A 57671-nucleotide genomic window follows, 5' to 3' on the forward strand; every position below is an offset into this window, starting at 1 on the left:
GAGGTACTCGAGCAGGTGCGCCTCGAAGGCGAGGACGTCCTCCACCTCGATGTCGTCGAACTTCCCGGTGGTGCCGGCCCACACGGAGACGACCTCCTCCTCCATGGGGAAGGGCGAGGACTGGTTCTGCTTGAGCAGCTCCATCAGGCGCGCGCCGCGGTTCAGCTGCTGCTTCGAGGCGGCGTCGAGGTCCGAGGCGAACATCGCGAAGGCCTCGAGGTCGCGGTACTGCGCGAGCGAGATCTTCAGCGTGCCGGAGACCGACTTCATGGCCTTGGTCTGGGCGGAGCCGCCCACGCGGGACACGGAGATGCCGACGTCCACGGCCGGACGCTGGTTCGCGTTGAACAGGTCCGACTGCAGGAAGCACTGGCCGTCGGTGATGGAGATGACGTTGGTCGGGATGTACGCCGAGACGTCGTTGGCCTTGGTCTCGATGATCGGCAGACCGGTCATCGAGCCGCCGCCCATCGCGTCGGACAGCTTCGCGCAGCGCTCCAGCAGACGGGAGTGCAGGTAGAAGACGTCGCCCGGGTAGGCTTCGCGGCCCGGCGGACGGCGCAGCAGGAGCGACACGGCGCGGTAGGCCTCGGCCTGCTTGGAGAGGTCGTCGAAGACGATGAGGACGTGCTTGCCCTCGTACATCCAGTGCTGGCCGATCGCGGAGCCCGCGTAGGGGGCGATGTACTTGAAGCCCGCCGGGTCGGAGGCGGGAGCCGCGACGATGGTCGTGTACTCCAGGGCGCCCGCGGCCTCGAGGGTGCCGCGCACCGAGGCGATGGTCGAGCCCTTCTGGCCGACGGCGACGTAGATGCAGCGGACCTGCTTGCTCGGGTCGCCGGTCTCCCAGTTCGCCTTCTGGTTCAGGATGGCGTCCAGGGCGATCGCGGTCTTGCCCGTCTGGCGGTCGCCGATGATCAGCTGACGCTGGCCGCGACCGATGGGGGTCATGGCGTCGATCGCCTTGATGCCCGTGACCAGCGGCTCCTTGACGGACTTGCGCTGCATGACGCCGGGGGCCTGGAGCTCGAGGGCGCGGCGGCCGGTGGACTCGATCGGGCCGAGGCCGTCGACCGGAGCGCCGGTGGGATCCACCACGCGGCCGAGGAAGGCGTCGCCCACGGGGACGGAGAGGACCTCGCCGGTGCGGCGGACCTCCTGGCCCTCGGCGATGCCGGCGAACTCGCCGAGGACGACGACGCCGATCTCGCGCAGGTCGAGGTTCAGCGCGAGGCCGAGCTCGCCGCCCTCGAAGCGGACCAGCTCGTTGGCCATGACGTTCGGGAGGCCCTCGACACGCGCGATGCCGTCGGCCGACTCGGTGACGCGGCCGATCTCCTCGCGGTCGGTGGAGCCTGCCTGGTAGGTGGACACGGCGGTGTCCAGAGCATGCCGGATGTCCTCCGGACGGATCGTGAGCTCAGCCATCGCGGTGCTTCGCTTCCTCTCGGTGTTCCCGTCGCTGCGGGAGATGGGATGTCGTGTGGTTTCCTGTGCCCGGGACGCAGCGGTCAGGACACCAGGTGGGCGCGGGCCTGGGCCAGGCGCGCGAGGACGGTCGCGTCGAACAGGTCGTCACCCACATGGATGCGCAGACCGCCCACGACGTCGGGATTGACCTCGAGGTTCATCTGCACCTCGCGACCATAGGTGCGGGCGAGGACGGCTCCGAGGCGGGAGACCTGCTGCGCATCCAGCGGACGGGAGCTCTCGACGACGGCGAGCAGGCGGCTGCGTCGTTCCGAGGCGAACTCCGCGAACTCGCGCACCCGGCGGGCGGGCTTGAGCTCGCTGCGGCGGGAGACCGCACGACGCGCCAGGGCGAGGGTGAGCCGGTGCGCGCTGCGCTCGAGCAGGTTCGCCACCACCGCGCCGCGCACGGCGGGGTCCTCGCGGGCGTCGTCGAAGGCCGAGGAGAGCTCGGCGCTGTCGTCGATGACCCGGGAGGTCTGGAAGAGCTCCTCCTCGACCTGGCCCAGCACGCCCTCGCGGTCCGCCTGGTCGAGCAGCGCGAGCACGCCCAGCTCTTCCAGCGCGTCGAGGATGTCCTCCTGCTCGGACCAGCGCCGACGCACGACCTCGAGCGCCAGACCGAAAGCGACCTGGCCGACCCTGCCGGTCAGCAGCGTGCGGACCGCGGCCTCCTTCACCTCGGCGTCGCGACCGGAGTCGCTCAGCAGACGCACGAGCTGATTGCTGGAGTCGATCGCGTCGGCGATCGCGAACAGTTCGTCCGCGGTGCTCTCCAGGGAGACCCCGTCCGCCCGGAAGGCGGATTCGGCCTGCTGGATGACCTCGGAGAACGAGGTGGAGGAGATTCCTCGCATCACTGGTCCTTATCGGGTGGCGGTCTGGCTCGACTCGAGGTCTGCCAGGAACCTGTCGATCACACGGCGCGAGCGCTCGTCGTCGGTGAGGGCCTCGCCGACGATCTTCGAGGCGAGGTCGCTCGCGAGCGACCCGACCTCGCTGTGCAGCTGGGCGGAAGCGGTCTGGCGCTCGGCGCTCAGCTGCTGACGTCCGGTGGCGAGGACGCGCTCGGCCTCGGCCTCGGCCTGCGCCTTGGCCTCCTCGACGATGCGGGCACCGTCCTGGCGCGCCTTCTCGCGGATCTCGGCGGCCTCCTTGCGGGCGGCGGCGAGCTCCTGCTCCTGGGTGGACTTCAGCTCGGCGACCTGCTGCTGGGCCTCCTCGGCCTTCTTCAGCCCGCCCTCGATCTTCTCCGCGCGCTCGTCGAGCACCGCGTTCAGACGGGGCAGGACGAACTTCATGAAGACCAGCGCGAAGATCAGGACGAAGATGAGCGTCCAGATGATCTCAGAGGGCGCAGGGATGAGCAGCCGGGTACCGGAGACTTCTCCTTCGGCGAAGATCATCAGGTGGGCCTCAGGCCGTTCCGCCGAAGATGAGGCCGGTGACGATGGCCAGGAGCGTCAGGATCTCGGTGAAGGCGATACCGATGAACATGGTGGTCTGGAGCTGGCTGCGCAGCTCGGGCTGGCGAGCGGTCGCCTCGGCGGTCTTGCCGACGATGATGCCGATGCCGATGCCGGGGCCGATCGCGGCGATGCCGTAGCCGATGGATGCGACGTTGCCGGAGAGCTCCGAGAGAATCATCGGGTCCACAGGGTTTCCTTTCGTTGTGCCGCCCGGACGGGCGGCGGACAGGGTCGTGCGAGGGGGACGGAAGGTTCGAAGGGCCGCGTCAGTGCTCGTGCGAGGTGGCCATCTGGATGTACACCGCGGAGAGCATCGTGAAGATGAAGGCCTGGAGGGCGGCGACGAAGATCTCGAAGCCGTAGATGCCGATCGCGAGGGCTCCGGTGAAGGGGGCGCCGACGAGGAGGATGCTCCCCGAGAACAGCAGCCCCTGGGTCAGGCCGATGAACACCACGAGCATGATGTGGCCGGCGACCATGTTCGCCAGGAGTCGGATCGTGAGCGAGGCCCAGCGGATCAGGACGACCTGGAGGAACTCGATCGGCACCAGGAGCAGGTAGATCGGCTTCGGGACGCCGGGGGGCATGGTCTCGTGCTTGAGGTAGCCGGCGAACCCGTGCACCTTGACGCCGGAGACGACGTAGGTGACGAAGGTCCACAGGGCGAGCACCAGCGGCACGCCGATCACGGAGGTGCCGGCGAGGTTCAGGCCGGGGATCACGCCGGCGAGGTTCATCGTCAGGATGAGGAAGAACAGCGTCGTGAGCATGGGCGCGAAGCGCTTGCCCTCGCGCAGGCCCAGCGTGTTCTGGATGATCGTGTTGTTCACGAAGTCGAGGAGGAGCTCGACGATGCTCTGGCTGCGGCCCGGGACGAGCTTGGCGCGCGAGGCGATGATGCTCAGCACGATCAGCACGACGGCGATCATGATCAGCCGCACGAGCTGCACGCGGTTGAACTCGAGCGGCGTCCCCGCGAAGAGGATCGCGTCCGGGAAGAACTCCGCGAGAGACGGGATGTGGAAGAGCTCTCCGTCGCCTTCTGCGTACAGGGCCGGAATGACGTCTGCGGTGTTCAGCTCGATCTCCCAGGTCGTCGGCCCCGCGCGGTGGCACGGGGGCGGCTGTCATTGATTGTCCGGCACCGGTGTCGGAGACGGCCGGAGCGATGCTCCGCATGCGTCGCAGAGGGCTCCCAGCACCGACGGGCCCGCTCCCAGGAGGAGGGTCGTCACACGGCGCGCGAGGCGCGCCGATGATGTGGTTTTCAGGGGGCCGCGGAGCCCTCGGGGGCCTCACAACGCACACTGATGAGCATAACAGAATGTCAGGATCGGACCGACGGCGGTTCGACCTCCAGACGGGCCCGTCCGCGCAGGAGGAGCAGGGCTTCGGCGACCGCCGCCGCCACCGCTCCGGCGAGGAGGGCGATGCCGATCCAGGGCCGTGAGATGCTCGTCGCATCCTGGAGGAGCGCAAGCACGATGATCAGCACGAACATCTTGACAAGCCACGCCCCGACGAGAAGGGCGGCGCTCACCATGACCTCCCGGTCGCGCGTGATGCGCGCGGTGACCAGTGTGGGGACTGTCACGACCAGGGCGAGGCCGGACCCGATCAGCGCACCGTGGAGCTCCGGCCGCCCGAGGGCGAGGGCGGCGATCGCGATGATCACGAGATCGATGAGGATCCCGACCCCGACCGCGGCGAGGAGCGCCCGCTGGATGCGGTTCTGGTTGCCCCGACGGACCTCCGCCGCGGTCTCGGCGGGGACGGATCCGTCCGGCGCGCGGTCGTCGTCAGTGCTGGGCATCGGCGGGCTCCTTCCGGGAGCGCTTGAGGAGACGGGTGAGCGGGCCGATGGTGACCGCGAGGGCGAAGCCGCCGCCGATCACCCAGAAGGCGACGGAGGTGCGCACGTCGAGGAAGACGGGCAGGAGCAGGCCCACGCAGACCACGACGGTCCAGGTGTACATGATGAGGACGGCGCCGCGCTTGGAGTGCCCGAGCGCGAGCAGACGATGGTGCAGGTGCAGCGCATCGGCGTGGAACGGGGACTTGCCGGAACCGATCCGCCGCACCACCGCGAGCGCGAAGTCGAGGAACGGGACGAACATGACGCCGATCGGCAGGAGGATCGGGAGGAACTGGCCGAAGACGTCCGCCCCCGACAGACGCGCGGGATCGACCTGGCCGGTGACCGTGATCGTGGAGGTCGCCAGCAGGAGGCCCAGGAGCATCGAGCCCGAGTCGCCCATGAAGATCCGAGCCCGGTCGAGGTTGTGGGGCAGGAAGCCCAGACAGGCGCCGATGAGGATCGCGGTCACGAGCGCGGCGAGGGAGGAGAAGTCGGTGGCGCTCGCGGTGCGCGTGAGCAGATACGCGTAGATGAAGAACGCCGTCCCGCCGATCGCCATCACCCCGGCCGCGAGCCCGTCGAGCCCGTCCACGAAGTTCACGGCGTTCATGCTCACCACCACGACCAGCACCGTGAGGATGAGCGCCCCGCGCGGCGACAGGAGCATCACCCCGTTGATCGGCAGGGAGACCAGCTGGACGCCCTGCCAGGCGAGCAGCACGGCCGCGAGGATCTGGCCGGCGAGCTTGGTCAGCCAGTCGAGGTCCCATTTGTCGTCCGCCGCGCCCAGGAGGCAGACCAGCGCCCCGGCGACGAGGATCGCCCAGGGCTGGCCGCTGTCCTCGAAGAGCCCCTCGAGGAACGGAACCCGGCTCGCCACCAGCATCGCCGCGGTGACGCCGAGCAGCATCGCCACGCCGCCCCAGCGCGGGGTGACCACGTCGTGCATGTCGCGGGCGCGGACGGCGGTCATCGCCCCGGCGCGCCGGGCCAGCAGCCGCACCGCCGGAGTGGTGAGGAAGGTCACCGCCGCGCTGAGCAGCAGGAGGAAGAGGTAGACCCTCACCCGGCTGCGGCGGAGCCGGGCGCGGGATCGGCGTCCTCAGAGGGCAGCGCGAGCGCTCCGGCAGGGTCGGCCCCCGCCGGTGCAGGGGTCGGCGCGGCCCCCTCGGAGGGGGACGCGGCGGCGTCCGCCGAGGGCGTCCCCTCCGGCACGGGATCACCGGCGGGGTCCTCCGCGGGGAGCGCGAGGCCCGCCGCCGGCGCCGGCTCCTCGGTCCGGTCCTCGGAGGCGCCGGCCTCCGCGGAGTCCTCCCCGGGCTCGGTCTCCCGCGAGGAGGCGGCGCCGTCCGCCGGGGCGGCGTCCGTCACCTCGTCGTCCTGCGCGGCGGGCGGCTCGGGCGCCGTGAAGATGTCGCCCACCGCGGCGATGATCGCCTCGCGGCTGATCGCGCCCTCGCGGACGATCTCCGCGGGGTCGACGGTGGTGTCGATGATCGTCGAGGCCTCGCCGATCCGTGCGGGCCCGCCGTCGAGGTAGACCTCGACGGAGTCCCCCAGCTGGGTCGCGGCGTCCAGCACGCTCAGAGCGGCGCTCCTCCCGGAGCGGTTGGCACTCGAGACGGCCAGCGGTCCGGTGCCGCGAAGCACCTCGAGGGCGACCTCGTCGTCGGGCATGCGCAGGGCGACGGTGCCGCGGGTCTCCCCCAGGTCCCAGGTGAGCGAGGGCTGGGCCGTGAGGATCAGGGTGAGCGCGCCGGGCCAGAAGGCGTCGGCGAGGTCCTCGACGTAGTCCGGGAGGTCCACCGCGAGCGCGAGGAGCACCGCCTGGTCGCCGATCAGCACGGGCGGGGGCATGTCCCGGCCGCGGCCCTTGGCGTCCAGCAGGGCCTGCACGGCATCCGGGCTGAAGGCATCGGCGCCGATGCCGTAGACGGTGTCCGTGGGCAGGACGATCAGCTTGCCGTCGCGCACGGCGGAGACGGCGGCCTCGAGCGCACCGGGACGCGTCTCCTCGTTCTGGGTGTCGTAAACGCTCACGCGCTCATCCTCTCATCTCGTGACGATCCGTCTCCGGCCGATCCGTCCCGTCCGCGCACGGCGACGAGGAAGCGGTCGCGGCCCGTGAGGTCGCGCTGCGTGCGCACCCGGACGAAGGATCCGCTCGCGTGCGCGAGCTCGCGGGTCGCCGGGCCCTGCACATCGGCATGCTCCATGACGAGCAGCCCTCCGGGACGCAGGAGGTCCGCGGCGCGGTCGAGGACCGCGCGCGGGATCTCGAGGCCGTCCTCCCCTCCCCCGTACAGGGCGAGCTCGGGATCATGGCGCAGCACCTCCTCCTCGCGGGGCACCTGTCCGGCAGGGATGTACGGCGGGTTCGAGAGCACGGCGTCGACCGGTCCGGGGAGCGCGGCGGTGCGCACGTCGCCCTCGCGGACCTCCCCGCGCGCCGGGTCGACGGCGGCGAGGTTGCACCGGGCGAGTCCGGCCGCCCGCGGGTCGCGCTCGAGGGCGAGCACCCGCACCCGGGGCATCTCGTCGAGCACGGCAGCGGCGATCGCGCCGCTGCCGGTGCAGAGGTCGATCACCTGCGCGACCTCGGCGGTACGGGCATGGTCGAGCAGGATGTCGACCATGAGCTCGGTCTCCGGTCGGGGGATGAACACGCCGGCGAGCACCTCGAGCTCGAGGCGGCGGAACGGCGCGGTGCCGAGGATCAGCTGGAGGGGCTCGCGGGCCTCGCGCCGGCGCACGAGCTGCTCGAGCACCGCCTCGAAGCCCTCCGGCAGCTCCTCGACCAGCAGCAGATGCGCGGGATCGCCGGCCGCGCGGGAGAGCAGGGCGCGCGCGTCCACGGAGGGGCTCGGGACGCCCGCGAGGGCAAGCCGCTGCGAGACGCGTCCCAGGGCCGCGCGCAGCAGCGGCCCCGTCCCGAGGTCCCGCCGGTCCGCGGGGCGCGCCTGCTCCGGGGTGCTCATCGGCCTTCCTCCGTCCCGGCCGCCAGGCGGGCCTCGCGCTCGGCGCGACGGGAGGACTCGATCACCGCGTCCAGGTCCCCGGCGAGCACCTGGTCGAGGTTGTTGGCCTTGTACCCGGTGCGGTGATCGGCCACCCGGGACTCGGGGAAGTTGTAGGTGCGGATCCGCTCGGAGCGGTCGACGGTGCGCACCTGGGCCCTGCGTGTCGCCGAGGCCTCGGCGTCCTGCGCCGCGTGATGGGCGTCCAGCAGGCGCGAGCGCAGGATCCGCATGGCCTGCTCCCGGTTCTGCAGCTGGCTCTTCTCGTTCTGGCAGGAGACGACGATCCCGCTGGGCAGGTGCGTGATCCGCACCGCGGAGTCGGTCGTGTTGACGCTCTGGCCGCCCGGTCCGGAGGAGCGGTAGACGTCCACGCGCAGGTTCGCGGGGGCGAGGGCATCGGCGAGCAGCTCGGCCTCGTCGGTCTCATCGGCCTCGGGGATCACGAGCACCCCGACCGCGGAGGTGTGGATGCGCCCTGCCGACTCGGTGACCGGCACGCGCTGGACCCGGTGCACTCCGGCCTCGTGCTTCAGATGCGCCCAGACGCCGTCGGCCGGGGCGGCGGCGCCCCGGGCCCGGATGGACACGGTCACGTCCTTGATCCCGCCGAGGTCCGAGGCGTTCTCGTCGAGGATCTCGAGCGTCCAGCCGCGGGCGCTCGCGTACTGCCGGTACATGCGCAGCATCTGGGCGGCGAAGAGCGCGGACTCCTCTCCCCCGGCGCCGGCCTTGATCTCCATCAGCACGTCGCGCCCGTCGTCGGGATCGCGCGGTGCCAGCAGCTCCTCGATCTCGCCGACGAGGAGCGCCTCCTGCTCCTCGAGCTCGTGGGCCTCCGCCGTGAAGTCGGGATCCTCGGCGGCGAGCTCGCGGGCGGTGCGCAGGTCCCCGCGGACGGCCCGCAGCGCATCGGCCCGCGAGACGATCGCCTCGAGCTCCGCGTAGCGCCGTCCCACCCGGCGTGCCCGAGCCGCGTCCCCGTGCAGCGCGGGGTCCGCCATCTCCTGCTGCAGGCGCGTGTGCTCCCCGCGCAGCTCCCCCAGCTCGGTGAGGGGATCGGATGCGGCGTCCATGGGGCTCCTCGCGGGTGCGGGCTGATGTCGGGGCGGGATGACCGTCGGGTGCAGACACGACGACGCCGACGATCCCGCAGGATCGTCGGCGTCGGTCGGATGGCTTACTTGGCCTTCTTGCCGTAGCGGGCCTCGAAGCGGGCCACGCGGCCGCCGGTGTCGAGGATCTTCTGCTTGCCCGTGTAGAACGGGTGGCACGCGGAGCACACCTCGGTGCTGATGGCACCGTCGGTCTTGGTGCTGCGGGTCGTGAACGAGTTGCCGCAGGTGCAGGTCACCTGGGTCACGACGTACGCGGGATGGATCTCGGCCTTCATATCGTCTCCTCAGCAAGGGTCGCTGGGTCGGCGCCCGGCGGGCGTCGTGAACCAGAACCGCCGATCAGTGTGCCACGGGCGGGCCCCGCAGCGGAACCGTGTTCGCCACGAGGTGACGAACCTCCTGCCGCGGCGGCCTGCACCCATGCGCTCAGGCGGATTCGCGCAGGACCAGCCGGTAGCGATGCCGCCGCAGGGTCGCCGCCCCGTCCGCGCCCCCGTCCGCCGGGATGCTGTGCTCGTAGATCCCGATCGCCAGGTCGACGGCGTGGCGGGCGATCTCCGCGGCGTCGGTCGCGAGGGTCGTCAGCGTCGGCGTGACCAGCGTTCCCAGGGCGAGGCCGTCCATCCCGACGACCCGGACGTCCTCGGGCACGCGCAGGCCGCGCAGGCGCAGGGACCGCAGGAGCTCGAGGGCGAGCCGGTCGTTGAAGGCGAGCAGAGCGTCGACCGGGCCGTCCGCACGGCCCGGGTCCAGCAGACGGTCCAGCGCCTGCTCTCGGCCGTCCCTCGTCGCGCCGCGACCTGTCTCGTCGGTGAGGACCTCGAGCGCGATCCGAGACGCCCCGGCGGAGAGCAGCGCCCGGCGCAGGAGCCGCGCCCGTCCGCTCGGGCCGCCCGAGGAGGTGGCGTCGACGATGGCGGGACGGACCACGCCGACGCCGAGCAGGTGCGCGGCGAGCTCCTCCGCGCCGCGGGAGAGGTCCAGCACGATCCGGCCGCAGCGCGGATCGGCATCCTCGGGGGCGTCCAGCAGGACCACGGGCACCGCAGCGTTCGCGGGGGCGGCCTCGCCGATCGGGTCGTAGCCGATCAGCACGTCGACCCGCTCCCCGAGGCTGCCGCCCGGACCGGCCTCGACGTTGTCCTCCGCGAAGATCACGGACCAGCCGCGCCCTGCGGCCTCCCGGATGAGGGCGGTCGCGAGCTCGGAGAAGAAGGCGTTGGTCAGGTCGGTGACCAGCAGACCGATCACCCGCGACTCCGTGTGCACGAGGGCGCGCCCGGATCGCGAGGGCCGGTACGCGAGCTCCTGCGCGGCGGCGAGCACCCGGTCCCGGGTGGTGGGACTGATGCCGGGCATGGAGTTCATCGCCCGGGTGACGGTCTGGCGGGAGACGCCCGCGCGGCGGGCGACGTCGATGATGGTGGCCCGCCGGACCGGGCGGGGCCCGGCGGGCTCACGTGTCATCGGACCATCACAGCACGGATCAGCGGGTCTCGCGACGCAGATCGAGCCAGGCGACCTCCGCCTCGTTCAGCTCGACGCCGAGGCCGAGCGTCGAGGAGCGCATCTCGGCGATGCTCCGGGGACCGAACAGCGGGAAGGTCGGGAAGGGCTGGGCGAGGACGAAGGCGAGGGCCACCGCGGTCGCCGGCACCCCCCGCTCCGCGCCGAGCTCCTCCGCGCGCGCGAGCCGCTCGAAGTTGTCGTCGCTGTAGTAGCACCGCACGAGCTCCGCATCGGAGCGGTCCTCGGGCCGGGCGCGGCCGGTGAAGAAGCCGCGCGCCTGGGAGGACCAGGGCAGCAGGGCGATCCCGCGCTCGGTCAGCCACGCCTTCGACTCCGGATCGGTCGCGTGCTCGCAGCCGGCCCACGGGACGTCCAGGGCGCGGGCGAGGCCGAAGTGGTTGGACAGGATGCTGAAGCCCTGCTTGCCGTTCCGCCGCGCGTACGCGTTGGCCTCGTCCACGCGGGCCGGCGTCCAGTTGGAGCCGCCGAAGGCCCGGATGCGCCCGGCTCGGTAGTGCTCGTCCAGCACGTCGACGAACTCCCCGACGGGGACCTCGAGGTTGTCGCGGTGCATCATGTACAGGTCCGCGTAGTCGGTGCCCTGGCGCTCGAGGGACTCCTCGAGCTGTCGGCTGATCGACTCCGGATCGCAGTGCGGGGTGTGCGCGCCCTTGGTGATGACGACGACGTCCTCGCGCACGCCCCGGTTGTTCACCCACCGCCCCAGCAGCCTCTCGCAGTAGCCGCCGCCGTAGATGTAGGCGGTGTCGAAGGTGGTGCCGCCGATCTCGTAGAAGGCGTCGAACATGGCGGAGGCGTGCGCGAGGTTCATCTGGTTGTCGCAGCCCATGACCAGCCGGGAGATCTTCTTGTCGATCCCGGGGATCGTGCCGTAGGCCATGGGGACGCCCGCACCGGTGGGGACGGACGCGGGAGCGAGGGCACGACCGGTCAGGGTGGGGATGTCGGCGTCGTCGCGCTCGAAGGGGTAGCGCAGGCCGATCTGCTCGCGCCAGGCGTCGAGCGCCCGCGCCTGCCCGAGGGATCCGAGCGCAGGGAGCTCGGGGACCTCCGGGTGCTCGCCGCCGGTCTCGGCCGCATCGGCGAGGGCATCGGCCTCGAGCGCGTAGGAGTACGACAGCGGGATCTCGAGCCGCTGCGGCTCCTGGCCGACCACGTCCAGCTCGATGATCTGCTGCTCGGTCAGGGCCCACGGATCCGACAAGCGGATCACGCCGCGGGAGCCGGTGATCGTCGCGGACTGCGGATCCGACAGGCGCACGCCGGTGCGCAGGCTCGCGGTGATGCCGCCGGGCAGCTCGAGCTCGGCGGTCGCCCATTCGTCCACGCCGGTCTCGCCGAGGGCGCCGTGGGCGGTGAGCCTCGTCGGCTCGGCGAAGGGCGTCCCGGCGACGGCGCCCGCGACGAAACGGGCGAAGGACAGCGGGTAGCAGCCCACGTCGAGGATGCCGCCGCCGGCGGTGTCCACCTCGAACAGGCGGCCGCTGCGGCCGCCCGTGTCGAAGGCGAAGGAGGCATCGACGTGCGTGACCTCGCCGATCGCGCCCTCGGCCACGAGCTCGAGGACCTTCACGGTCTGGGGGTGGAAGCGATACATGTACGCCTCGAGCAGGACCTTCCCGCTGCGGGCGGCGAGGTCCAGCAGCGCCATGGAGGTCCCGGAGTTCGGGGTCAGCGGCTTCTCGCACAGGACGTGCTTGCCGGCCTCGAGCGCCGCGGCGGCCAGACGCGCGTGCCCGGTGTGGACGGTCGAGATGTAGACGGCGTCGACCTCCGGGGAGGCGAGCACGTCCTCGTAGGAGCCGATCAGCGCGGGCGCGGCGAGGGGGAACTCCTCCGCGAAGGCGCCTGCGCGCTCCGCCGAGGAGCTGCCGACGGCGACGAGGACGCCGCGCTGGGAACGAGGGAGCTGGCCGGCGAAGCGGCGGGCGATGGAGCCGGGGCCGAGCACGGCCCAGCGGAACGGACGGGCGGTGGAGCTCATGAAGACGTGTCGTCCTTCGCGAAGTGGGGGCTGCGGATCGTGGACGGCGACCCCTCCTCGGGTCGTGAACGTTCACGGATCGTCACGCTATCGCCAATCCCAACCGGGGCACAAGCCCTCCCGAGCTCGCCATGGAGCCCCCGATGAGACCGCGCCCCGAGGGCGCGCCCCCTGACCGAGGCGTTGACGCGAGGAACCGCCCCTGCCATGATCTGGGTCACCCGTGAACGTTCACGGTCCCCCGACACCACTCGATGAGGAGGGTGTGCATGCCCCCGTCCCGACTCCCCCGACCTGAACCCCGATCGTCCGGTCTCGCCCGCGCGGCGAGCACCCCGTCGCTGCGGCGCCCCAGCCGCCGCAGCCTTCTGCACGGCGCCGCCGGCCTGCTGGGGGCCGGTTCCCTCGCTCCCGCCCTCACCGGCTGCGGCTCCCCGGAGTCGATCTCCGAGGACCCCGAGGAGCTCGTGCTCTGGTACTGGGACCGCTCGGCGAGCCCGGTCCTGCTCGAGCAGGCCGCCGAGCAGATCCCGGGGACGTCCAAGCGGCTGCGCGCGGACGTGATCGGCACCAGCTTCGACACCAAGCTGCGCACGAGCCTCGCCGGCAGCGCCTACATCCCGGACATCACCTACATCAACTCCAACAACGCCCTCTACTTCCGCAACGAGGACATGTTCCTGGACCTCGACGAGCTCGGCGCCCAGGACGTCAAGGACGACTATTACCCGTGGAAGTGGGACCTGGGTCTCACCCCCACCGGCCGTTTCTGCTTCTTCCCGCTCGACATCGGCCCCACCGGGTTCTTCTACCGCAAGGACGTCTTCGAGGACGCCGGTCTGCCCTCGGACCCCGAGGAGGTCGCGGCCGAGACCACGACCTGGGAGGCCTGGATCGCGCTGGGCACCGCCCTCCACGCGGCGACCGGATCGTTCCTCGTCAACAACGCGGCGAACGTCTACACGGCGGTGCTCGACTCGAGCCCCGAGCGGTACTTCGATGCGGACGACGCCCCGCTGTACATCCGCAGCGGGTCCGCCGTCCGCGGGGCATGGGACACGGCCGTCTCCGCGATCGAGGCCGGCATCACCGCGAAGATCCCCACCGACCGGGACACGGACCTCAACGCCGCCTGGACCAGCGGCCGCACTGCCGGGAACATCGGAGCCGCCTGGTGGACCCAGGTCCTCGCGGAGACGGCACCCGACACGGCCGGGGCGTGGCGGCTGGCCGCGCAGCCGGTCCGCGCGGGGAACAACGGCGGCTCCTTCGCCGCGATCCCCCGCACCTGCAAGGACCCCGAGGCCGCGATGGCCTGGATCCTCTGGAACAACTCCCCCGCCAACCAGGCCTTCACCTACGAGGACGTGCAGCTGTTCCCCTCGTGCCCCGCGAGCTTCGAGACGCTCTCCTCGCAGAGCGACTTCTTCGGCGGGCAGGATCCGCTCGAGTTCTTCTCGACCGCGGCGGAGACCGTGCCGAGCTCGTTCATCAGCACCTGGGAGACCCTCATCGGCTCGACCTTCACCACCGAGCTCGCGAACGTCGAGACCTCGGGGAAGGACCCCGAACGCGCCTGGGATGACGCGCTCGCCCAGGCCGAGCGGGTCCTCGCCAAGAGAGGGGTGGAGGCATGAGCGCCGCGCCGCAGGTCCCCTCCCCCGCCGTCCCGCCCACGGCGATCCGTCGCCGACGCGTCCTGCGCGAGCGACTGCCCATCTACCTGGCGATCTCCCCGTTCTTCCTCCTCTTCGCGATCTTCGGGCTGTTTCCCATCGTGTTCTCGATCGTGCTGTCCTTCACGGACTGGGACGGCATGGGCGACATCAGCTTCGTGGGGCTCGCCCAGTACACGTTCCTGCTGACCGACGCCCGGTTCTGGAACGCGGTCGGGAACACGTTCATCATCTGGTTCCTCTCGACGGTCCCCATGCTGTCCCTCGCGCTCGGGATCGCCTTCCTGCTCCACAGGAACATCCGCTTCACGAAGTTCTACCGGGTCGCCTACTTCCTGCCCAACGTCACCTCGATGGTGGCGATGGCGATCGTGTTCGGCTCCGTCTTCTCCGACACCTTCGGGCTCGTCAACTCCGCGCTGACCGCGCTCGGCCTGAGCTCCGTGCCCTGGCTCTCGAGCAGCCTGGGCATCAAGGTCACGATCGCCGTCATGGTCATCTGGCGGTTCACCGGGTACAACGCCATCATCTACCTCGCCGGGCTGCAGGCGATCCCCACGGATCTGTACGACGCCGCGGAGGTCGACGGGGCCAGCACCTGGCAGGTGTTCACCCGGGTGACCGTCCCGATGATGCGTCCGATCATCCTATTCACCGTCATCACCTCGACCATCGGCGGACTCAGCCTGTTCACCGAGCCCCAGGTGCTGCTGGGCGACGCGGGCGGTGCCGGCGAAGCCGGCATGACCATCGTCCTCTACCAGTACAACCAGGCGTTCACGCAGTTCGACTTCGGCTACGGCTCCGCGATCGCCTGGGCCCTGTTCCTCATCGCCGCCGTCTTCGCCGTCATCAACTGGCGTCTCGTCTCCGGCCGCGGAGACTCCTCGCCCCGACCGTCGCGCCGCAAGGAGGCCCGCCGATGAGCACCACCGCCCCTGTCCGGCCTTCCGGGACGGCTCCTCGCGATGCAGGCGTCGCGCCGTCCGCCCGCCGGTCCGAGCACCCGCGCGCGAGACGGCGCCTGGGCGCCCTTCTCACCCACGCCCTCGTGATCCTCGGCGTGATCCTGTCGATCTTCCCGTTCTACTGGCTGGTCGTGATGGCGACCAGCACGACCGCCGAGATCTTCGGGTATCCGCCCCGGCTCTGGTTCGGCAGCAGCTTCCTCGAGAACATCCGCAGCGTCGTCGAGAGCGTCGACCTGCTCGGGTCACTGCTGAACACCGTGATCGTCGCCGCATCGAGCGCGGTGCTGGTCATGTTTTTCGACTCCCTGGCCGCCTTCGCCTTCGCGAAGTTCGACTTCCCGGGGAAGAAGGCCCTGTTCGTCCTGCTCATCGCGACGATGCTCGTCCCCGGCAGCCTCTCGCTGGTCCCGAGCTTCATGCTCATGTCCTCCCTGGGCTGGGTGGGCTCGCTGCAGGCCCTGATCATCCCCGGCGCCGCCAACGCCTTCGGCATCTTCCTGCTCCGGCAGATGGCGGAGGGCTCGATCCCGGACGAGCTGGTCGAGTCCGCGCGCATCGACGGGGCGGGGTTCTTCCGCACCTACTGGAGCGTCGCGCTGCCGATGCTGCGCGGCGGCCTCGCGTTCCTCGGGATCTTCACGTTCATCGGCGCCTGGAACGACTACGTCTGGCCGCTGATCGTGCTGGTGGACCCGCAGCGGCAGACGCTGCAGACCGCGCTGCAGAATCTCAACTCGCTGTACCTGACCGACTACGGCATGGTCATGGCCGGAGCGCTCATCAGCGTCGTGCCGCTCATCATCGTGTTCGTCCTGGGCGCCCGGCACTTCATCGCGAACATCGCCGCCGGCGCGATCAAGGGCTGACCGGAAGCAGCCCCCTCGCTCGGGGCCGCTCCGCCGCCGGGGCGGGTGTCCCGGCGGAGGCTCGGAAGCACGAGCGCAGAGAGGGCCGATCTGGTTCAGAACGCTGGGCATCTGAACCGGATCGGCCCTCTCCTGCGCCGGGAAGCCGACGCGGCGCCGGTCAGTCGGTGCCGCGGGCTCCGACGCTCGGGGTGTTCTTCTGCACCGTCATGAGGAACTCGGTGTTGGACTGGGTCTTCTTGATCCGCTCCAGGAGCAGCTCGAGGGCCTGCTGCTGCTCGAGAGAGCCGAGCACGCGGCGCAGCTTCCACATGATCGCGAGCTCCTCCTTGCCCATGAGCTCCTCCTCGCGGCGGGTGCTGGAGGCGTTGACGTCCACCGCCGGGAAGATGCGCTTCTCGGCCAGGTTGCGGGCCAGCCGGAGCTCCATGTTTCCGGTGCCCTTGAACTCCTCGAAGATGACCTCGTCCATCTTGGATCCGGTCTCCACCAGCGCGGAGGCGAGGATCGTGAGCGACCCGCCGTGCTCGATGTTGCGGGCCGCACCGAAGAACCGCTTCGGCGGGTACAGCGCCGAGGCGTCCACACCACCGGAGAGGATGCGTCCGGAGGCGGGGGCCGCCAGGTTGTAGGCCCGCGACAGGCGGGTGAGCGAGTCCAGCAGCACGACCACGTCGCGCCCCATCTCCACCAGGCGCTTGGCACGCTCGATCGCGAGCTCGGCGACGATGGTGTGGTCCGATGCGGGACGGTCGAAGGTCGAGGCGATGACCTCGCCCTTGACCGTGCGCTGCATGTCGGTGACCTCCTCGGGGCGCTCGTCGACGAGCACGACCATGAGGTGGACCTCGGGGTTGTTCGTGGTGATCGCGTTGGCGATCTGCTGCATAATGATGGTCTTGCCGGCCTTCGGCGGCGCGACGATGAGGCCGCGCTGGCCCTTGCCGATCGGCGAGACCAGGTCGATCACGCGGGGGGCCACGCTCAGCGGAGCGGTCTCCAGGCGCAGGCGCTCGTCCGGGTACAGCGGCGTGAGCTTGCCGAAGTCCACGCGGGTCTTCGCCCGGTCCGGGGTCATGCCGTTGACCGTGTCGACCTGCACGAGCGCTGCGAACTTGCCCTGCCCGCCGCCGGAGCGCTGTCGGCGGTTGCGTCCGCCGGAGTGCTGCTGCTGAGGCGCCTCGCGCTCCTCTCCCTCGCGGGGGGCCTGCACCTGACCGGTGATCGCATCGCCCTTGCGCAGGCCGTTGCGTCGCACCTGGTTCATGGTCACGTACACGTCGCTGGGCCCGGGCAGGTAGCCGGTGGTGCGGATGTACGCGTTGTTGTCCCGGATGTCGAGGATTCCGGCGACGGTGACGAGCTCCTCGCCGTCGCGGACCTCCGGCTCGTCGTTCTGCGAGGAGGTCTGACCCTCACCGGGCTGAGTGCCGCGTCCGCGGCGCTTGCGGTCGCGGGTGCGGCTGCGCGAGCGCCGTCCGCGGCGCTCCTCGCCGTCGGCGTCGTCCCCGTGTCCATCGGACTGCTCGCCGCTGCGCGCGGGAAGCTCGATGTCCTCGATGCGTCGCGGCTTGTCCCGGCGGTTCTGGTTCCCGCCGCGGCCCTGCTCGTTCCGGTTCTGCTCGTTCCGGTTCTGGCCGCCGCGGCCCTGCTCGCTCCGGCTCTCCTCGCCGCTCTGGTCGGAGCGACCGCGCTCGGAGCGGCGTGCGCCGCGACCGCGCTCGGGACGGTCCTGCTCCGCGGCGGAGCCCTGCTCCTCCCGACGGCCCGAGCGCGAGGGCAGCTCGATGTCGAGCGAGGGGGCGTCGGCCGTCTGCGCGGCGGCGCCCGCGCGGTCGGCACCGGACGGCTCGACCGCGTCGGCGCGCTTCCCGGCCGGCTCGGAGATCTCCGCGGCCCCCGTCTTCCGGGCGGAGGACCGCGTCGTCGGCTGGGCCGTCTTCTCCGCCGGGGCGGAGGTCTCCTCGCGGGCGCTCCTCGCGGCCGGGGCGGCCTGCTCGGAGGCGTCTGCGGCCTGCTCCTGGGGAGCCCCCGCGGCCGGGTTCTTCTTCGCGGCGGGCGCCGCGGCAGGAGCCGAGCCGCCGCCGGAGCGGATCGCGTCGATCAGCTCGCCCTTGCGCAGGCGGCGCACGTTCTTGATGCCCAGGTCCGCGGCGATGCCCTGCAGCTCGGGGAGCTTCTTCGCCTGGAGCCAGGAGCTGTCGCTCGTGGCGGAGGTGGTGTCGTTCACCCAGGTTCCTTCCTGTGGAGCCGATCCGTTCGGCTCGTGAGTCCCGGCATGGCAACCGGAAGCGCTGTGGCGTATCCCGTGAAGGCCAGGGGTCGATGCCGACCCGTGCGCTGGCGATCAGGAGGATCGATGTCCCGACGGGGCCTGCACGCTGCTCGAGAGCACCGGACGGGCCGAGGTACGTCAGGGAGATGTCGTGGATGCGTCCATGCCCCATGACCGGATGCGGATCACCGCAGGCGATCAGTACGGGTTCAGCTGTCCGGGGCGAGCCGCGGTCGAAGGACCGGGAAGCACCGGTGCACGGCTGTGCAAGGAAGGGCTCGTCGTTGCGGCACCGGAGGGGAGAGCCCCCATCAGATCACCGCGGCGGCGGAACTCCGCCTGGACGCGGCATCAACGTACCACAGCACCGGCCCCTGCGACGTCCAGGTCGATCCGGGCGAGCCGCCACTGCTGGGGCCGATCCACCGCGCGTCGCACGATCTCGCCCAGACGCTCCGCGTCCCCGGCCAGCACGAGCACCGTCGGGCCGGCCCCGGAGATCACCGCCGGGAAGCCCTCCGCGCGCAGCACGCGCATGAGCTCGACGCTCTGCGGCATGCCGGGGGCACGCTGCTCCTGGTGCAGGCGGTCCTCCGTCGCCGGCAGCAGCAGCGAGGGGTCCGCGGCGAGCGCATGCACGAGCAGTCCGGCCCGTCCGGCGGCGAAGGCCGCATCGGCGTGCGGGACCTCCGCGGGCAGGAGCGAGCGCGCCGTGGCTGTGGACAGCGTCATGCTGGGCAGCAGCACAGTCGGCGACAGCGCACCCTCGGCGACGGACAGGCGCACCGAGCGCGGCAGTCCGCGCTGCATCCAGGACAGGGTCACGCCGCCCAGCAGGGCGGGCGCCGCATTGTCGGGGTGTCCTTCGATCTCGGTCGCGAGCTCGAGCACCTGCTGATCGTCAAGGGCGTCGGGATCCGCCAGGAGCCCCCGTGCGAGCAGCAGTCCCGCGACGGCGGCCGCGGCGCTGGAGCCGAGGCCGCGCCCGTGCGGGATCCGGTTCCGGGCGCGCAGGCGCACCCCGATCTGCGGGGCCCCGGCATGGTCCAGGCCGATCCGCAGGGCGCGCAGCACGAGATGCTCCTCGGTGCGGGGCACGTCCTCGGCGCCCTCGCCGGTGACCTCGATCTCGAGGCCCCCCGCCATCGCCTCGATCTCGAGATCGTCGTGCAGCATGAGTGCGAGGCCCATCGCGTCGAAGCCGGGCCCCAGGTTCGCGCTGGTGGCCGGGACGCGGACCGCCGCGCGCCGGCGGCCGATCCTCACAGGCCCATCGCCTCCGCGGCGGCGTTCACATCGGCCTCCACGACCACGGGAGTCAGCTCACGGCGCGAGAGCGCCGTGTCGATGTCCTTGAGGCCGTTGCCGGTGACGGTGATCGCGATCGTCGCACCGGCGGGGACGAGGCCGCGCGCGGCCTGCTGCAGGAGACCGGCGACACCGGCCGCGGAGGCCGGCTCGACGAAGATGCCGACCTCGCCCGCGAGGATCTCCTGCGCATCGAGGATCTGCTCGTCGGAGACGGCGTCGATGAGGCCGCCGGAGTCGTCGCGCGCGGCGACGGCGAGGTCCCAGGAGGCGGGGGCGCCGATCCGGATCGCGGTCGCGATCGTCTCCGGGCGCGAGATGGGACGCCCGGCCTTGAAGGGTGCGGCGCCCTCGGCCTGGAAGCCCCACATCTGCGGGACGGAGGAGGTGATCCCCTTGGCGCGGTACTCCTGGTACCCCATCCAGTAGGCGGAGATGTTGCCGGCGTTGCCGACGGGGAGGATGTGGATGTCGGGGGCGGCGCCGAGGGCGTCAGCGATCTCGAAGGCGCCCGTCTTCTGCCCCTGGAGCCGGTAGGGGTTCACGGAGTTCACGAGCTCGATCGGGTACTGGGCGTCGAGCTTCCGCGCGATCTCGAGGCAGTCGTCGAAGTTGCCGTCCACCTGCACCAGCTGCGCGCCGTGGACGACGGCCTGGGCGAGCTTGCCCGCGGCGATCTTGCCCTGCGGCAGCAGCACGACGCAGCCGATCCCGGCGCGGGTCGCGTAGGCGGCCGCGGAGGCGGAGGTGTTGCCGGTGGAGGCGCACACGACCTTCTGCGCGCCGTCGCTGACGGCGCGGCTCATGGCGGAGACCATCCCGCGGTCCTTGAAGGAGCCGGTCGGGTTCATGCCCTCGACCTTCACGTGGACCTCGGCGCCGACGGCCTTCGAGAGCGTGGGGGCGTGCACGAGAGGGGTGCCGCCCTCCCCCAGCGTGAGCAGGGTGTCGTCATCGCTGAACGGGAGGTGCTCCCGGTACTCGGCGATCACGCCGCGCCACTGATGTGCCATGTGGTTCATTCCCCTTCGAGACGGAGGACGGAGTCGATGGACAGGACGGCCGGGCGGGCCGAGAGCTCATCGAGAGCGACCGTCATGGACTGCTCGCGGGACCGGTGGGTCGCGATGCCGATCACGGCCCGCTCCCCCTGATCCTCGCCGTCCGTGAGCGGTTGCTGGTGGATGGTGGAGATGGAGATGCCGTGCGAGGACAGGCAGCCGGCGACGTCGGCGAGCACGCCGGGGCGGTCCTCGACCGTGAGCGCCAGATAGAACTGGGTGCGCAGGTCGCCGATCCCGGCGATCGGCAGCTCCGCGTAATGCGACTCCCGCGGGCCGTAGCCGCCGTTGACGCGCAGGCGCGCGACGCCGACCACGTCGCCGAGCACGGCCGAGGCGGTCGGCGTGCCGCCCGCGCCCTGGCCGTAGAACATGAGCGAGCCCGCGGCCTCCGCCTCGACGAAGACCGCGTTGTACGCCTCGGAGACCGAGGCCAGCGGATGCGAGTCCGGGATCAGCGCCGGGTACACGCGCGCGGAGACGCGCTCCTCCTGCCCGTCGACGATCCGCTCGACGATGGACAGCAGCTTGATGGTCCGGCCCATGCGCCGCGCGGCAGCGATGTCGTCGCTGGTCACTGCGGTGATCCCCTCGCGGTGCACGTCACCCAGGCCGACTCGGGTGTGGAAGGCGAGGGAGGCGAGGATGGAGGCCTTGGCGGCGGCGTCGTAGCCCTCGACGTCGGCCGTCGGATCGGCCTCGGCGTAGCCCAGCTCCTGCGCGCGGGCCACCACCTCGGCCTGCTCCGCACCGGTGCGGGTCATCGCGTCCAGGACGAAGTTGGTGGTCCCGTTGACGATGCCCATGACGCGCTGGATCCGGTCCCCGGCGAGCGACTCGCGGATCGGCCGGATGAGCGGGATCGCCCCGGCGACGGCGGCCTCGAAGCTCAGGTCCACGCCGTGACGGTCCGCGGCCTCGTACAGGGACGTGCCGTCCTGGGCGAGCAGGGCCTTGTTCGCGGTCACGACGCTCGCACCGGACTCCATGGCGGACAGGATCAGGCTGCGGGCGGGCTCGATGCCGCCCATCACCTCGACGACGAGGTCGGCGCGGGTCACCAGACCCTCGGCGTCGGTGGTGAGGAGGGCGGGATCGACGTGCGGCCCGCGGTCGCGGCCGATGTCGCGCACGGCCACGCCGACCACCTCGAGACGAGCCCCGATGCGATGCGCGAGGTCGCCGTTGTGCTCCCGGATCAGGCGCAGCACCTCGGAGCCGACGGTGCCGGCTCCCAGGAGCGCGACACGGATCACCGGAGGCACGGAGGCATCGGGCGCGTCGGGAGCGGGGTCGGGGGCCGCTGGCGTCATGGAGGGGTCCTTCCGTGCAGGCGGTCGTGAGGTGGGCTCCGTTGCACTGTAACGGAGCCGTGACGGGCAGGTTGCCGCATGTGAACGCATGGGACGAGCTCCCGTGCGCCGCGGCCGGGGGAGGTCAGCCGGCGTCGAGGGCGAGCAGGTCGTCCTCGGTCTCCCGCCGCACCAGGGTGCGCAGCTCGCCGTCCTTGACCGCGACCACGGCGGGGCGGGGCACGTGGTTGTAGTTGGAGGCCAGCGAGTAGCAGTAGGCGCCGGTCACGGGGACGGAGACGAGGTCGCCGCGGCGCACGTCGGCCGGGAGGTACTCATCCTTGACGACGATGTCCCCGCTCTCGCAGTGCTTGCCCACGACGCGCACGATCGCGGGCACCGCCCCCGAGGTCCGGCTGGACAGCAGGCACGAGTAGTCCGCGTCGTACAGGGCCGTGCGCACGTTGTCGCTCATGCCGCCGTCGACGGACACGTACACGCGATGGTGCGAGCCGCCCAGGTGCACATCCTTGACCGTCCCGACCTCGTAGAGGGTCTGCGTGGACGGCCCGGCGATCGCGCGGCCCGGCTCGAAGGCGAGGTGCGGGACGGGCAGGTCCAGCTCGTGGCACTGCTTCTCGATGATCCCGGCGATGCCCGCGGCGAGGGACTCGGCGCTCGAGGGGGTGTGCTGGGAGTTGTACATGACGCCGAAGCCGCCGCCCAGGTCCAGGTGGTCGATCGTGTGCCCCAGCTCCTCGCGCACCCGCGCGACGAGGTCCAGGACCCGGCGCGCGGCGACCTCGAAGCCGCCGGTGTCGAAGATCTGGGAGCCGATGTGGGAGTGCAGGCCGATGAGCTCGAGGTGCTCCGCCCGGGCGAGGGTGCGGCGGACCGCCTCGAGGGCGAGCCCGGAGGAGATGGAGATCCCGAACTTCTGGTCCTCGTGCGCGGTCGCGATGAACTCGTGGGTGTGCGCCTCCACGCCGGTGGTCACACGGAGCATGATCGGTGCGCGCACCCCCGCCTCCGCGGCGATCTCGGCGATCCGCTCGATCTCCTCGAGGGAGTCCGCGACGATGCGGCCGATCCCGGCCTCGAGCGCGCGACGGATCTCGGCATCGGACTTGTTGTTGCCGTGCAGGGCCATGCGCGCGCCCGGGAACCCGGCCCGCAGCGCGACCGCGAGCTCGCCGCCGGTGCAGACGTCCAGGCCCAGGCCCTCCTCGTCCATCCAGCGGGCGACCGCGACGCACAGGAACGCCTTGCCCGCGTAGTAGGTGCTGGCCCCGGCATGCGGCGCGAAGGCCTCGGCGAAGGCGGCGCGGAACCGACGGGCGCGGGCGCGGAAGTCGTCCTCGTCCACGACCAGGGCAGGGGTTCCGATCTCCTGCGCGATGCGCGTCACGCCGACCCCGCCGACGGTCAGCTCGCCGTCCGCGGCGCGCTGCGTGGTCTGCGACCACAGACCCTCCAGCAGAGCGTTGACATCGGCCGGATACGGGAGCCAGGTCGGGGCCGGATCGTTGCCGTGCAGGGCTCCGGCTTCATGTGCGCGCATGTGCGTTGAGGTCCTTCGAGATGCGGGACGGGACCGCGACGGTGCGGAGGCTGACGGCCGTGATCCTATCGGCTCCGGGAACGGCGCCGGGGCCGGCGTCCGCGGAGCGGATCCTGCGTCGGCCTGCTTGGTAGGTTCGACCCTGTCCCGTGTCCACACCACCGTCAGGAGCGGCCCATGCCCACCCACGACCTCGTGATCGTCGCCAATCGTCTGCCCGTGGACGCCCGCACCCTCCCCGATGGCGCGACCGAATGGGTCACCAGCCCCGGCGGCCTCGTCACCGCGATGGAGTCGGTCATGCGCACCGTCGACTCGGGCGCCTGGGTCGGCTGGCACGGCACCCCGGGCCAGGCGCCGGAGCCCTTCGCCGCCGACGGCATGCACCTGTATCCGGTGCCGCTGTCGGAGCAGGAGGTCTCGCGCTACTACGAGGGCTTCTCCAACGGCACCCTGTGGCCGCTCTACCACGATGTCATCGTCGACCCTGAGTTCCATCGGACCTGGTGGGACGCCTATGTCCGGGCGAACCGGCGGTTCGCGCAGGCGGCGGTCTCCGCGACCGCGCCGGGCGGGACGATCTGGGTGCACGACTACCAGCTGCAGCTGGTCCCCGAGCTGATCCGGTCGGCGCGGCCCGATGTGCGGATCGGCTTCTTCAACCACATCCCGTTCCCGCCCGTGGAGCTGTTCTCCCAGCTGCCCAAGCGCAACCAGGTGCTGCGGGGCCTCCTGGGCGCGGACCTCGTCGGGTTCCAGCGCGAGTCCGATGCCATGAACTTCGTCGCCGCCGTCCGCCACCTCCTGGGCTACCAGGTGGACCAGTACACGGTGACCGTGCCGGGCATCGGCTCCGAGCCCGCGCGCCAGGTGACCGCCCGGTCGTTCCCGATCTCCATCGACACCGCGGCCGTGTCCGCTCTCACCGAGGACCCCGCGCTGCAGGAGCGAGCGGCGGAGCTGCGGCGCGAGCTCGGCGAACCGGCGAAGATCGTCCTGGGCGTGGACCGGCTGGACTACACCAAGGGGATCCGCCACCGGCTCAAGGCCTGGGGCGAGCTGCTGGACGACGGCTCGATCGACCCCCACGACACGGTCATGATCCAGGTCGCGACCCCCTCCCGCGAACGCGTGGACGCCTACCGGCAGCTGCGCGACGAGGTCGAGCTGACCGTCGGACGCATCAACGGCGACCATGCGCCCATCGGCCGCCCGGCCGTGTCCTACCAGCACCGCTCCTTCGACCGCCGGGACATGACCGCGCTGTACATGGCCTCGGACGTCTGCCTGGTCACCGCTCTGCGGGACGGGATGAACCTCGTGGCCAAGGAGTACGTCGCCTCGCGCCCGGACCTGCGCGGCGTGCTCGTGCTCTCGGAGTTCGCGGGCGCGGCCGACGAGCTGCGCGCCGCGATCCTCGTGAACCCCCACGACATCGACGAGCTCAAGGCGGCGATCCTGCAGGCCCTGAACATGCCCGAGGAGGAGCAGGAGCAGGCGATGCTCTCGCTGCGCCGGCAGGTGCTGGACCACGACGTGCAGGCCTGGGCGCGCGCCTTCCTCGCCGAGCTCGAGTCGGTGGGAGCCCCCGGCGGCGGCACCCCCGCCCCGGTGCGGCTGCTCGGCGAGGACGGACCCTCGCGCGACGCTCTCGAGGGGGCGCTCGCCGCCTTCGCGCGCACGCCGCGGATCCTCGTCGCCTCCGACTTCGACGGGGTGCTCGCCCCGATCATCGCCGACCGCGACGCCGTGCAGGGCGACCCCACGGCGCTCGCGGCCCTGCGCGAGCTGACCGAGCACGCAGGGGTGAGCGTCGCCCTCGTCTCGGGCCGCTCCCTCGAGGACCTCGACCGCCATACCCGGATGCCGAGCTCGGTGGTGCTCGTGGGGTCCCACGGCGCGGAGGTGGGGGCGCTCCCGCCGGAGATGAACGCCGGAGTGCTCGATGCAGCGGCGCTGACGATGGACGAGCCGCGGCAGGCGCTGCTGGACTCGATCACCCGCACCCTCGGGGCGATCGCCCGCAAGCACCCCGGGGTCGATGTGGAGCGCAAGCCGATGGCCGCGGTGCTGCACACCCGCTCCGCCCGCGGCCGGGGCGCCGTGAACGCGACCGAGGCCGCTCTCGAGTACGCGCGATCGCTGCCGGACGTGAAGGTCACGCCCGGCAAGGAGGTCGTCGAGTTCTCGGTCGTGCAGACCGACAAGGGCGCAGCCCTCACCGCGCTCGCCCGCGCCGCGGCGGCCGATGCCTGGCTGTACCTGGGCGACGACGTGACCGACGAGAGCGTCTTCGTCCTCGGCGGGGAGCATGACCTGACCGTGAAGGTCGGGCCGGGCGATACGGCGGCCGCCTTCCGGCTCCCCGGGCAGGGGGACGTCTCGGGACTGCTCGATCAGCTGCTGCGGCTGCGCCGCACGCTCTGAGCCGAGGATCGGGCCGGGGCCGGGACGGCCCGTGCGAGGACGGCCCGGCGCAGACCGCGCACGGAGCTGATCAGCCAGATCTCCTCCGCCGTGTCGAGCTCGGCCCGGGTGATGCTGCGCTCGCGGATCTCGCCGCGCTCCAGCAGGAGCCGGCGCCCGATGCCGTCCAGACAGCCGTCCTCGAGCGGCGGCGTGCACAGCTCCCCGCCGATCCGCACCACGAGGTTCGCGATGGTCGTCTCGGTGACCAGGCCGCCCGGCGCGGCGAGCACGACGTCCTCGATGCGGGGATCGCGGCCCCGGGCCCGGTCCAGGGCGGCGGCGAGCCCGGCCCGGTCGGTGGTCTTGTGCCGGACCTCCGGCGCCGCGGGATCGCGCGGCTCGTCGTCGATTCCCAGCAGGACCGGGCCGTCCCCGGCCGCGGGCCGCTCCCGGCGGCTGATCCTCGCCGTGCCGTCCAGGCTCAGCTCGAGACGGAGCATCTGTCCGGGCCCGTCCCCCGCGACCGCCGGAGGCGCCGCCTCCCGGGCCGAGGCGGTGAGCAGGGATTCCAGCGCCTCCCGGTCGCAGGGGATCGCGAAGCGTGCGGCCGAGGCCTCGAGCCGATCCAGGTGCTGCGCCAGATGGCGGGGGCGGCCCTCGTGGACGGCCATGGTCTCGATCAGTCCGAACCGGGCGTCGGAGGCCGGGACGACGGGCTCCCGCGGGACGGCTGACGCGGAGGGCGGCGTCCGGGGACCCGCGAGGATCCGCGACTTCGTGGCGAGCTCCTCCCATTCCCCTGCGGCCTGCGAGGCCCACGTGATCCCGCCGCCGACCCCATAGGTCGCCGTGCCGTCCTCCCGGTCCACGAGCAGCGTGCGGATGGCGACGCTGAAGCGGGCCTCGGGTGGCAGCTCCTCCCCGCCGACGTGCCGAGCCGGGGCGAGCCAGCCGATCGCCCCGCAGTACACGTCCCGCGGCCAGCTCTCGAGCTCTGCGATGATCCCCATGGTCGAGATCTTCGGGGCGCCCGTGATGGACCCGCAGGGGAACAGGGCGGACATCAGCTCCTCGAGGCCGAGGTCTCGCGGGACCTCCGCCTCGACGGTGCTCGTGAGCTGCCACAGGGTCGGATAGGCCTCGGCGCTCAGCAGACGGGGCACGCGGACGCTGCCGGGCCGGGCGATGCGGGCGAGGTCGTTGCGCAGGAGATCGGCGATCATCACGTTCTCCGCCCGCTCCTTGGGGCTGCGCAGCAGGTCGGCGCGGGCCGCGGCATCGGAGGCGGGGCTCGCCCCGCGGGCGGCGGTGCCCTTCATCGGCGCGGTCCGCACCCGCTCGCCGCGGCGGTGGAGGAAGGATTCCGGGCTCGCGCTGAGCACCGCCCATCGGCCCAGGTCCAGATAGGCGCCGTGCGCTCCCTGCTGCGCGCCGACCAGGTCGCGGTAGCAGGCCAGCAGGTCCCCTTCGACGCGTCCGCGCAGACGAGTGGTGAGGTTGACCTGGTATGTCAGGCCCTCGGCGATCGCGGACCGGACCCGGGCGACGCGCTCCGCATGCTCGGCCGCGGTCCATCCCCTCTCCCAGGGAGCCGCCCGCCAGGCCGCGGGAGACGGGAGGCGCAGCCGCTCCTCGGCCGCGGCGACGGCGCCGGGATCATCGGGGGCGGCGGCGATGCCGAAGCGCAGCAGGGGGAACCCCGGGGTTCCCGGACGCACGCGCGCGTCGGGGTCGAGCCCGGCCGCGGCCTCGTAGGCGAGCATCCCGTAGGCCCAGGAGCCGCCGTCCACCGCGGCCTGCACCGCGCGCAGCGCGGGGCGGACCTCCTCCGCGGTGCGGGCCTCGATCACCCGCTCGCAGGCGGAGAAGGCGAGGATGGTCCCGGCCACCCGATCATCGAAGCGCGCATGCAGCATCGCAGCAGGATAGACGGGGGTGCGAAGGGCGACATGCACAGGACCCCGGTCCGGCAGGGGCCGGGACCGGGGTCCTCATGGGTGCCCGCGACAGGATTCGAACCTACGACCTTCTGCTCCGGAGGCAGACGCTCTATCCACTGAGCTACGCGGGCGTGCTGTTGCAGTCTAGCAACGTCGAAGCCCCTGCTCATGCCCAGCCGGGGCACGCGGCGGGGTTCGAGAGATAGGTCACCGCAGCAGCGGCAGCTGCGCTCCGTGCAGGACGGCGGAGGGGTCGGCGGCGATGCCGAGGCCGCTCGGCTCCGCGCCCGAGCGGACCAGCAGGTCGCCGACGGCTGCGATCATCGCGCCGTTGTCGGTGCACAGGCGCGGTGGCGGCACGCGCAGCTCGATCCCGCGGGCGGCACAGCGCTCCGCGGCGACGGCCCGCAGGCGCGCGTTCGCGGCGACGCCTCCGACGATCACGAGGGTCGACAGCCCGCGGTCCTCGACGGCCCGCAGCGCCTTGGTGACCAGCACGTCCACGACCGCCTGCTCGAAGGAGGCGGCGATGTCCGCGACGGGGACCTGCTCCCCCGCCCGCTCGATCTTCTCGACGGTGCGGGCGACCGCGGTCTTCAGCCCGGAGAAGGAGAAGGTGTAGGGCGCATCGCCCGGGCGCAGCATGGCGCGGGGGAAGGCGAAGGCGGCGGGGTCGCCGCCCGTGGCGGCCCGGGAGATCGCAGGCCCACCGGGGTATCCGAGGCCCAGCAGGCGGGAGACCTTGTCGAAGGCCTCGCCGGCGGCGTCGTCCAGCGTGTCGCCCAGGTGCTCGATCGGATCGCGGACGAGGTCGCCCACGTGGAGGATCGAGGTGTGCCCGCCGGAGACGATGAGGATGATGCTCTGCGCCGGGAGGGGCCCGTGCTCGAGGGTGTCGGCGGCGGCGTGGCCGGCGAGGTGGTGGACGCCGTACAGCGGGACGTCCAGGGCCCAGGCGAGGGACTTCGCGGCGGCGAGGCCGACGTGCACGGCGGTCGCGAGGCCCGGACCGCTGGTGGCCGCGACGTGGGTCACGTCCGCGAGCTCGACGCCGGCGTCGGCCAGGGCGATGCGCAGGGTCGGGACGGCCGCGGCGAGGTGGGCGCGGGCCGCGATCTCGGGGACGACCCCTCCGAACTCGGCGTGCTGGGCGGCGCTCGAGGCGAGGCCCTGCCCCAGCAGCACGCCCTCGCTGACGAGCCCGAAGCCCGTCTCGTCGCAGGACGACTCGACGCCCAGGACCAGGGGTGCGCGGCTCACTCGAACAGCGACATCGGATCGGAGTAGGCGCCCGAGGCGTCCATCTTCGCGAAGTGGAGATGGCAGCCGGTCGAGCGACCGGTCGAGCCGACGTAGCCGATGGTCTCGCCCTGCTCGACGACGGCGCCGACGGTGGTGTTGAAGCCCTGCAGGTGGTAGTACCCGGTGGTCACGCCGTCGCCGTGGTCGATCTTGACCCGGTTGCCGGAGGAGGAGTTGTACTCGACGGCGACGACGGTGCCGCCCTTGGCGGCGCGCGCGGGGGTGCCGCAGGCCGCGCCGAAGTCGGTGCCCTCATGGCCCTTCACGTAGCCCAGGACCGGGTGGACGCGCACGCCGTAGTCGGAGGTGATCGGGGCGTTGACGGGCTTGATGTAGCCGCCGGGGCTGCTGGGCGAGGCGGCGAGGAGCTCGGCGACCTCGGGCTCGGGGACGTCCACGGTCAGGGAGGCGCTCGAGTCGTCCGCGACGAGGGCGGCGGTCGTCGCATCGGTGACCGTGCGGGACTCGGCCTCGACGACCTCGCCGCCGGACGCCTCGGGGGCATCGGCCTCGGCGCTCTGCTCGGGGGCGGCCACGTCCTCTGCGGGGCTCGTGCGCTCGGTCGAGCGGTTCGCGGCGGGGGCGTCCGTGCGCTCGACGGTCGCGGAGATCTGCGGGAGCGCCACGGCGGGGGCGTCGGTGGGGGTGACGGTCGCGGGGGTCGTGCTGGCCGCGGCGGCGGGGCTGACGGCGTCGGCGAGCGGGACGCTCGCCTCGAGGCCGCCGGCGGTGGCGGAGGCGAGCGGCACCGCGATGGTCGCGGTCGCGAGGGCTCCGAGCATGCCGACCTTCACGGCACCGGCGGGGACGATCGAGTCGCGCCGCGTTCCCGCGGAGACCTTGAGGGGGCGCATCTGTGCTCGTCCTGCAGCGCGGTGGTTCGCCACGGGTGTACCTGCTTCCGTTCGACGGTCGACTTGTCCTGTTCCGCTCCGGCGACGCCGGAGGGGGAAGGGGCGCACGCGGAACAACAGGTTCAAATGTACAAACGACAAGAGCGTCGTCCAGGTCCCCGGGGCGGGACATTGCCAAGACTTTGCCGTGCACCCGGCAGCCCGAGGAATCCTTGACCTGGGAGCGCTCCGGAGGTGACGCCTGCGACACCTCGACGCGGGGCGCGGAGCGCCCCGACCTGCTGGTCTCCCCCGGGACTGCGCTTGCCCGGATTCCGCCCGGATGCGTCGGAGGGGCTCAGCCGCGGCGGCGCTGCATGACGTCCTTGACCTCGCCGACGAGCTCCTCGAGGACGTCTTCGAGGAAGACCACCCCGACGCTGCGGGAGGTCGGCGAGTCGACCCGGGCCATGTGCGCGCCGTTGTACTGCATGGCGCGCAGGGCCTCCTCGATCTCGTCGTCGTCGGCGACCGAGACGACCGCCCGGACGATCCCGGGATGGATGGGGCGCTCATAGGCCTCCGCCGGATCCTCCGGCGACAGCAGCACGTCCTTGAGGTGGACGTATCCCACGAGATCCCCGGCGTCGTTGCGCACGCCGATCCGGCTGTATCCGGTGCTGGCCACGAGGTCCTCGATCTGCGCCGGGGACACGTCGTGGGTGACCGTGACGACCTCGGAGATCGGCACCATGACCTCGCGCGCGGTGCGCTCGGAGAACTGGATGGCCCCGCGCAGCAGCCCTTGCTCGTCCTCGAGGAGCCCCTCGCGCCGGGACTCGTCGACGATCGCCGCGATCTCCTCGGCGGTGAACTCGCTCTCCACCTCGTCGCGCGGCTCGATGCGCAGGAGCCGCAGGATCCCGTTGGCGATCACGTTCAGGATCCAGATCACCGGGGTGAACACCCGTGCCACGAGCACGAGCGGCGGCGCGAGCACGCACACAGCGCCCACGGGAACGGCGATCGAGATGTTCTTGGGGACCATCTCGCCGAAGACCACGTGCAGGTAGGAGGCGATCAGCAGCGCGACGGCGAAGGCGATCGGATGCACCAGTACCTCGGGGGCGCCGACGCGCGCCAGCAGGGGCTCGATCATGTGCGCGATCGCGGGCTCCGCGACCGCGCCCAGGGTGACCGAGCAGACGGTCACGCCGAACTGGGCGGCGGCGAGCATGACGGAGACGTGCTCGACGGCCCACAGAGCGGTCCTCGCGCCGGGCGTGCCCTTCTCCGCGAGCGGCTCCAGCTGGCTGCGCCGGGCGCTCATGACGGCGAACTCGGCCCCCACGAAGAAGGCGTTGCCGATCAGCATGGCCAGGCCGAGCAGGAGGGCAGCGGTGTCACTCATCGTCCTCGTCCTCCTCGTCCCGGACCACCCGGGCAGAGTCCTCGAGCACGCCGATGCGGATCGAGTCCGGGCGGCGGCCGTCCATCGCGGTGACCTCGAGGCGCAGCCCGGCGGTCTCCACCACGTCCCCGATCTCGGGGATGCGGCGCAGCTCGTCCATGACGAGCCCGCCCAGGGTGTCGTAGTCGCTGGACTCGGGCACGATCACGCCGAGCTCGCGACGGATCTCGTCGGGCCGCATGAGCCCGGAGACGAGCCAGCCGTCCTCTCCCTCGCGGGCGAAGCGCTCCGGCTCCCCCTCGTCGTGCTCGTCGCTCACCTCGCCGACGATCTCCTCGATCACGTCCTCGAGGGTGACGATGCCGCTCGTGCCGCCGTACTCGTCGACCACGACCGCCATCTGGGCGCCGAGCTCGCGCAGGTCCAGCAGCAGGCTGTCCAGCGGCACCGTCTCGGGAAGGCGGTGCACCTCCGCCATGATCGAGCGCACCGGCACCGCGGCCCGCTCCTCGCGCGGCACCGTCACGGCCTGGCGCACCTGCACCACGCCGACCACGTCGTCCTCGCTGCCCTCGATGACCGGGAAGCGCGAGTGCCCGCTCGTGCGGCTCAGCTCGAGCACGTCGGCGGCGGTCGCATCGGCCTCGACGGCGACCATGGCGCCGCGATGGGTCATGACGTCGGCCGCCTCGCGCCCCGCGAGGGCGAGGGTGCGGCTGAGGAGGACCGCGGTGCCCCGGTCGAGGCTGCCGGCGCGGGCGGAGCGGCGCACGAGCGACTCGAGCTCCGCGGGCGAACGGGCCGCGGAGAGCTCCTCCTGCGGCTCGATCCCCACCAGGCGCAGGACCGCGTTCGCCGTCGCGTTGAACACGGCGATGAGCGGACGGAAGAAGAGGGTGAAGGCATGCTGGATCGGAGCGACGACCTTCGCGGTCCCCATCGGGGCGGCGATCGCGAGGTTCTTGGGGACCAGCTCGCCGAAGAGCATGGAGAAGGCATAGGCGATCACCATCGCCGCCACGACCGAGGCCGGACCCGCGACGCCCGCCGGGATCCCGGCGGAGGCGGCCAGCGGCGTCAGCAGCCCCGCGAGCGGGTCCTGCACGGCGAAGCCGAACAGCAGGGTGGTGATGGTGATCCCGAGCTGCGCGCCCGAGAGGTTCGTGGACAGATGGGTCAGGGCCGACAGCACGCCGGCCGCCTTCCGGTCCCCGTCCTCGACCGCCTTGGAGACGGTATGGCGGTCCAGGGCCACGAGGGAGAACTCGGAGGCCACGAAGACCGCCGTTCCTGCGGTCAGCAGCACGCCGCAGAGCAGAAGGATCCAGGTCACAGGTCGTCCTCCCCGTTCACGGGGAGTGCGCGCACCGCCGGGGAGCAGCTCGAGGAGGCCGGGAAGGCCTGCTGCACGGGCGGGCGCGCGCCGGTACTCGGCGCGGGGGAATCGTCCATAGTGGCGTCGATTCTACGGCAGGAGCAGGACCCGCCTGACGGTTCCCGGGACGCTTCTCCGCGTTCTCTCCGGGAGCCGGAGGCCGCGCCAGTACAGTGACCGCATGTCGACCTCACGCCCTGATGCCGCTCCGCCCGCCGGGATGCCCGGCGCCACCACGCCCACCCGGGTCGTCGTGATCGAGGACGAGCCCACCATCACCAGCGCGATTGCGGACCGTCTCACCGCCGAGGGCTGGGAGGTCTCCACCGCCCTGGACGGCCCCTCGGGCGTCGCGACCGTGCAGCGGGTCCAGCCCGACGTCGTGGTGCTGGACGTCATGCTCCCCGGGATCGACGGCCTCGAGGTGTGCCGACGCATCCAGGCCGACTCCCCCGTCGCCGTCCTCATGCTCACCGCTCGGGACGACGAGACCGACATGCTCATCGGCCTCGGCGTCGGGGCCGACGACTACATGACCAAGCCCTTCTCGATGCGCGAGCTCGTGGCCCGGCTGAAGGTGCTGCTGCGCCGGGTGCGTCGCACCGAGCAGGCCGCGGCCGCTCCCGGCCCGGCCGACCCGCAGGTGGCCCTCGAGATCGGCGATCTGGTGATCGACCGCGCAGGTCGCCGGGTGATGCGCGCCGGCGTGCCCGCGCATCTCACGCCGACCGAGTTCGACCTCCTGCTGTGCCTGGCCACGTCCCCGGGCACCGTGCTCACGCGCGAGCACCTGCTGGCGGACGTCTGGGACTGGGTCGACGCGACCGGGACCCGGACCGTGGACTCGCACGTGAAGGCGCTGCGACGGAAGCTCGGCTCGGATCTGGTGCGCACCGTGCACGGAGTGGGCTATGCGCTCGAGATCCCCGCGGAGCCGGAGGACGGCCTGGGCGAGGAGGCTCCGGGCGCCGGTGGGGCGACCGGGCCCGGCGTCTGATGAACCGGCCGCTCGACCGCCTCGGCTCGTTCAAGGTCAAGCTCGGCGTCATCGTCGTCGCCGCGGTGACCCTCACCGCGGCGCTGACCTGGCTGAGCGCCTCCGCGGCGCTGAACCCCTTCCTCGCGATCCCGGTCGCGATCATCGCGGCGCTCGTCCTGACGCAGGTCCTCGCCCACGGCATGACCTCGCCGCTGCGGCAGATGACCCGGGCCGCGCAGGCCATGTCGGAGGGCGACTACGGGCAGCGCATCGACGCCACCAGCCACGACGAGGTGGGCGAGCTCGCGCGCGCCTTCACGTCGATGGCCGCCGAGCTGCAGGAGACGGACCTGCTGCGCCGGGAGCTCGTGGCCAACGTGTCCCATGAGCTGCGGACTCCGGTCGCCGGGCTGCGGGCGCAGCTCGAGAACCTGGTCGACGGGGTGACGGAGCCGGACCCCGCGGCGCTCGAGGTGGCCCTGACCGAGACCGAGCGGCTCTCGCATCTGGTCGACCACCTGCTGGACCTGTCCCGGCTGGATGCGGGGGTCAGCGAGATCACCACCGAGCGCATCGAGCTCACGCCGTTCCTGCACGAGGTCGCCGATGCCGCGGCGCTCGGCGCCCGGGCGCGCAGCCGCGAGGTCCGCTGGGTGATCGACGTGGAGCCCCCGCAGCTGACCTTCGAGGCCGATGCCGCGCGCATGCATCAGGTGATCGCCAATCTGCTCGACAACGCCTCGCGGCACTCCCCTCCCGGCGGGCGCGTCCGGGTCCGCGCGCGAGCCGATGAGAAGGCCGGGACGGTGATGATCGAGGTGTCCGACGAGGGGCCCGGCATCCCCCTGTCCGAGCGGGAGCTCGTCTTCGAGCGCTTCCAGCGCGGCGGCCGGTCCGACACGACCGGCGGGACAGGGCTGGGCCTGGCAATCGCCCGCTGGGCGGTGAACCTGCACGGCGGGACGATCGAGGTCGTCGACGACCCCTCCGCGGGCACCGGCGCGGGAGGGTCCTCCTCGCTCATCCGGGTCACCCTCCCGGATGCATGATTCCTCGACCCACCGGATGGATCTGCACCCTGCGGGAGGCGGGGGCGGGACGCGGTGCGCGACCGGACCGCCCCGGCTCCGCCGGCCGTCCACATCCCCTGCCCTGCTCGGCTAGGCTGGGCAGGTCAACTCCCACGACGTATCGAAGGCTGGCGATCGCAGAGTGTCACAGCAGACACCACCCCCTGAGGACGAGGCCCCCGAGTTCGGCCCCAACCAGTGGCTCGTGGACGCCCTCCACGAGCAGTGGACCGAGGACCCCACCAGCGTGGACCCGAGCTGGGCCGAGTTCTTCCGAACGCGCGAGCCGGCCGCTCCGGTGACGGCGGACGCACCGCCCGAGGACACGGCCGCCGCTCCGACCCCCGCGGCCCCGGCCGCGCCCGAGGAGGGCGGAGCCTCCCAGAGCTCCCCCGCCCGGGCCTCCGCCTCCCCCGCCCCTGCCGCAGCAGCGTCGCCGCGGCCCGAGCACGAGGCCCCCGCCCCCGCTCCCCGGACGGCTCCCGCCGCTCCCGCGCCCACGAAGGAATCCGAGTCCGTGAACTCCACGCCCGCCCCGACGGTCTCCAACACCTCGGACCGCCCCGCGAAGGCCCCCACGACCACCTCGCAGATCCCCGTCGTCGAGCTCAGCGCTCCCGAAGTCGTCAAGCTCCGCGGCCCCGCCGCCGCGGTCGTGCGGAACATGGACGAGTCGCTCCAGGTCCCCACCGCGACCTCGGTGCGCGACGTCCCTGTGAAGCTGCTGTTCGACAATCGCATCGTCATCAACAACCACCTCAAGCGCAACCGCCGCGGCAAGGTCTCCTTCACGCACCTCATCGGCTGGGCCATGATCGAGGCGATCGTCGAGCTGCCCGACATGAACAACGGCTTCGACGTCGACGACAAGGGCAAGCCCGTCCTGCTGAAGCGGGAGGACGTGAACTTCGGCCTCGCGATCGACATGCCCCGTCCCGACGGCTCCCGCGGCCTCGTCGTGCCGAGCATCAAGGGCGCCCAGCGCCTCGACTTCGCGGGTTTCCTCGCCGCCTACGAGGAGATCGTGAAGAAGGCGCGGGCGAACAAGCTCACGATGGACGACTTCTCGGGCACCACGGTCACGCTGACCAACCCGGGCGGCATCGGCACCGTCCATTCGATCCCCCGTCTCATGTCAGGGCAGGGTTGCATCGTCGGCGTCGGGGCGATGGACTACCCCGCGCAGTTCCAGGGCGCGAGCGCCTCGACCCTCGCGCAGCTGGCCGTCTCCAAGGTCATGACGCTGACCTCGACCTACGACCACCGCATCATCCAGGGCGCCGCCTCCGGCGAGTTCCTCAAGAAGATGGCGGACAAGCTCCTGGGCAAGGACGGCTTCTACGACCGCATCTTCGCCTCCCTGCGGATCCCCTACGAGCCGGTGCGCTGGGTCGCGGACAACCCGCTGCAGGACACGCAGGAGGAGCGGTTCGCCCATGTGATGGACCTGATCCACTCCTACCGCGTGCGCGGGCACCTCATGGCGGACATCGATCCCCTCGAGTACAAGGTGCGCACCCACCCGGACCTGGACGTGCAGACCTACGGCCTGACCCTGTGGGACCTGGACCGCACCTTCCCGACCCGCGGCCTGGGCGGCACGAAGGAGGCGACGCTGCGGGACATCCTCGGGATGCTCCGCGACGCCTACTGCCGCAACATCGGCGTGGAGTACATGCACATCGCCGATCCGGAGGAGCGCCGCTGGATCCAGGACCGCTTCGAGACGGAGCGCGCCCCCCTGACCAAGGAGCAGGTCACCCACATCATGGACCGTCTCAACGCCGCCGAGGCGTTCGAGACCTTCCTGCAGACCAAGTTCGTGGGCCAGAAGCGCTTCTCCCTCGAGGGCGGCGAATCCGTGATCCCGCTGCTGGACTCGATCCTCACCGACGCGACGCGGGACGGCATCACCGAGGTCTGCATCGGCATGGCCCATCGCGGGCGTCTGAACGTGCTGTCCAACCTCGCCGGCAAGAGCTTCGGGCAGATCTTCCAGGAGTTCGAGGGCGCGGTCGGCCCGAACACGATGGGCTCGGGCGACGTGAAGTACCACCTCGGCACCGAGGGCACCTACACCGCCGAGGACGGACGGACCACCAAGGTCTACCTCGCGGCGAACCCCTCGCATCTCGAGGCGGTCAACCCCGTGCTGGAGGGCATCGTCCGCGCGAAGCAGGACAAGGCCGAGCGCGGCGCCGACTTCCCGATCGTCCCGATCCTCATCCACGGCGACGCGGCCTTCGCGGGCCAGGGCGTCGTCACCGAGACCCTCAACCTCTCGGAGCTGCGCGGCTACCGCACCGGCGGCACGATCCACGTGATCATCAACAACCAGATCGGCTTCACCACCGAGCCGGACTCCTCGCGCTCCTCGTTCTATTCGACCGACGTCGCGAAGTCCACCCAGCTGCCGGTCTTCCACGTCAACGGCGACGATCCCGAGGCCTGCGTGCGGGTCGCGGAGATCGCCTTCGCCTACCGCCAGAAGTTCCACCGCGACGTCGTCATCGACATGGTCTGCTACCGCCGCCGCGGCCACAACGAGGGCGACGACCCGTCGATGACCCAGCCGCGCATGTACGAGCTGATCGACAACAAGCCCACCGTGCGCAAGAAGTACACCGAGGCCCTGATCGAGCGCGGCGATCTGACCGTGGACGAGACCGAGGACGTGGTCCGCAACTTCCAGGCGCACCTCGACCAGGCCTTCGCCCAGGCGCGCGCCGTCTCCGAGGCGGACCCCTCGGCCTCCGTGCAGGGGCTCGAGCTGCCCCGCGCCCAGCAGCAGCAGACGGGGGCGGGCACCGAGATCGCACCGATCTCGCGCTCGGTGATCGAGCTCATCGGCGACGCGCACGCGCAGTTCCCCGAGGAGTTCACCCTCCACCCCAAGCTCGCGCAGCTCGCCGCCAAGCGCTACGAGATGTCCCGCGAGGGCAGGATCGACTGGGCCTTCGGCGAGATCCTCGCCTTCGGCTCCCTGCTGCTGCAGGGCCGCCGGGTGCGCCTGGCCGGTCAGGACTCCCGCCGCGGCACCTTCGTGCAGCGCCATGCGGTCTTCATCGACCACGAGACGCAGGACGAGTGGACGCCGATCTCGCACCTGTCCGAGGACCAGGCGCGCTTCAACGTCTACGACTCCTCCCTCTCGGAGTTCGCCGCGCTGGGCTTCGAGTACGGGTACTCGGTCGAGAGCCCGAGCTCCCTCGTCCTGTGGGAGGCGCAGTTCGGCGACTTCGTCAACGGCGCCCAGACGATCATCGACGAGTTCATCTCCGCCTCGGAGCAGAAGTGGGGCCAGAACTCCTCGGTCGTCATGCTGCTCCCCCACGGCTACGAGGGACAGGGGCCGGACCATTCCTCCGCTCGCATCGAGCGCTTCCTCCTCCTGTGCGCGGAGGAGAACATGCGGGTCGCCGTGCCGTCCACGCCGGCCAGCTACTTCCATCTGCTGCGCCGTCAGGCGCTGCTGGAGCCGCGCAAGCCGCTGATCGTCTTCACCCCGAAGTCGATGCTGCGCAACAAGGCGGCCGTCAGCTCGATCGAGGACTTCACCACGGGCGGCTTCGAGCCGGTGCTCCCGGACACCGACGTGGATCCCTCGCAGGTCCGTCGCGTCCTTCTGACCTCCGGGAAGGTCTACTGGGACCTCCTCGCCCAGCGGGAGAAGGAAGGGATCCGGGATGTCGCGATCGTGCGCCTGGAGCAGCTGTACCCGCTGCCGGCGGCGCAGCTCTCGAAGGCCCTCGCGGCCTACCCCGATGCCGAGCTCATGTGGGTCCAGGAGGAGCCGGAGAACCAGGGCGCCTGGTCCTACATGGCCGTGAACTTCGCCGCGCAGACCGGCCGCACGCTGCGCGTGGCCGCACGCGCGGCCTCCGCCTCGCCCGCCACGGGCTCCGCGAAGCGCCACAAGGCCGAGCAGCAGGACCTGCTGGACCGCGCCTTCCAGGCCTGACATCATGCCCGGGTCCGTGCTTTCCGCGGACCCGGGCATCCTGCATCGCCCGCCGTACCCCACCTAGGAGGTCTCCGCGTGGAGGACCGTCCCCTGCACACCGCCGTCCCCGGCACCGCCCGCATCCGCGTGATCGCTCTCGGCGACGAGCTGCTCGCCGGAGCCGGCGATGCCCGAGCCCTCGGCTGGCTGGGCCGGGCCGTCGCCTCCGAGCAGGACCCGGCCGCCCGCATCGAGCTGTTCACGGCGGCTCTTCCCGGCGAGACCTCGGCCTCGCTCGGCGAGCGCTGGGATGCGGCCGTCTCGGAACGTCTGGATCCGGAGGCGCAGTCCGCGGGCCTGCTCGAGCATCGCGTGGTGATCGGGCTGGGCTCCTCGGACGTGACGTCGGGCATCTCGCTGGCCCGTTCGCGCCTGAACCTCGCGAAGGTCCTCGACGGGCTCGAGCGCCTGCGCATCCCGTCCTTCGTGGTCGGTCCTCCCCCGAGCCTGGACCGCGGCCGCACCGCCTCCATCCGGGAGCTGTCTGCCGCCTTCGAGGACGTGTGCGCTCGGCGCCGGGTCCCCTTCATCGACACGGTGGGTGCCCTCGACGGCCACGATCAGTGGACGGCGGACCTCGCCCGCAGCGGTCGGGACCTGCCCGGGCAGACGGGCTACGGCCTGATCGCCTGGCTCGCCCTGCACGGCGGTTTCGGAGAGTTCCTCGGCTCACGCTGACCTCGGACGCCGCCGGCGGCTCCCCTCCGGCTGTGGCACAATAGCGGGGTTGTCCTGGCGAAGGAAGGAGAGCGTGATGAGCAAGCGTGGTCGCAAGCGCAAGTCCCGTCGCAAGAGCGGCGCCAACCACGGCAAGCGCCCCAACGCCTGATCGGGCGAGCTCCGGGCGGAGGATCCGCGAGGAACGAGCGGACCCGCAGACCGGTGCGCCGCCGGTTCCGGCCGGACATGAGAAGGGCCGTCCCCGAGGGGACGGCCCTTCGTGCATGCCGGATGCCCGACGGCTCTCATTCGGGGAGCGTGCCGCCCTCGATGCGCAGGGTGCGGGTCACGGTGGTGCGGCGTCCGTCGACGTCGATGCGGGTCACCTGCTCGGTGCGCGTGTACAGCAGGTCCTGGCACTCCACGCTGATCCGCTCGCGGAGTCGGGACGGGGCCACGTCCTGTCGGCAGCTGCGCCGCACCAGCTCCTTGAGCCGTCGCAGGCGCTCCCACTCGTCGGCGCACTCCGGGCAGTCCTCGGTGTGCCGGGACATGCGCGCCACGGTCTCGCGCGGCAGCTCGCCGTCCAGCGCCTCCTCGAGGCCGTAGCGGGGATCGCGTCCGCTGTCTCCCGGGTTCTCCGTCACTTCTTCTCCCCTTCCTGGGAGGACGGCGCCGTCGGCGCCGCGTAGCCGTTGCGGACCGCATAGTCGCCCAGGAGCTCGCGCAGCTGGCGGCGTCCGCGATGCAGCCGGGACATGACCGTGCCGATCGGCGTGTCCATGATCTCGGCGATCTCCTTGTAGGCGAAGCCCTCCACGTCGGCGTAGTACACCGCCATGCGGTAGTCCTCGCGCAGCTCCTGCAGCGCCTCCTTGACGGCGGAGTCGGGCAGGCGGTCCAGGGCCTCGTGCTCGGCCGAGCGCAGTCCGGTGCTCGTATGGGACTCGACGTCCGCGAGCTGCCAGTCCTGCACCTCATCGGTCCAGGCCTCCTTGGGCCGACGCTGCTTCTGCCGGTAGGAGGAGATGTAGGTGTTGGTCATGATGCGGTACAGCCAGGCGCGCAGGTTGGTACCGGGTGTGAAGCGGTCGCGGGCGCGGAAGGCCTTCATGAAGGTCTCCTGCACGAGGTCCTCCGCGTCCTCGGGCTTCCGCGTCATCCGCAGGGCGCCGCCGTAGAGGGCATCGAGATGGGACAGCGCCTCGGCTTCGAAGTCGAAGTCCGCAGCGGTGTCGGGGGCGGTGTCGGTCGGGCTCATCGGGGACAACCGTACGCCACGGGCCGGTGGTGCCGGAGCCGGTGCAGTCATACGGGTGGGTCCTTCCGCCGGGCCCGTCCCCGGGCTCGTCCTGGTGGTGCTCGTCGTGCGCGCGTCGGAGGGATGCGCGTGCCCGTCCGCACCGGGCTCCGGGCACATCGAGCACAACGCCGCACCCGTCCTCCGTGTTCCCCGGGGTCCCCGGCGCTCTCCGGCGCCTGTTCCCCGGGGCGCCGCCGTCCCCGGCGTCCGCGGGCCGTCGGCTCCGCCCTCGCGAGGTGAGGCACGCTACTCTGGTGCGGACACCGGCCCGCATGGGTCGTGCACGCCCGCTTTACGAACGTGAGGTCACCATGTCGCTCGTCCGCCGGATCGCCCGCCCCCTGCTCGCCGCGCCCTTCATCGTCGACGGGGTCCGCACCGCCGTCTCCCCGTCGCGGGCCATCGATGTGCTCCCCGCCGCCTTCAAGGGCGCGGATCGCGCCCTGCACACCACTGCGGTCCCGAACGCCGTCGGGGTCAAGGAGCTGCTGCGGGTCTCGGGCGCCGTCGCGGCGGGCGCGGGCCTGATGTACGCGACGGGTCGCAATCCGCGCCTTGCCGCCGGCGTGCTCCTGGTGACCACGACGGTCGGCTGGGCCGGTCGCCGCAAGATCTGGGAGCTGTCCGGGCCGGAGCGCCTCGAGGAGCTGGCCGCGATCGCCACCGATGCGGGGCTGCTGGGCGGCGTGCTGCTCGCAGTCGTCGACCATGACGGGCGCCCCTCGCTGCGCTACCAGGTCGAGCAGTTCCTCGAGCGAGCTCAGAAGAACGCCGAGGCGAAGAAGAAGCAGCTCGAGAAGTCCGCAGGGAAGACGGCCAAGGCCGTCCGCTCGGGCGCCCGGGAGGACGACCCGGTCCGAGGCATCGCCGCGAAGCTCGCCGAGTCACGGGCCTGAGGCCGACTGTGCCCGACGTCCTGTGGACCGCACCGGTCGCGACCGGTCCCGTCGACGCCCTCGTGAGCGTCCCCGGCTCGAAGTCGCTGACCGCGCGGTGGATGATCCTCTCCGCCCTCGCCGCATCGCCGACCCTGCTGCGCGGGGCGCTCGTCTCCCGGGACACGCGCCTCATGCGCGATGCCCTCGAGCGGCTCGGCGCCTCCCTGACCGTCGAGGACGACGCCCTGCGGGTCGAACCGATCCCGGCGGCGACGGCGGAGCCCCTGGATCCGGTCGAGATCCACACGGGACTGGCGGGCACGGTCATGCGCTTCGTGCCGCTGCTCGCGGCCCTGCGCAACGGCGATGTCCGCTTCACCGGTGACGAGGCGGCGCTCGCGCGGCCGATGGGACCGGTGATCGCGGCACTGCGCGGGCTCGGCGTGGAGGTCACCGAGCACGGCGAGAAGGACCACCTGCCGCTGACCGTCCACGGCACCGGACGCCTCCCCGGCGGCCGGCTGACGATCGACGCCTCGGCCTCGAGCCAGTTCATCTCCAACCTCCTGCTCGTGGGCGCCCGCTGCGAGGAGGACCTGGTGATCCGCCACGTGGGCGCGACCCTGCCCTCGCTGCCGCACATCGAGATGACCATCGAGACCCTCGCCGAGTCGGACGTCACGGTCGTCCACACCCCGCTCGAGGACGGGGTGCACGAGTGGATCGTCCGCCGCGGCCCGATCGAGCTGGGCGAGGTGGTCGTGGAGCCCGATCTGTCCAACGCCGGTCCCTTCCTCGCCGCAGCCCTCGTCACCGGCGGCACCATCGCGGTCGCGGACTGGCCGGAGGCGACCACGCAGCCCGGCGACGCCTACCGCGCGCTGCTGGCCCGCATGGGCGCAGAGGTGTGGCGCGAGGACGACGAGGTGTGCATGCGCGGCACCGGAGCGATCCACGGGATCGACGCCGACCTCTCCGCGGTCGGAGAGCTCACCCCGACGATCGCGGCCCTCGCGGCCCTCGCGGACTCCCCCAGCCGTCTTCGCGGCATCGGCCACCTGCGCGGCCACGAGACCGACCGGCTCGAGGCGCTCGCCGCGGAGCTGACGAACATCGGCGCCCGCACCGTCGCACATCCCGACTGGCTGGAGATCCATCCCGGTCCGCTGCACGGCGAGGTCTTCGAGACCTACGAGGACCATCGCATGGCCACCGCGGCGGCCATCATCGGGCTGCGGGTCCCGGACCTGCGGGTCCGCAACGTCGAGACGACGCAGAAGACCCTCCCGGATTTCGTGGGCATGTGGCTGGCGATGCTGCACACCGATGTTCCCGCGGGCGGGTCGTGGTAGGTCGCGGAGCCCGGGACTGGGACGAGTCCGACGTCCGGGTGCGCCCCAGCCGGCGCGGCTCGCGGCCCCGCACGAAGGACCGTCCGGCGCACGCGGACGCGACGCCCGCCCGGGTCGTGGCCGTGGACCGCGGACGCTGGCGCACGGTCGTGGACGAGGGAGGACCGGACGAGCGCCCCGTGACCGCCATGCGTGCCCGGGAGCTGGGCCGACGTCCCGTCGTGCCCGGGGACATGGTCGCACTCACCGGGGACGTCTCCGGGCGGCACGACACGCTCGCCCGGATCGTGCGGATCGAGGAGCGCTCCTCCTTCCTGCGTCGCAGCGCCGATGACGACGACGCGACAGAGCGGCCCCTGGTCGCGAACGTGGACCTGATGGTGATCGTGACCGCGCTCGCCGACCCCGAGCCGCGCGGCGGCATGATCGACCGCTGCCTCGTGGCCGCCTACGTCGCGGGCGTGGACGCGCTCCTCGTGCTCACCAAGGCGGACCTGCGCCCGGCCGCCCCGTTCCTCGAGGCCTATGCGCCGCTCGGCCTGGACCATGTGGTCACCCGTCGGACGGCCGACGGGGGGATCGAGGGGCTCGCGGGCCTGCGCGAGCGCCTCGCCGGACGCACGAGCGTGCTCATCGGCCATTCCGGCGTCGGCAAGTCCACGCTCCTGAACGCCCTCGTCCCCGGGGCGGGCCGGGCGACTGGCGAGGTCAACGACGTGACAGGCCGCGGGCGGCACACGAGCTCGTCCGCGCTCGCGCTCCGGATGCCCGGACAGGACGGGTGGCTGATCGACACGCCCGGCGTCCGCTCCTTCGGCCTGGGCCACGTCGATCCCGAGGACCTGCTGGACGCGTTCTCCGACCTCGCCCCGCTCGCCGAGGAGTGCCCGCGCGGATGCACGCATCTCGAGGACTCCCCGGACTGCAGCCTCGACGCCGCCGTGGAGGAGGGCCGGGCCGGCACTGCGGGCCCGAGCCGCCTGGAATCCTATCGGCGCCTGGCGACGGCGCTGCGGCGCAACGATCCCTGGGACCTGTGAAGCACGGGAAGCGCGCCCTGATTCCGTAGAGTGGATCCCATGTCGACCCGTTACGCCGATGATCTCCGCCTCGCCCATGTCCTCGCGGATGCCGTGGATCAGCTGACCATGTCCCGCTTCAAGGCGCAGGACCTCGTGGTGGAGACGAAGCCGGATCTCACCGAGGTGACGGACGCGGACCGTGCGGCCGAGCAGCTCGTGCGCGCCCAGCTCTCGCGCTCCCGGTCGCGCGACCAGGTGATCGGCGAGGAGTTCGGCAGCACCGGCACCGCGGCCCGGCAATGGGTGATCGATCCGATCGACGGGACCGCGAACTTCGTGCGGGGCGTGCCCGTGTGGGCGACGCTGATCGGTCTCGTCGAGGACGGAGAGGTCGTCATGGGGCTGGTCTCCTCCCCGGCGCTCTCCCGCCGGTGGTGGGCCGCCACCGGTGCCGGCGCCTGGACGGGGACGCGCATCAGCTCCGCCTCGGCGCTGCGGGTCTCGCAGGTCGACCGGGTCGAGGACGCCTCCCTGTCCTACTCGGCGCTCGACGCCTGGGCCGAGCAGGGCCGGTTGCGCGCCATGCTGAACCTCATGCAACGGTTCTGGCGCACCCGCGCCTACGGCGACTTCTGGTCGTACATGCTGCTGGCCGAGGGGGCGGTCGACGTCGCGACCGAGCCGTCCCTGCATCTGCACGACATGGTGGCCCTGGCCCCCATCGTCACCGAGGCGGGCGGGCGCTTCACCTCCCTCGAGGGCGAGGACGGGCCGTTCGGCGGCGGCGCCGTGGCCACGAACGGGCATCTCCACGAGCAGGTGCTGACCGCGCTCTCCGGCTCCGACCAGGAGAGCTGACCGGCTCGGGTCCCCTGCTGGGCCGGCGCGACGGGAACCGTGCGGCATCGGTAGACTCTCCCCGTCCGGATGTCTTCCTTCCGAAGGGAACCTGCTCCATGACCGTCAAGCGCGTCGCCCTCCTCACCGCGGGCGGTTACGCCCCGTGCCTGTCCTCCGCCGTGGGCGGGCTCATCGAGCGCTACACCGAGCTCGTGCCGGATGTCGAGATCATCGCGTACAAGCACGGATACTGGGGTCTCCTCTCCGGCGAGAAGATCGTCGTGGACGAGACCGTGCGCGCGAAGGCCGCGGTGCTGCACGAGTTCGGCGGCTCCCCCATCGGCAACTCCCGCGTGAAGCTCACCAACACCAAGGACCTCGTGGCACGTGGGCTGATCCAGGAGGGCGAGAATGCCCTCGAGGTCGCCGCGGACAAGCTCAAGGCCGACGGCGTCGACGTCCTGCACACCATCGGCGGCGACGACACCAACACGACCGCCGCGGACCTCGCGAAGTACCTCGCGGACAACGACTACCCGCTGCAGGTCGTCGGGCTGCCCAAGACGATCGACAACGACATCGTGCCGATCCGCCAGTCCCTGGGGGCGAAGACCGCAGCGGAGCAGACCAGCCTGTTCGCGCAGAACGTCATCGCCGAGCACGGCTCGAACCCGCGCATGCTCATCGTCCACGAGATCATGGGCCGCGCCTGCGGCTACCTGACCGCCGAGGCCGCCCGCGCCTACCAGGAGTGGCACGCGAAGCAGGACTGGCTGCCGGAGATCGGGCTCTCGGGCGACCGCTGGGACGTGCACGCCGTGTTCCTGCCGGAGCTGGCCCTGGACATCGAGGGGGAGGCCGAGCGTCTGCGGAAGGTCATGGACGAGACCGGCTGCGTGAACATCTTCCTGTCCGAGGGCGCCGGGATCCCGGAGATCGTCGCGGAGATGCAGGCCCGCGGCGAGGAGCCGGAGAAGGATCCCTTCGGCCACGTCAAGCTCGACACCATCAACCCGGGCCAGTGGTTCGCCAAGCAGTTCGCGGAGAAGCTGGGCGCGGAGAAGGTCATGGTGCAGAAGTCCGGCTACTTCGCCCGCTCCGCGAAGGCCAACGCCTACGACCTGCGCCTGATCAAGTCGATGACGGACCTCGCCGTGCAGGTCGCCCTCGAGGGCGGCACCGGCGTGATCGGCCACGACGAGGAGCGCGGCGACGTGCTGCGGGCGATCGAGTTCGAGCGCATCGCGGGCCACAAGGCCTTCGACGTCGACCAGCCCTGGTTCCAGCAGGTCATGGAGACCGTGGGCCAGAAGGCCGTCCCGGCCGCCGCGCACTGACCGCGACGCCCCGGCCCCGCACATGACAGCACGCCACGGCGTCGCGCCCACCGGGCGGACGCCGTGGCGTCGTCGTGTCCGGGACCTGCTGCTGTCCGCGGAGCGAGTCCTGCTCCGTCGCAGCGCCCCTGCCGTTCCCGAGGATCCTGCGGGCCGGGAGGCGGCAGCCCGCCCCGCCCCGGGCCCGCACATGCACGGCTGGAGGCCGGATGCCACGCCCCTGGACCTAAGCAGGCGGCCCCGGCAGGGGCGCCTGGGCGACTGCTGGGTGATGGCGTCTCTGCTGGGCGTGCACGCGCAGGCCCCGCAGCTGCTCGAGAGCGCGCTCGTCGACGCGGGGGAGGGCCGATGGCACGTGCGTCTCGCGGCCGCCGTGATCACCGTCGACCGGGAGATGCCCGTGGATGCGCGAGGCCGCTGGGTGTACGCCACGCAGTCGGGTCAGGGCCCTGGCTGGGCAGGTCTGTTCGAGAAGGCGTTCGCCGCCCATCTCGCCGGCTCCTACCGGCTTGTCGCGCGGGGCTTCGGCCGCTCCGGTCTCGCGGCGCTGACCGGGGTCCGCGTGCGCACCCTGGTGCTGCTGCCGTCCCCGAGGCGCATCCGGGACCTGCTGGCGGAGGGGCGGGCGGTGCTCGCCTCCACGCATCCGCTCAGCCCGCTCGTGACGGTCCCGGGAGGGCGGCTGCCGGCGAACCATGTGATGGCCGTGGTCGGCGCCGATCCGGTCACCGGCACCATCACGCTGCGCAATCCATGGCGCCCCGATGAGGTGCTGGTCCTCCCCCGGTCCGTGCTGCGGCGCGGCTTCATCTCCCTGGACGTCACCGCGCCGCTGGGCTGAGCAGGCTCTCAGCGCCCGCCCGCGACCTCGAGCCAGGCATCGGCCAGCAGGCGATGGCCGGCCGTGCTGGGATGCACGCCGTCCTCGGCGAGGGAGCCCGGCGTGTGCCCGCGCCGGAGGGCATCGGACATGACGGACTCGAGGTCGACCACCCGTGTGCCGAACTCACGGGCGAGCGAGCGGATGCGCGCGATCTTCCCGTCGAGGTCCTCGTGGAAACGGGCCTTGTCCTCGTCGACGTCGGTGACGAAGGGGAGCATGAGCACGACGGGCCGCGCGGGGCGGCTGCTGAAGAGCTGATCCAGCAGGTAGCGGTAGTCGGCCTCGAAGGCGTCGTCCTCGGTCGGGTCATCGCGGTCGTAGCGGCGCCAGGTGTCGTTGACGCCCACGTAGATCGTCACCATGTCGGCGTCGTGGTCCAGGCAGTCGGGGCGGAACCGGGCCCGCAGGTCCTTCACGCGGTCCCCGCCGATCCCGGTGTTGATGACGGTCGTGGCAGGCTCGTAGGCGGCGTAGTGCTCGGCGATGAGGCGGACGTAGCCGAAGCCGAGGTGCTGGGGGTCCTCGCGCCTCCCGCAGTCGGTGATCGAATCGCCGATGAACAGGAGGGTGCGGGGCTGGGAAGCGTCAGTGCTCATGCCCTGATCCAAGCAGAATCCGCGGCGGCGTGCGATGCGCGTCCTCCCCGCCGCGCTGCCCCCCTCGCGGGCGACAGGAACCGGCGCCTCCTCGGCAGGGTCGCGGGGCGGACACACTGCCCTGCCCCTCCGCGCATACCGATCGTGACCGGGGCAGGAATGCGGAAGCGGCCCTGACCGGTGAGATACCTGGTCAGGGCCGCTTTCTTCGTAGCGGGGGCAGGATTTGAACCTACGACCTCCGGGTTATGAGCCCGGCGAGCTACCGAACTGCTCCACCCCGCGGCGACAGAGACCACTCTACCCCACGATGACCTGGAGCGATACCCGCAGCGGGTGGAACGTGACGCCCCGCACGACGCTGCCGCCGGACCGGGCTGTGAGCGACGGTCCACCCGATCACGACACGTCGCCGGCGCGACGACCGCGGCCTCCGCATGGAGGATCGCCGGCGTCCCGAGGATCCGGCCGTCGGTCGCGGAACCGTTCCCGGCCATGACGAAGGGCCCCTGACCGGTGCGATACCGGCCAGGGGCCCTTCTTCTCGTAGCGGGGGCAGGATTTGAACCTACGACCTCCGGGTTATGAGCCCGGCGAGCTACCGAACTGCTCCACCCCGCGGCGACTCATCAAGACTATGGCACCGGCTCGTCTGCGTCCAGCCGAAACGGGCGGAGCGTGCGGCACGCCACGTCGCGACTCGTCCGGGGCACCTGGTCCCGGGATCGCCCCGGCGGCAGAGGACGACGATCGGCCGCCGTCCTGGGCGGACGACGGCCGATGCGGCCTCGGTGCGGGCCGGGCGTGCGACAGCGGATCAGCCTCCGTTGTCGCTGGGCGCCGCCGCGGAGCCGCCGCCCTGGAGCTCGGTGTTCGCCGCCACCGCCCGCTCGACGGCATCCTGCAGGCGGTCCTGCGCCTCGCCGTACTTCGTCCAGTCGCCGGCAGCCATCGCGGCCTCGGAGTCCTTGACGGCCTGGTCCATGTCCGCGATCGCCGTGTCCAGGCGCTCCTGCGCGGAGCCGTCGGCCGGCGAGGTCGTCGCATCGCCGGAGCCTTCGGGCGGCGTCGCGTCCCCGGAGCCGGGGGACGTCGTCTCCCCCGTATCGGCGTCCACCGCTCCGGACTCACCGCCCGTGTTCGGCACCGCGGCATCACCGGCCGAGGCGCCGGAATCGCCCTCGAAGACCTCGTCCAGCGCCTGGTCGAGGGTCGGCGCGAAGCCGATCTTGTCGCCGAAGGACACCAGCACCATCTGCAGCAGCGGGTACTGGGTGCCGCCGCCCTGCGAGGAGGACTGCAGGTAGACAGGCTGCACGTAGAGCAGGCCGCCACCCACGGGGAGGGTGAGCAGATTGCCGTTGATGACCTCCGAGTTGCCGGACTTGAGCAGGTTCAGCGCCTGCGACACATTCGGCTCGGAGTTGAAGGTCGCCTGCACCTGTCCGGGGCCGTTGACCGGGTTGGTCGAGGGCAGCACGAGCAGGGTGAGGTCGCCGAAGGATTCGGCCGGATTGCCCGCCGTGTCCCCGGTCTCGGAGTCGACGGCGAGGTATCCGGTCATGACGTTCTGGCCGTTGGCGGGGATGTAGCTGGTCGACATCATGAAGCGCGGCTCGTCCTGGCCGGGCATCTGCATCGTCAGGTACATCGGGGGCTGGTCCTTCTGCGTGCCCGGGGTGCCGTCCGGATTGTCCTGGACCTTGTCCGTGGGATCCGGGGGGACCTGCCAGAAGTCCTGCTGCGTGTAGTACTCGTCGGCGGAGGTCACGTGGTACTTGCCCAGGAGCTCGCGCTGCGCCTTGAACAGGTCGGAGGGATAGCGCAGGTGGCTCATCGTCTCCGCGTCGATCTCGGAGGCGGGCTGGACGGCGCCGGGAAAGACCTCCTCCCAGGCGCGGAGGATCGGGTCCTCGGTGTCCCAGGCGTAGAGGTCCACGGAGCCGTCGAAGGCGTCGACCGTCGCCTTCACGCCGTTGCGCATGTAGTTGGTCTCGCTGTCCCGGTGCGCGGCCGACTCCCGCGGGTCCGTCTTCGAATCCGTGATCACGTCGTCCATGTTCACGGTGGTCGAGTACGGGTACCGGTCGGTGGAGGTGTAGCCGTCCACGACCCAGACCAGCTTGCCGCCGACGACGGCCGGGTACGTCTGGGAGTCCAGGGAGAGGAAGGGGGCGACCTCGCGGACCCGGGACTGCGGGTCGCGGTCGTAGAGGATCTGCGACTCCTCGTTCACGTAGTCGGAGATGACGATGTTCGGGTCGCGGAACTTGATCGCGTACAGCAGGCGCGGGAACCAGCCGTCGAGCTTCGGCCCGCCGTCCCCCTGGAAGGTGTTCGTCCGCAGGGTGCCGGACTCCTCGCCATCCGTGCCCGCCTGGTAGTCGAACTCCTCGGGCTCGGAGCCCTCGGGCGCGCCGACGATGGAGTAGTCCGGGGAATGGCGTCCGAAGTAGACGCGCTCCTCGTACTCGCCGAAGGCGCCTTCGCCGGGGACGCCGGACTGGAAGAAGTCGGGTTCGCCGTCGGCGTTGCGCTTGTTGCCGTAGGCGGCGGCCGTGCCGTAGCCGTGGGTGTAGATGATGTGCTGGTCCGTCCAGGACCGGCCCTCGAGGTTGAACTTGTCCGGGCGGAGCTCGCGCACGCCGATCACGGTGTCCTGGAGCTCGCCGTCGATCTCGTACCGGTCCACGCTGAGGACCTTGTCGAAGCCCCAGTAGGCGCGGTTGGCCTCGCGCTGCTCGAAGGTCGGGGACACGACGGTGGGGTCCATGAGACGGATCTGCGCGGTCGTCGAGGCGTCCGCGCGCAGGGCCCCGGGCTCGGCATCGGTCGCGGCCGCATAGCTGACCTCGCTCACGGCGTCCAGGCCGAAGGCGGTCCGGGTCGCGTCGATGTTGTTCTGGATGTAGGGCTGTTCCAGGGCGCGCTCGTTCGGGGCGACCTTGAACTGCTGGATCGCCCACGGGATGCCGCTGCCGATCACGAGGGTCGACACGATCATGAGTCCCGCCCCGATCGCGGGGATGCGCCAGTCGGCCCGGAAGATCCAGGCCGCGAAGAGGGCCGCCACGAAGATCGCGCAGATCGCGAGGATGGTCTGCGCCGGCACGAGAGCCTTGATGTCGGTGTAGCTGCCGCCGTCGAAGAGCTGGCCCTTGGTGGTCAGGAGGCCGTAGCGCTGGAACCAGTGCCCGAGGCCCAGCAGGATGACGTACACCACGGCGAGGATCCCGAGGTGCCGCCGGGCGGCGGTCGTGATCTCGAGGCCGCTCTCCTGCCCCCAGGCCACTCCCCCGTAGACGAAGTGTCCGGCGACCGCTCCGATCGCGGTGACCAGGCAGATGAACTGGGCGAAGGAGATCGCCACCTCGATCATCGGAAGGGTGAAGACGAAGAAGCCCGCGTCGAGGCCGAAGACCGGGTCCGCCTGCCCGAAGGTCTGCGGATGCAGGAACAGCTGCATGTCCTGCCAGCTGCGGGAGGCGGCGAGGCCGCTGAAGGCGCCGATCACGAGAGGCCCGGCGATCGTGATGCCGCGGCGGAGCGGGTCGATCGCGCCGCGGAACTGCTCGAGCGCCTCCTGCTCGCGGGTGATGGGCGGGTAGATCGGCCGCTTCGTGTACGCGACCCGCAGGCTCACGTAGAGCGGGACCGCGAACAGCAGGAAGCCGACGACGAACATCGCGATCTGGGTGATCCAGCGCGTGGTCAGCGTCTGCGTGTAGTCCAGCTGCTCGAACCACAGGTACCGCGTGTACACCTCGGAGGCGAGGACCAGCAGGAGGACCAGCGCTCCCAGGGCGATCAGCGTGACCGTCACCGGGGAGACGCGCCGAGGTCCTCCGTTCGCGTCGGCGCCCGGGCGCGGCGCCGGGCGGGGTCGGTCTCCGAAGGAGGCGGAATAGCTCACGGGTCACCTTTGTTCGATGCTCGTCGACTCCCGGGGCCCGCGCACTCCTGTGCGCGCTCGGGCCAGCGGATCGCATCCAGACCGCGGATGCGACGTCCCGGGTACAGTGTGGTGCCGCCGCGCACAGCGGCGGCCCCTCCATTGTGACAGGTCGAGCTGACAGGCCCCCATGAACGAGACTGCACCCCGCACGCCCGAGGGAGACCCCCTCGATCCGGAGTCGGCGGCCCTGGCCGCCGCTCTTCTGGAGATCGGCCGGCACGTCGACGGCGAGACCCTCAGGGCGCCGCGGTGGTTCGCCCTGGCCCGCAGCGCGGCGCTGCTGGCCCAGCAGCCGGGCATCGCCGCGCTGCTGGGGGTCGAGGCGACCGATGTGCTGGGAGCCGATGCCGCTCATCTGACCCCGATCGAGCTCGAGGAGCTTCCGGCCATGCACGATCCTCTCGAGTCGCTCGCGGCCGTGTCGTGGCCGGACATCGCCGTCGGCGGCGCGCTCGCCCTTGATCTGCCCGCCGCGAGCTGGCGCAGCCGCATCGACGACTCCGATGCCCAGGCGCGGCGGACCGCCGAGGCGCTCGACGGCGGCACGCTGCGTGTGCTCGTGGCCGCCACCCAGGACGGCGTCACCTACTCGGCGCTGCGCCGCGCGGGCGATCGTCCGAGCGGGCCCGCCCGGTACGTGATGGGCCCGGCGCTCCTGCCGGAGCTGACCCAGGCCCTGGCGGAGTCGCTGCACGGTTGACATGCGGGCCTCGGCGGGTCCGCGGGAGCTCCTGAGGGGCGCGCCGCGAGTCGGCGATGCCCTGCCGCTCCCCGGACGGCGGGCGGCAGGGCATCGCGCCGGTTCATGAGGCGAGGAGCTCGCCGACGGGCGAGGCGCCGTCACCGCTGTCCTCGGCCTCCCCCTCGTCCGTCATGATCACTCCGGTGTCGGGATCGAAGTCCGGCTCGTCCGCGATGCCCGCGGCCTTGCTGAACGCCGTCGTGCCGAAGAGGAGGTCATGGCCGATCGCCTCGGCCTGGACGGCGAGCTGGCTGTGTTCGCGTCCCTGGTCGTCGGTCCACTCGTGGGTCGACAGACGGCCGGTGACGATGAGCGGCTGCCCCTTCTTCACCGACCCCAGCACGTGACGCGCGAGCTTGCGACGCGTGTACACCGTGAAGTACTCGGGCTTGCGGTCCTCGAACTCGTTCGTGCGGTGGTTGAAGTACCGGGTGTTGACCGCCATGCGCACCTTCACGCTGAACGGCTCCTCGCCCCCGCGCATGATGACGGGATCGCTGCAGGCGTTGCCCTGCAGGGTCGTATGGATCTCCTTCATGTCCTCACGTCCTTCCCGCGGCCTGCACCATGTCCGGGGTCCTTCCCCGGTCCGTGGCGGGCCGCGTGGCACCCAGCCTCGGGTGCCGCGGCCGGCAGTGCCAGGACGGTCGCGGAAGTGTGGATGAGCGTGCCATGGGGAGGACGAGCACCAGCGCCGATGCCCCGGAGGTGCGGGCCCGGGAACGCCGGACGGCCGGCCCCCGCGGGGGCCGGCCGTCCGTGATGTCGTGCCGGCGGCGCGCCGACGACGAGATCGACGCTCAGGCGCCGGGGTTCACCAGTCCGGTGGTCTTCGAGGCGTTCTCGAAGCGCGCCTGGACATCGGCCCAGTTCACGATGTTCCAGATGGCCTTGACGTAATCCGCCTTGACGTTCTGGTAGTCGAGGTAGAAGGCGTGCTCCCACATGTCCAGCTGGAACAGCGGGATGGTCGCGACCGGCACGCCGTTCTGCTGGTCGTAGAACTGCTCGATCACGAGGTTCCCGCCCAGCGGCTCGTAGGCGAGGATCGCCCAGCCGGAGCCCTGGATGCCGAGCGCCGCGGCCGTGAACTGCGCGCGGAAGGCGTCGAAGGAGCCGAAGTGCTCGTCGATCGCGGCGGCCAGCTCGCCGGTCGGCTTGTCGCCGCCCTCGGGCGAGAGGTTCTTCCAGAAGATCGAGTGGTTCGTGTGACCGCCCAGGTTGAAGGCGAGGTCCTTCGAGAACTGGTTGATGGAGCCGAAGTCGCCGGACTCGCGGGCCGCGGCCAGCTTCTCGAGGGCCGTGTTCGCGCCCTTGACGTAGGTCGCATGGTGCTTGTCGTGGTGCAGCTCCATGATGCGGCCCGAGATCGCCGGCTCGAGAGCACCGAAGTCGTAGTCGAGATCCGGAAGCGTGTACTCCGCCATGTCGTTCCTCCCTTTCGGTTCTGTGCGCGGGGCCCCGTCACGGGGCGCCGCCTCGTGTCAATCCTGCCACGTCCGGGCTGACGATGGGGTGGCCGCTCGGGGCCGTCCCCCTCGGCCGACCTCCGCGTTCACGTCCGGACGCACTCGGATGTCCGTCCGGCGCGACACAATGGCCCGATGAACCCGTCCGGTCCCTCCGCGCCCGTCCTCGCCTCGCCGCGCGCCGCGCTGGAGCTGCTCAGCCCCGCGACCCGGGACTGGTTCTCCGGTGCCCTAGGGGACCCGACCGCCGCCCAGGCCGGGGCGTGGCAGGCGATCCGCGAGGCTCGTGACACGCTCGTGATCGCCCCGACCGGCTCGGGGAAGACGCTCGCCGCGTTCCTCATGGCGATCGACGCGCTCATGTTCCCGGAGCCGGAGGCACCCGCCCGGGGCCCGGGCGTGAGCGTGCTGTACCTGTCGCCGCTGAAGGCGCTCGGTGCGGACGTCGAGCGGAACCTGACCTCCCCGCTCGTGGGCACGCGGCGCAGCGCCGAGCGAATGGGCGTCGCGGCGCGGCCCGTCCGGGTGGGCATGCGCACCGGGGACACCCCGGCGGCGGAGCGGCGCGCGCTCGTCTCGAATCCGCCGGACATCCTCATCACCACGCCGGAATCGCTGTTCCTCATGCTCAGCTCCTCGGCCCGCGAGTCGCTCACGACCGTGCGGACGGTGATCGTCGACGAGGTCCACGCGGTCGCGGGCTCCAAGCGCGGCGTCCACCTGGCGCTCTCCCTGGCCCGCCTGGACGCGCTCACCGACTCGCCCGCGCAGCGCATCGGGCTGTCGGCGACCGTCGAGCCCGTCCGCGAGGTCGCCGGCTTCCTCGGCGGCGCGGACCGGCAGGTCGCCGTGGTCCGCCCGCCCGCGACCAAGGAGCTGGACCTGACGGTGCGCCTCCCGATCACGGACTTCGAGGCGATCGAGCCGCCCGCGGACGCGGCCGATGAGGACGACGTCGCCGGGACCATCTGGCCGCATATCGAGCGGGCGATCCTCGAGGAGGTGCTTTCCCGCCGCTCGACGATCGTGTTCACGAACTCTCGGCGGCAGGCGGAGCGGCTCACGGGGCGGCTGAACCTGCTGCACCGGCGACGGGAGGCGGCCGCCGCCGGGCTCGCGGCACCGGGTCCGGCGAGCTGGGCGGTGGGTCGCACCGACGGCACGGAGGACCCCTCCCTCGCCGCGGACGGAGAGGTCGAGGACGTGGCCCGGGCCCATCACGGGTCCATGTCCAAGGAGCATCGGCGGCTCATCGAGGAGCAGCTGAAGTCCGGGGAGCTGCGCTGCGTGGTGGCGACCAGCTCTCTCGAGCTGGGCATCGACATGGGCTCGGTGGACCTGGTCATCCAGGTCGAGACGCCGCCGGCGATCTCCTCGATGCTGCAGCGCATCGGCCGCGCCGGCCACGACGTGGGGGCGGTCTCCCGCGGGATCGTCCATCCGCTGCATGCGGCCGATGTCCTGCGTGCCGCGGTCACCGTGCGCGAGTCCCTGGCGGGGAGGATCGAGCCCCTCGTCGTGCCCCGCAACGCGCTCGACGTCCTGGCCCAGCACACCGTGTCCGCAGCGGCTGTGGAACCCCTCGAGCTCGAGGAGTGGTTCGGGACCGTCCGCTCCGCGCATCCGTATGCGGCGCTGCCTCGGTCCCTGTTCGACGGCACGATCGACCTGCTCTGCGGCCGGTACCCCTCGACCGCGTTCAGCGAGCTGCGGCCACGCCTGGTCCTGGACCGCGAGACCGGGATCCTCACCGCCCGTCCCGGGGCGCAGCGCCTCGCCGTCACCAGCGGCGGCACCATCCCGGACCGCGGGCTCTTCCCCGTGTTCCTCGTGGCGGGCGAGGACTCCGGTCAGGCGCGCAGGGTCGGCGAGCTGGACGAGGAGATGGTCTACGAGTCCCGGCGCGGAGACGTCATCACCCTGGGCACCTCGAGCTGGCGGATCGAGGAGATCACCCATGACCGGGTGACCGTCTCCCCCGCCTTCGGCCTGGCCGGACGGATTCCCTTCTGGCACGGCGAAGGGGCGGGCAGGCCCGTCGAGCTGGGCCGGGCGCTGGGCGGCTTCGAGCACGAGATCTCCTCCCGGGCGCCGGAGGAGGCGCTCGCGCAGCTCGCGGAGATCGGCCTCGATCAGAACTCCCGGCACGCGGCCCTGCGCTTCCTCCAGGAGCAGCAGCAGGCCACCGGCACGGTGCCCGGTCCCGAGTCCCTGGTCATCGAACGCTTCCTCGACGAGCTGGGCGACTGGCGTGTGGTGCTCCACTGCGCGCTCGGGCAGCGGGTGACCGCGCCGTGGGCCCTGGCGGTCGGTGCCCGCGTGCAGGACCGCTTCGGCCTGGACGGACAGGTCATGGCGGCTGATGACGGGATCGTCCTGCGCATCCCGCACGGGGAGGAGGCGCCGGGCGCGGATCTGTTCGTCTTCACGCCCGAGGAGATCGATGAGGAGGTGCGCCGTCTGGTGGGGACCTCCGCCCTGTTCGCCTCCCGCTTCCGGGAATGCGCCGCACGGGCGCTCCTGCTGCCGCGCCGCGACCCCGGTTCCCGGGCTCCGCTGTGGCAGCAGCGGCAGCGAGCCGCGGCTCTGCTGGACGTCGCCCGTCCCTACCCGGACTTCCCGATCATGCTCGAGGCTGCTCGCGAGTGCCTGCAGGACGTGTACGACCTCCCCAGCCTGGTCGCGGTGATGCAGGGCATTACCACGAGGCAGGTGCAGGTGCGGGAGGTGGAGACCCCCGCTCCCTCGCCGTTCGCACGGTCCCTGCTGTTCGGCTACGTCGCCCAGTTCCTGTACGACGGAGACGCTCCCGCGGCGGAGAAGCGCTCCGCCGCTCTCGCGCTGGACCAGAGCCTCCTGGCGGAGCTCCTGGGAACGGTGAGCTTGCGGGAGCTGCTGGATCCCGCGGCGATCGCGCAGGTCTCGCAGCAGCTGCAGGGCCTCACGCCGGAGCGCGCGCTGCGCGGGGCCGAGGACCTGGCCGATGCGCTGCGGCGCCTGGGCCCGCTCGCGCCCGAGCAGATCGAGGCGCGGATGGCGGAGGGGGCGTCCGCGGCGGAGGCATCAGAGGAGCTGCTCGCGGCCCGACGTGCGGTCGCCGTCCGCATCGGCGGGGCCGAGCAGCTCGCCGCGATCGAGGATGCGGGGCTGCTGCGCGATGCGCTCGGCATCGCGCTGCCCGTCGGGGTGCCTGCCGTGCATCTCGAGCCGGTGCCGCGACCCGTCGAGGAGCTGCTCTCCCGCTGGGCCCGCGCCCGGGGGCCCTTCACCCTCGAGGAGGCGGTGCGCGCCCATGGTCTCGCCCCCGGCGTGGCACGCACCGCCCTCGAATCCCTGGTCGCCGACCGGGCGCTCACGACAGGCGAGTTCACTCCGGGTGGCGAGGGCGTCGAATGGGTCGAGGCGGAGGTGCTGCGAAGGATCCGCCGGGCGAGCCTCGCCGCGTCGCGCCGCGAGATCGAGCCGGTCGCCCCGTCCTCCTACGCCCGCTTCCTCGGGGGCTGGCAGCATGTGCGGGAGCGGGATGCGGACGGTGCTCCCCGGAGGTCCTCTCTGGCCGGGGCCGACGGTGCGCTCAGCGTGATCGATCAGCTCGCCGGGGTGTCCCTTCCTCTGTCGACCTGGGAGTCACAGGTGCTTCCGGCCCGGTTGCACGACGCCTCCTCCGCCCTGCTGGACGGGCTCTTCGCGAGCGGCGAGATCGTCTGGACGGGCCACGGCCGCCTGGGCTCCGATGACGGCTGGGTGCGTCTGCATCTGGCCGATGCGCTGCCGCTGGGCCTGGACGCGGCCACGATCGAGGATGCCGCAGACGCTCTGGCCCCGGGGTCCGTGGCCTCCCGGGTGCTGGCTCTCC

General features: G+C 71.8%; 47 protein-coding genes and 3 tRNA genes (2 of these 50 running past the window's edge). 17 read left to right on the plus strand and 33 right to left on the minus strand.

What is annotated here, in order from left to right; genetic code table 11:
• The 13 genes from atpA to ACFFF6_RS05565 form a co-directional block, all read right to left on the minus strand.
• Window positions 1–1428: the 5' portion of a F0F1 ATP synthase subunit alpha gene (atpA, locus tag ACFFF6_RS05505; RefSeq protein WP_376978961.1), read on the minus strand. The gene continues 195 nt to the left of window position 1, outside the view; 1428 of the gene's 1623 nt are visible here — the first part of the coding sequence; its start codon is at window positions 1426–1428; the stop codon falls past the left edge of the window.
• 83 nt (window positions 1429–1511) lie between these two features.
• A complete protein-coding gene (locus tag ACFFF6_RS05510) occupies window positions 1512–2327 on the minus strand; it encodes a F0F1 ATP synthase subunit delta (protein ID WP_376978963.1) in 816 nt (271 codons plus the stop codon).
• Window positions 2328–2336: 9 nt separating this feature from the next.
• Window positions 2337–2876, minus strand: coding sequence for a F0F1 ATP synthase subunit B (locus ACFFF6_RS05515; RefSeq protein WP_376978965.1), 540 nt, complete (start codon window positions 2874–2876; stop codon window positions 2337–2339).
• 10 nt (window positions 2877–2886) lie between these two features.
• Window positions 2887–3126 (minus strand): ATP synthase F0 subunit C, encoded by a 240-nt coding sequence (atpE, locus tag ACFFF6_RS05520; protein WP_038369940.1) that lies wholly within the window; start codon window positions 3124–3126, stop codon window positions 2887–2889.
• A gap of 79 nt (window positions 3127–3205) precedes the next feature.
• The gene (gene atpB / locus ACFFF6_RS05525; protein ID WP_376979324.1) at window positions 3206–4024 is read right to left on the minus strand and encodes a F0F1 ATP synthase subunit A; all 819 of its coding nucleotides are present in this window, start codon (window positions 4022–4024) and stop codon (window positions 3206–3208) included.
• Between the two features lie 242 nt (window positions 4025–4266).
• On the minus strand, window positions 4267–4752 hold the full coding sequence (locus tag ACFFF6_RS05530; RefSeq protein ID WP_376978967.1) for a Cg1360 family ATP-synthase-associated protein: 486 nt from the start codon (window positions 4750–4752) through the stop codon (window positions 4267–4269).
• A complete protein-coding gene (locus tag ACFFF6_RS05535) occupies window positions 4739–5863 on the minus strand; it encodes an MraY family glycosyltransferase (protein WP_376978969.1) in 1125 nt (374 codons plus the stop codon). The genes ACFFF6_RS05530 and ACFFF6_RS05535 overlap by 14 nt, the downstream gene beginning before the upstream one ends.
• Window positions 5860–6837 (minus strand): L-threonylcarbamoyladenylate synthase, encoded by a 978-nt coding sequence (locus ACFFF6_RS05540; RefSeq protein ID WP_376978971.1) that lies wholly within the window; start codon window positions 6835–6837, stop codon window positions 5860–5862. Before ACFFF6_RS05540 ends, ACFFF6_RS05535 begins: the two co-directional genes overlap by 4 nt.
• Entirely contained in the window at window positions 6834–7775 is a 942-nt protein-coding gene (gene prmC / locus ACFFF6_RS05545) for a peptide chain release factor N(5)-glutamine methyltransferase (RefSeq protein ID WP_376978972.1), read from the minus strand. Before prmC ends, ACFFF6_RS05540 begins: the two co-directional genes overlap by 4 nt.
• Window positions 7772–8890 carry a peptide chain release factor 1 gene (prfA, locus tag ACFFF6_RS05550; protein ID WP_376978974.1) on the minus strand — a complete coding sequence of 373 codons (1119 nt, stop codon included), beginning with the start codon at window positions 8888–8890 and terminating at the stop codon, window positions 7772–7774. The genes prmC and prfA overlap by 4 nt, the downstream gene beginning before the upstream one ends.
• A 104-nt stretch (window positions 8891–8994) precedes the next feature.
• Window positions 8995–9207 (minus strand): 50S ribosomal protein L31, encoded by a 213-nt coding sequence (rpmE, locus tag ACFFF6_RS05555; protein WP_376978976.1) that lies wholly within the window; start codon window positions 9205–9207, stop codon window positions 8995–8997.
• A gap of 151 nt (window positions 9208–9358) precedes the next feature.
• Window positions 9359–10399 carry a LacI family DNA-binding transcriptional regulator gene (locus ACFFF6_RS05560; protein WP_376978978.1) on the minus strand — a complete coding sequence of 347 codons (1041 nt, stop codon included), beginning with the start codon at window positions 10397–10399 and terminating at the stop codon, window positions 9359–9361.
• Window positions 10400–10418: 19 nt separating this feature from the next.
• Window positions 10419–12446 carry an aldo/keto reductase gene (locus tag ACFFF6_RS05565; RefSeq protein ID WP_376978980.1) on the minus strand — a complete coding sequence of 676 codons (2028 nt, stop codon included), beginning with the start codon at window positions 12444–12446 and terminating at the stop codon, window positions 10419–10421.
• Window positions 12447–12715: 269 nt separating this feature from the next.
• Between ACFFF6_RS05565 and ACFFF6_RS05570 the strand changes: the two genes are divergently transcribed.
• Genes ACFFF6_RS05570 through ACFFF6_RS05580 form a run of 3 tightly spaced genes read left to right on the plus strand, consistent with a single transcriptional unit; the run spans window position 12716 to window position 15959 of the window.
• Complete coding sequence (locus tag ACFFF6_RS05570) at window positions 12716–14083, plus strand: ABC transporter substrate-binding protein (RefSeq protein WP_376978982.1); 1368 nt, start codon at window positions 12716–12718, stop codon at window positions 14081–14083.
• Window positions 14080–15048: a carbohydrate ABC transporter permease gene (locus ACFFF6_RS05575; RefSeq protein ID WP_376978984.1), complete on the plus strand. Its 969-nt coding sequence runs from the start codon at window positions 14080–14082 to the stop codon at window positions 15046–15048. The genes ACFFF6_RS05570 and ACFFF6_RS05575 overlap by 4 nt, the downstream gene beginning before the upstream one ends.
• Entirely contained in the window at window positions 15045–15959 is a 915-nt protein-coding gene (locus tag ACFFF6_RS05580; RefSeq protein WP_376978986.1) for a carbohydrate ABC transporter permease, read from the plus strand. The genes ACFFF6_RS05575 and ACFFF6_RS05580 overlap by 4 nt, the downstream gene beginning before the upstream one ends.
• Window positions 15960–16119: 160 nt before the next feature.
• Here ACFFF6_RS05580 and rho read toward each other — a convergent pair whose 3' ends face one another.
• The 5 genes from rho to lysA all read right to left on the minus strand — a co-directional run bounded on the left by rho (window position 16120) and on the right by lysA (window position 23456).
• On the minus strand, window positions 16120–18189 hold the full coding sequence (rho, locus tag ACFFF6_RS05585; RefSeq protein ID WP_376978988.1) for a transcription termination factor Rho: 2070 nt from the start codon (window positions 18187–18189) through the stop codon (window positions 16120–16122).
• Window positions 18190–18585: 396 nt separating this feature from the next.
• The gene (thrB, locus tag ACFFF6_RS05590) at window positions 18586–19500 is read right to left on the minus strand and encodes a homoserine kinase (RefSeq protein ID WP_376978990.1); all 915 of its coding nucleotides are present in this window, start codon (window positions 19498–19500) and stop codon (window positions 18586–18588) included.
• A complete protein-coding gene (gene thrC, locus ACFFF6_RS05595; protein ID WP_376978992.1) occupies window positions 19497–20555 on the minus strand; it encodes a threonine synthase in 1059 nt (352 codons plus the stop codon). Before thrC ends, thrB begins: the two co-directional genes overlap by 4 nt.
• A gap of 5 nt (window positions 20556–20560) precedes the next feature.
• On the minus strand, window positions 20561–21916 hold the full coding sequence (locus ACFFF6_RS05600; protein WP_376978994.1) for a homoserine dehydrogenase: 1356 nt from the start codon (window positions 21914–21916) through the stop codon (window positions 20561–20563).
• Window positions 21917–22040: 124 nt separating this feature from the next.
• Window positions 22041–23456, minus strand: a complete 1416-nt coding sequence (lysA, locus tag ACFFF6_RS05605) for a diaminopimelate decarboxylase (RefSeq protein WP_376978996.1) — start codon at window positions 23454–23456, stop codon at window positions 22041–22043.
• 177 nt (window positions 23457–23633) lie between these two features.
• Here lysA and ACFFF6_RS05610 point away from each other — a divergent pair, with 177 nt between their 5' ends.
• Entirely contained in the window at window positions 23634–25883 is a 2250-nt protein-coding gene (locus ACFFF6_RS05610) for a bifunctional alpha,alpha-trehalose-phosphate synthase (UDP-forming)/trehalose-phosphatase (protein WP_376978998.1), read from the plus strand.
• On the opposite strand, the gene pabB is transcribed toward ACFFF6_RS05610, so the two are convergent.
• The 7 genes from pabB to ACFFF6_RS05645 all read right to left on the minus strand — a co-directional run bounded on the left by pabB (window position 25853) and on the right by ACFFF6_RS05645 (window position 32803).
• Window positions 25853–27781, minus strand: coding sequence for an aminodeoxychorismate synthase component I (gene pabB, locus ACFFF6_RS05615; RefSeq protein ID WP_376979000.1), 1929 nt, complete (start codon window positions 27779–27781; stop codon window positions 25853–25855). The genes ACFFF6_RS05610 and pabB overlap by 31 nt on opposite strands.
• An 82-nt stretch (window positions 27782–27863) precedes the next feature.
• A tRNA-Arg gene (locus ACFFF6_RS05620) sits at window positions 27864–27936 on the minus strand.
• A 76-nt stretch (window positions 27937–28012) separates the two neighbouring features.
• Complete coding sequence (gene tsaD / locus ACFFF6_RS05625; protein WP_376979002.1) at window positions 28013–29065, minus strand: tRNA (adenosine(37)-N6)-threonylcarbamoyltransferase complex transferase subunit TsaD; 1053 nt, start codon at window positions 29063–29065, stop codon at window positions 28013–28015.
• On the minus strand, window positions 29062–29961 hold the full coding sequence (locus ACFFF6_RS05630; protein WP_376979004.1) for a M23 family metallopeptidase: 900 nt from the start codon (window positions 29959–29961) through the stop codon (window positions 29062–29064). The genes tsaD and ACFFF6_RS05630 overlap by 4 nt, the downstream gene beginning before the upstream one ends.
• Window positions 29962–30298: 337 nt before the next feature.
• The gene (locus ACFFF6_RS05635; RefSeq protein WP_376979006.1) at window positions 30299–31351 is read right to left on the minus strand and encodes a hemolysin family protein; all 1053 of its coding nucleotides are present in this window, start codon (window positions 31349–31351) and stop codon (window positions 30299–30301) included.
• Window positions 31344–32684, minus strand: a complete 1341-nt coding sequence (locus ACFFF6_RS05640) for a hemolysin family protein (protein WP_376979008.1) — start codon at window positions 32682–32684, stop codon at window positions 31344–31346. Before ACFFF6_RS05640 ends, ACFFF6_RS05635 begins: the two co-directional genes overlap by 8 nt.
• Window positions 32681–32803 (minus strand): hypothetical protein, encoded by a 123-nt coding sequence (locus ACFFF6_RS05645; protein WP_376979010.1) that lies wholly within the window; start codon window positions 32801–32803, stop codon window positions 32681–32683. Before ACFFF6_RS05645 ends, ACFFF6_RS05640 begins: the two co-directional genes overlap by 4 nt.
• 143 nt (window positions 32804–32946) lie before the next feature.
• Between ACFFF6_RS05645 and ACFFF6_RS05650 the strand changes: the two genes are divergently transcribed.
• The 5 genes from ACFFF6_RS05650 to ACFFF6_RS05670 all read left to right on the plus strand — a co-directional run bounded on the left by ACFFF6_RS05650 (window position 32947) and on the right by ACFFF6_RS05670 (window position 39607).
• On the plus strand, window positions 32947–33723 hold the full coding sequence (locus ACFFF6_RS05650; RefSeq protein WP_376979326.1) for a response regulator transcription factor: 777 nt from the start codon (window positions 32947–32949) through the stop codon (window positions 33721–33723).
• Window positions 33723–34754: a HAMP domain-containing sensor histidine kinase gene (locus ACFFF6_RS05655; RefSeq protein WP_376979011.1), complete on the plus strand. Its 1032-nt coding sequence runs from the start codon at window positions 33723–33725 to the stop codon at window positions 34752–34754. The genes ACFFF6_RS05650 and ACFFF6_RS05655 overlap by 1 nt, the downstream gene beginning before the upstream one ends.
• Before the next feature lie 163 nt (window positions 34755–34917).
• Window positions 34918–38736: a multifunctional oxoglutarate decarboxylase/oxoglutarate dehydrogenase thiamine pyrophosphate-binding subunit/dihydrolipoyllysine-residue succinyltransferase subunit gene (locus tag ACFFF6_RS05660; RefSeq protein ID WP_376979012.1), complete on the plus strand. Its 3819-nt coding sequence runs from the start codon at window positions 34918–34920 to the stop codon at window positions 38734–38736.
• 78 nt (window positions 38737–38814) lie between these two features.
• Window positions 38815–39456 carry a GDSL-type esterase/lipase family protein gene (locus ACFFF6_RS05665; RefSeq protein ID WP_376979014.1) on the plus strand — a complete coding sequence of 214 codons (642 nt, stop codon included), beginning with the start codon at window positions 38815–38817 and terminating at the stop codon, window positions 39454–39456.
• Between the two features lie 76 nt (window positions 39457–39532).
• Entirely contained in the window at window positions 39533–39607 is a 75-nt protein-coding gene (locus ACFFF6_RS05670) for a 50S ribosomal protein bL37 (RefSeq protein WP_370297284.1), read from the plus strand.
• 136 nt (window positions 39608–39743) lie between these two features.
• Here the strand turns inward: ACFFF6_RS05670 and ACFFF6_RS05675 are convergent, their stop codons facing one another.
• Both ACFFF6_RS05675 and ACFFF6_RS05680 read right to left on the minus strand, forming a co-directional pair.
• Window positions 39744–40085: a zf-HC2 domain-containing protein gene (locus tag ACFFF6_RS05675; protein WP_376979016.1), complete on the minus strand. Its 342-nt coding sequence runs from the start codon at window positions 40083–40085 to the stop codon at window positions 39744–39746.
• The gene (locus tag ACFFF6_RS05680; protein WP_376979018.1) at window positions 40082–40699 is read right to left on the minus strand and encodes a sigma-70 family RNA polymerase sigma factor; all 618 of its coding nucleotides are present in this window, start codon (window positions 40697–40699) and stop codon (window positions 40082–40084) included. The genes ACFFF6_RS05675 and ACFFF6_RS05680 overlap by 4 nt, the downstream gene beginning before the upstream one ends.
• A 353-nt stretch (window positions 40700–41052) precedes the next feature.
• On the opposite strand from ACFFF6_RS05680, the gene ACFFF6_RS05685 reads away from it, so the two are divergent.
• The 6 genes from ACFFF6_RS05685 to ACFFF6_RS05710 all read left to right on the plus strand — a co-directional run bounded on the left by ACFFF6_RS05685 (window position 41053) and on the right by ACFFF6_RS05710 (window position 47011).
• Complete coding sequence (locus ACFFF6_RS05685) at window positions 41053–41637, plus strand: hypothetical protein (protein ID WP_376979020.1); 585 nt, start codon at window positions 41053–41055, stop codon at window positions 41635–41637.
• An 8-nt stretch (window positions 41638–41645) separates the two neighbouring features.
• Window positions 41646–42971: a 3-phosphoshikimate 1-carboxyvinyltransferase gene (gene aroA, locus ACFFF6_RS05690; RefSeq protein ID WP_376979022.1), complete on the plus strand. Its 1326-nt coding sequence runs from the start codon at window positions 41646–41648 to the stop codon at window positions 42969–42971.
• Window positions 42965–44011 (plus strand): ribosome small subunit-dependent GTPase A, encoded by a 1047-nt coding sequence (gene rsgA, locus ACFFF6_RS05695; protein ID WP_376979024.1) that lies wholly within the window; start codon window positions 42965–42967, stop codon window positions 44009–44011. Before aroA ends, rsgA begins: the two co-directional genes overlap by 7 nt.
• Before the next feature lie 39 nt (window positions 44012–44050).
• Complete coding sequence (locus ACFFF6_RS05700; protein WP_376979025.1) at window positions 44051–44851, plus strand: inositol monophosphatase family protein; 801 nt, start codon at window positions 44051–44053, stop codon at window positions 44849–44851.
• Window positions 44852–44949: 98 nt separating this feature from the next.
• Window positions 44950–46170, plus strand: coding sequence for a pyrophosphate--fructose-6-phosphate 1-phosphotransferase (locus ACFFF6_RS05705; protein WP_376979026.1), 1221 nt, complete (start codon window positions 44950–44952; stop codon window positions 46168–46170).
• A gap of 22 nt (window positions 46171–46192) precedes the next feature.
• Entirely contained in the window at window positions 46193–47011 is an 819-nt protein-coding gene (locus ACFFF6_RS05710) for a C2 family cysteine protease (RefSeq protein WP_376979028.1), read from the plus strand.
• An 8-nt stretch (window positions 47012–47019) separates the two neighbouring features.
• On the opposite strand, the gene ACFFF6_RS05715 is transcribed toward ACFFF6_RS05710, so the two are convergent.
• The 4 genes from ACFFF6_RS05715 to ACFFF6_RS05730 form a co-directional block, all read right to left on the minus strand.
• Window positions 47020–47649: an SGNH/GDSL hydrolase family protein gene (locus ACFFF6_RS05715; protein ID WP_376979029.1), complete on the minus strand. Its 630-nt coding sequence runs from the start codon at window positions 47647–47649 to the stop codon at window positions 47020–47022.
• A 211-nt stretch (window positions 47650–47860) separates the two neighbouring features.
• A tRNA-Met gene (locus ACFFF6_RS05720) sits at window positions 47861–47934 on the minus strand.
• Between the two features lie 262 nt (window positions 47935–48196).
• A tRNA-Met gene (locus tag ACFFF6_RS05725) sits at window positions 48197–48270 on the minus strand.
• Between the two features lie 196 nt (window positions 48271–48466).
• A complete protein-coding gene (locus ACFFF6_RS05730) occupies window positions 48467–51562 on the minus strand; it encodes a UPF0182 family membrane protein (protein ID WP_376979031.1) in 3096 nt (1031 codons plus the stop codon).
• A 169-nt stretch (window positions 51563–51731) separates the two neighbouring features.
• Here ACFFF6_RS05730 and ACFFF6_RS05735 point away from each other — a divergent pair, with 169 nt between their 5' ends.
• Window positions 51732–52304, plus strand: coding sequence for a PPA1309 family protein (locus ACFFF6_RS05735; RefSeq protein WP_376979033.1), 573 nt, complete (start codon window positions 51732–51734; stop codon window positions 52302–52304).
• A gap of 103 nt (window positions 52305–52407) precedes the next feature.
• On the opposite strand, the gene ACFFF6_RS05740 is transcribed toward ACFFF6_RS05735, so the two are convergent.
• Window positions 52408–52884, minus strand: a complete 477-nt coding sequence (locus ACFFF6_RS05740) for a single-stranded DNA-binding protein (protein WP_376979035.1) — start codon at window positions 52882–52884, stop codon at window positions 52408–52410.
• Between the two features lie 262 nt (window positions 52885–53146).
• Window positions 53147–53773, minus strand: coding sequence for a superoxide dismutase (locus ACFFF6_RS05745; protein WP_376979037.1), 627 nt, complete (start codon window positions 53771–53773; stop codon window positions 53147–53149).
• A gap of 177 nt (window positions 53774–53950) precedes the next feature.
• Between ACFFF6_RS05745 and ACFFF6_RS05750 the strand changes: the two genes are divergently transcribed.
• Window positions 53951–57671, plus strand: the 5' portion of a protein-coding gene (locus ACFFF6_RS05750; RefSeq protein ID WP_376979038.1) for an ATP-dependent helicase. Its footprint extends 1037 nt past the window's final position; 3721 of the gene's 4758 nt are visible here — the first part of the coding sequence; the start codon lies at window positions 53951–53953; its stop codon lies beyond the right edge, outside the window.

The organism is Brachybacterium hainanense, from assembly GCF_042434575.1.
GTDB lineage: Bacteria > Actinomycetota > Actinomycetes > Actinomycetales > Dermabacteraceae > Brachybacterium > Brachybacterium hainanense.

Coding starts and splice junctions, on each gene's coding strand:
- ACFFF6_RS05600 (WP_376978994.1), bottom strand. CDS start 21,916: ATGACGCCAGCGGCCCCCGACCCCGCTCCCGACGCGCCCGATGCCTCC.
- ACFFF6_RS05650 (WP_376979326.1), top strand. CDS start 32,947: ATGCCCGGCGCCACCACGCCCACCCGGGTCGTCGTGATCGAGGACGAG.
- ACFFF6_RS05515 (WP_376978965.1), bottom strand. CDS start 2,876: ATGATCTTCGCCGAAGGAGAAGTCTCCGGTACCCGGCTGCTCATCCCT.
- ACFFF6_RS05685 (WP_376979020.1), top strand. CDS start 41,053: ATGTCGCTCGTCCGCCGGATCGCCCGCCCCCTGCTCGCCGCGCCCTTC.
- ACFFF6_RS05630 (WP_376979004.1), bottom strand. CDS start 29,961: ATGCGCCCCCTCAAGGTCTCCGCGGGAACGCGGCGCGACTCGATCGTC.
- ACFFF6_RS05710 (WP_376979028.1), top strand. CDS start 46,193: ATGACAGCACGCCACGGCGTCGCGCCCACCGGGCGGACGCCGTGGCGT.
- prmC (WP_376978972.1), bottom strand. CDS start 7,775: ATGAGCACCCCGGAGCAGGCGCGCCCCGCGGACCGGCGGGACCTCGGG.
- ACFFF6_RS05740 (WP_376979035.1), bottom strand. CDS start 52,884: ATGAAGGAGATCCATACGACCCTGCAGGGCAACGCCTGCAGCGATCCC.
- ACFFF6_RS05565 (WP_376978980.1), bottom strand. CDS start 12,446: ATGAGCTCCACCGCCCGTCCGTTCCGCTGGGCCGTGCTCGGCCCCGGC.
- ACFFF6_RS05705 (WP_376979026.1), top strand. CDS start 44,950: ATGACCGTCAAGCGCGTCGCCCTCCTCACCGCGGGCGGTTACGCCCCG.
- ACFFF6_RS05575 (WP_376978984.1), top strand. CDS start 14,080: ATGAGCGCCGCGCCGCAGGTCCCCTCCCCCGCCGTCCCGCCCACGGCG.
- ACFFF6_RS05635 (WP_376979006.1), bottom strand. CDS start 31,351: ATGAGTGACACCGCTGCCCTCCTGCTCGGCCTGGCCATGCTGATCGGC.
- ACFFF6_RS05610 (WP_376978998.1), top strand. CDS start 23,634: ATGCCCACCCACGACCTCGTGATCGTCGCCAATCGTCTGCCCGTGGAC.
- ACFFF6_RS05745 (WP_376979037.1), bottom strand. CDS start 53,773: ATGGCGGAGTACACGCTTCCGGATCTCGACTACGACTTCGGTGCTCTC.
- ACFFF6_RS05510 (WP_376978963.1), bottom strand. CDS start 2,327: ATGCGAGGAATCTCCTCCACCTCGTTCTCCGAGGTCATCCAGCAGGCC.
- ACFFF6_RS05655 (WP_376979011.1), top strand. CDS start 33,723: ATGAACCGGCCGCTCGACCGCCTCGGCTCGTTCAAGGTCAAGCTCGGC.
- ACFFF6_RS05580 (WP_376978986.1), top strand. CDS start 15,045: ATGAGCACCACCGCCCCTGTCCGGCCTTCCGGGACGGCTCCTCGCGAT.
- thrC (WP_376978992.1), bottom strand. CDS start 20,555: ATGGCACATCAGTGGCGCGGCGTGATCGCCGAGTACCGGGAGCACCTC.
- ACFFF6_RS05715 (WP_376979029.1), bottom strand. CDS start 47,649: ATGAGCACTGACGCTTCCCAGCCCCGCACCCTCCTGTTCATCGGCGAT.
- ACFFF6_RS05570 (WP_376978982.1), top strand. CDS start 12,716: ATGCCCCCGTCCCGACTCCCCCGACCTGAACCCCGATCGTCCGGTCTC.
- prfA (WP_376978974.1), bottom strand. CDS start 8,890: ATGGACGCCGCATCCGATCCCCTCACCGAGCTGGGGGAGCTGCGCGGG.
- rpmE (WP_376978976.1), bottom strand. CDS start 9,207: ATGAAGGCCGAGATCCATCCCGCGTACGTCGTGACCCAGGTGACCTGC.
- ACFFF6_RS05645 (WP_376979010.1), bottom strand. CDS start 32,803: ATGGACGATTCCCCCGCGCCGAGTACCGGCGCGCGCCCGCCCGTGCAG.
- pabB (WP_376979000.1), bottom strand. CDS start 27,781: ATGCTGCATGCGCGCTTCGATGATCGGGTGGCCGGGACCATCCTCGCC.
- ACFFF6_RS05560 (WP_376978978.1), bottom strand. CDS start 10,399: ATGACACGTGAGCCCGCCGGGCCCCGCCCGGTCCGGCGGGCCACCATC.
- ACFFF6_RS05700 (WP_376979025.1), top strand. CDS start 44,051: ATGTCGACCCGTTACGCCGATGATCTCCGCCTCGCCCATGTCCTCGCG.
- ACFFF6_RS05735 (WP_376979033.1), top strand. CDS start 51,732: ATGAACGAGACTGCACCCCGCACGCCCGAGGGAGACCCCCTCGATCCG.
- ACFFF6_RS05530 (WP_376978967.1), bottom strand. CDS start 4,752: ATGCCCAGCACTGACGACGACCGCGCGCCGGACGGATCCGTCCCCGCC.
- lysA (WP_376978996.1), bottom strand. CDS start 23,456: ATGCGCGCACATGAAGCCGGAGCCCTGCACGGCAACGATCCGGCCCCG.
- ACFFF6_RS05680 (WP_376979018.1), bottom strand. CDS start 40,699: ATGAGCCCGACCGACACCGCCCCCGACACCGCTGCGGACTTCGACTTC.